54 protein-coding genes, 1 tRNA gene and 1 pseudogene (2 of these 56 running past the window's edge) are annotated in these 57,082 nt (G+C 62.9%); 31 read left to right on the forward strand and 25 right to left on the reverse strand.

Going from position 1 to position 57,082, the window contains the following annotated elements; genetic code table 11:
* On the reverse strand, positions 1–62 hold the beginning of the coding sequence (locus WG908_RS10495; RefSeq protein WP_340186529.1) for a DEAD/DEAH box helicase. 1,306 nt of this gene lie to the left of the window's left edge; 62 of the gene's 1,368 nt are visible here — the first part of the coding sequence; it begins with the start codon at positions 60–62; the stop codon falls past the left edge of the window.
* Positions 63–193: 131 nt separating this feature from the next.
* Positions 194–619: a hypothetical protein gene (locus tag WG908_RS10500; protein WP_340186530.1), complete on the reverse strand. Its 426-nt coding sequence runs from the start codon at positions 617–619 to the stop codon at positions 194–196.
* A gap of 94 nt (positions 620–713) precedes the next feature.
* On the opposite strand from WG908_RS10500, the gene WG908_RS10505 reads away from it, so the two are divergent.
* From WG908_RS10505 to WG908_RS10550, 10 genes and pseudogenes are all read left to right on the forward strand, one after another.
* A complete protein-coding gene (locus WG908_RS10505) occupies positions 714–2,156 on the forward strand; it encodes an FAD-binding oxidoreductase (protein ID WP_340186531.1) in 1,443 nt (480 codons plus the stop codon).
* Positions 2,157–2,272: 116 nt separating this feature from the next.
* Positions 2,273–3,064 carry a SapC family protein gene (locus tag WG908_RS10510; RefSeq protein WP_340186532.1) on the forward strand — a complete coding sequence of 264 codons (792 nt, stop codon included), beginning with the start codon at positions 2,273–2,275 and terminating at the stop codon, positions 3,062–3,064.
* 290 nt (positions 3,065–3,354) lie between these two features.
* Positions 3,355–3,429 (forward strand) — tRNA-Glu (locus WG908_RS10515).
* Positions 3,430–3,708: 279 nt separating this feature from the next.
* The gene (locus WG908_RS10520; RefSeq protein ID WP_340186533.1) at positions 3,709–4,098 is read left to right on the forward strand and encodes a tyrosine-type recombinase/integrase; all 390 of its coding nucleotides are present in this window, start codon (positions 3,709–3,711) and stop codon (positions 4,096–4,098) included.
* Positions 4,099–4,778: 680 nt separating this feature from the next.
* The gene (locus WG908_RS10525; protein WP_340186534.1) at positions 4,779–5,582 is read left to right on the forward strand and encodes an acetoacetate decarboxylase family protein; all 804 of its coding nucleotides are present in this window, start codon (positions 4,779–4,781) and stop codon (positions 5,580–5,582) included.
* 38 nt (positions 5,583–5,620) lie between these two features.
* Positions 5,621–7,312 (forward strand): methylmalonyl-CoA mutase family protein, encoded by a 1,692-nt coding sequence (locus WG908_RS10530; RefSeq protein WP_340186535.1) that lies wholly within the window; start codon positions 5,621–5,623, stop codon positions 7,310–7,312.
* A 2-nt stretch (positions 7,313–7,314) separates the two neighbouring features.
* Positions 7,315–7,776 carry a cobalamin B12-binding domain-containing protein gene (locus WG908_RS10535; protein ID WP_340186536.1) on the forward strand — a complete coding sequence of 154 codons (462 nt, stop codon included), beginning with the start codon at positions 7,315–7,317 and terminating at the stop codon, positions 7,774–7,776.
* Entirely contained in the window at positions 7,773–9,386 is a 1,614-nt protein-coding gene (locus WG908_RS10540) for an AMP-binding protein (protein ID WP_340186537.1), read from the forward strand. The genes WG908_RS10535 and WG908_RS10540 overlap by 4 nt, the downstream gene beginning before the upstream one ends.
* Positions 9,387–9,551: 165 nt before the next feature.
* Positions 9,552–11,882, forward strand: a complete 2,331-nt coding sequence (locus tag WG908_RS10545) for a TonB-dependent receptor (RefSeq protein ID WP_340186538.1) — start codon at positions 9,552–9,554, stop codon at positions 11,880–11,882.
* Between the two features lie 63 nt (positions 11,883–11,945).
* Positions 11,946–12,503, forward strand: a pseudogene (locus tag WG908_RS10550) (nuclear transport factor 2 family protein).
* Here the strand turns inward: WG908_RS10550 and WG908_RS10555 are convergent.
* From WG908_RS10555 to WG908_RS10615, 13 genes are all read right to left on the reverse strand, one after another.
* Positions 12,498–13,442, reverse strand: a complete 945-nt coding sequence (locus tag WG908_RS10555) for an alpha/beta hydrolase (protein WP_340186539.1) — start codon at positions 13,440–13,442, stop codon at positions 12,498–12,500. The pseudogene WG908_RS10550 and the gene WG908_RS10555 sit on opposite strands and share 6 nt — an antisense overlap.
* 32 nt (positions 13,443–13,474) lie before the next feature.
* Positions 13,475–13,843: a Rieske (2Fe-2S) protein gene (locus tag WG908_RS10560; RefSeq protein ID WP_340186540.1), complete on the reverse strand. Its 369-nt coding sequence runs from the start codon at positions 13,841–13,843 to the stop codon at positions 13,475–13,477.
* Entirely contained in the window at positions 13,840–15,237 is a 1,398-nt protein-coding gene (locus tag WG908_RS10565) for an aromatic ring-hydroxylating oxygenase subunit alpha (RefSeq protein ID WP_340186541.1), read from the reverse strand. The genes WG908_RS10560 and WG908_RS10565 overlap by 4 nt, the downstream gene beginning before the upstream one ends.
* Before the next feature lie 118 nt (positions 15,238–15,355).
* Complete coding sequence (locus WG908_RS10570) at positions 15,356–16,510, reverse strand: acyl-CoA dehydrogenase family protein (RefSeq protein ID WP_340186542.1); 1,155 nt, start codon at positions 16,508–16,510, stop codon at positions 15,356–15,358.
* A 12-nt stretch (positions 16,511–16,522) separates the two neighbouring features.
* Complete coding sequence (locus tag WG908_RS10575; RefSeq protein WP_340186543.1) at positions 16,523–17,680, reverse strand: acyl-CoA dehydrogenase family protein; 1,158 nt, start codon at positions 17,678–17,680, stop codon at positions 16,523–16,525.
* Between the two features lie 139 nt (positions 17,681–17,819).
* Complete coding sequence (locus tag WG908_RS10580) at positions 17,820–18,878, reverse strand: phosphotransferase (protein ID WP_340186544.1); 1,059 nt, start codon at positions 18,876–18,878, stop codon at positions 17,820–17,822.
* Positions 18,875–20,047 carry an acyl-CoA dehydrogenase family protein gene (locus tag WG908_RS10585; RefSeq protein ID WP_340186545.1) on the reverse strand — a complete coding sequence of 391 codons (1,173 nt, stop codon included), beginning with the start codon at positions 20,045–20,047 and terminating at the stop codon, positions 18,875–18,877. Before WG908_RS10585 ends, WG908_RS10580 begins: the two co-directional genes overlap by 4 nt.
* Entirely contained in the window at positions 20,044–20,688 is a 645-nt protein-coding gene (locus WG908_RS10590) for a 3-oxoacid CoA-transferase subunit B (RefSeq protein WP_340186546.1), read from the reverse strand. The genes WG908_RS10585 and WG908_RS10590 overlap by 4 nt, the downstream gene beginning before the upstream one ends.
* A 1-nt stretch (position 20,689) precedes the next feature.
* Positions 20,690–21,388 (reverse strand): CoA transferase subunit A, encoded by a 699-nt coding sequence (locus tag WG908_RS10595; protein ID WP_340186547.1) that lies wholly within the window; start codon positions 21,386–21,388, stop codon positions 20,690–20,692.
* 12 nt (positions 21,389–21,400) lie between these two features.
* On the reverse strand, positions 21,401–22,141 hold the full coding sequence (locus tag WG908_RS10600) for an SDR family NAD(P)-dependent oxidoreductase (protein ID WP_340186597.1): 741 nt from the start codon (positions 22,139–22,141) through the stop codon (positions 21,401–21,403).
* A 5-nt stretch (positions 22,142–22,146) separates the two neighbouring features.
* Positions 22,147–23,001, reverse strand: a complete 855-nt coding sequence (locus tag WG908_RS10605) for an enoyl-CoA hydratase/isomerase family protein (RefSeq protein ID WP_340186548.1) — start codon at positions 22,999–23,001, stop codon at positions 22,147–22,149.
* A 109-nt stretch (positions 23,002–23,110) separates the two neighbouring features.
* On the reverse strand, positions 23,111–23,827 hold the full coding sequence (locus tag WG908_RS10610; RefSeq protein ID WP_340186549.1) for a TetR/AcrR family transcriptional regulator: 717 nt from the start codon (positions 23,825–23,827) through the stop codon (positions 23,111–23,113).
* A 93-nt stretch (positions 23,828–23,920) separates the two neighbouring features.
* Entirely contained in the window at positions 23,921–24,778 is an 858-nt protein-coding gene (locus WG908_RS10615; RefSeq protein WP_340186550.1) for a TauD/TfdA dioxygenase family protein, read from the reverse strand.
* A 262-nt stretch (positions 24,779–25,040) separates the two neighbouring features.
* On the opposite strand from WG908_RS10615, the gene WG908_RS10620 reads away from it, so the two are divergent.
* From WG908_RS10620 to WG908_RS10630, 3 genes are all read left to right on the forward strand, one after another.
* On the forward strand, positions 25,041–25,889 hold the full coding sequence (locus tag WG908_RS10620) for an isocitrate lyase/PEP mutase family protein (RefSeq protein ID WP_340186551.1): 849 nt from the start codon (positions 25,041–25,043) through the stop codon (positions 25,887–25,889).
* A 63-nt stretch (positions 25,890–25,952) separates the two neighbouring features.
* Positions 25,953–26,882, forward strand: a complete 930-nt coding sequence (locus tag WG908_RS10625) for a TauD/TfdA dioxygenase family protein (protein WP_340186552.1) — start codon at positions 25,953–25,955, stop codon at positions 26,880–26,882.
* Between the two features lie 71 nt (positions 26,883–26,953).
* Entirely contained in the window at positions 26,954–27,286 is a 333-nt protein-coding gene (locus WG908_RS10630; RefSeq protein WP_340186553.1) for a hypothetical protein, read from the forward strand.
* A 116-nt stretch (positions 27,287–27,402) separates the two neighbouring features.
* On the opposite strand, the gene WG908_RS10635 is transcribed toward WG908_RS10630, so the two are convergent.
* Positions 27,403–28,269, reverse strand: coding sequence for an SDR family NAD(P)-dependent oxidoreductase (locus WG908_RS10635; RefSeq protein ID WP_340186554.1), 867 nt, complete (start codon positions 28,267–28,269; stop codon positions 27,403–27,405).
* 371 nt (positions 28,270–28,640) lie between these two features.
* Here WG908_RS10635 and WG908_RS10640 point away from each other — a divergent pair, with 371 nt between their 5' ends.
* From WG908_RS10640 to maiA, 7 genes are all read left to right on the forward strand, one after another.
* Positions 28,641–29,648 (forward strand): LLM class flavin-dependent oxidoreductase, encoded by a 1,008-nt coding sequence (locus WG908_RS10640; RefSeq protein ID WP_340186555.1) that lies wholly within the window; start codon positions 28,641–28,643, stop codon positions 29,646–29,648.
* 86 nt (positions 29,649–29,734) lie between these two features.
* Positions 29,735–30,487 carry a glucose 1-dehydrogenase gene (locus WG908_RS10645; RefSeq protein WP_340186556.1) on the forward strand — a complete coding sequence of 251 codons (753 nt, stop codon included), beginning with the start codon at positions 29,735–29,737 and terminating at the stop codon, positions 30,485–30,487.
* Positions 30,488–30,563: 76 nt separating this feature from the next.
* A complete protein-coding gene (locus WG908_RS10650) occupies positions 30,564–30,866 on the forward strand; it encodes a putative quinol monooxygenase (RefSeq protein ID WP_340186557.1) in 303 nt (100 codons plus the stop codon).
* A 90-nt stretch (positions 30,867–30,956) separates the two neighbouring features.
* Positions 30,957–31,838: an NmrA/HSCARG family protein gene (locus WG908_RS10655; RefSeq protein WP_340186558.1), complete on the forward strand. Its 882-nt coding sequence runs from the start codon at positions 30,957–30,959 to the stop codon at positions 31,836–31,838.
* A gap of 476 nt (positions 31,839–32,314) precedes the next feature.
* Positions 32,315–33,601 (forward strand): homogentisate 1,2-dioxygenase, encoded by a 1,287-nt coding sequence (gene hmgA, locus WG908_RS10660; RefSeq protein WP_340186559.1) that lies wholly within the window; start codon positions 32,315–32,317, stop codon positions 33,599–33,601.
* Positions 33,598–34,917: a fumarylacetoacetase gene (fahA, locus tag WG908_RS10665; RefSeq protein ID WP_340186560.1), complete on the forward strand. Its 1,320-nt coding sequence runs from the start codon at positions 33,598–33,600 to the stop codon at positions 34,915–34,917. The genes hmgA and fahA overlap by 4 nt, the downstream gene beginning before the upstream one ends.
* Complete coding sequence (maiA, locus tag WG908_RS10670) at positions 34,914–35,555, forward strand: maleylacetoacetate isomerase (RefSeq protein WP_340186561.1); 642 nt, start codon at positions 34,914–34,916, stop codon at positions 35,553–35,555. The genes fahA and maiA overlap by 4 nt, the downstream gene beginning before the upstream one ends.
* An 87-nt stretch (positions 35,556–35,642) precedes the next feature.
* On the opposite strand, the gene WG908_RS10675 is transcribed toward maiA, so the two are convergent.
* The 4 genes from WG908_RS10675 to WG908_RS10690 all read right to left on the reverse strand — a co-directional run bounded on the left by WG908_RS10675 (position 35,643) and on the right by WG908_RS10690 (position 39,446).
* Entirely contained in the window at positions 35,643–36,047 is a 405-nt protein-coding gene (locus WG908_RS10675; RefSeq protein WP_340186562.1) for a c-type cytochrome, read from the reverse strand.
* 168 nt (positions 36,048–36,215) lie between these two features.
* Positions 36,216–37,187: an Lrp/AsnC family transcriptional regulator gene (locus tag WG908_RS10680; RefSeq protein ID WP_340186563.1), complete on the reverse strand. Its 972-nt coding sequence runs from the start codon at positions 37,185–37,187 to the stop codon at positions 36,216–36,218.
* Between the two features lie 283 nt (positions 37,188–37,470).
* Positions 37,471–38,883: a PQQ-dependent sugar dehydrogenase gene (locus tag WG908_RS10685; RefSeq protein WP_340186564.1), complete on the reverse strand. Its 1,413-nt coding sequence runs from the start codon at positions 38,881–38,883 to the stop codon at positions 37,471–37,473.
* Positions 38,884–38,999: 116 nt separating this feature from the next.
* Positions 39,000–39,446 (reverse strand): nuclear transport factor 2 family protein, encoded by a 447-nt coding sequence (locus WG908_RS10690; protein WP_340186565.1) that lies wholly within the window; start codon positions 39,444–39,446, stop codon positions 39,000–39,002.
* Positions 39,447–39,552: 106 nt separating this feature from the next.
* Here WG908_RS10690 and WG908_RS10695 point away from each other — a divergent pair, with 106 nt between their 5' ends.
* Together WG908_RS10695 and WG908_RS10700 are read left to right on the forward strand one after the other, a co-directional pair.
* Positions 39,553–39,945: a hypothetical protein gene (locus tag WG908_RS10695; protein ID WP_340186566.1), complete on the forward strand. Its 393-nt coding sequence runs from the start codon at positions 39,553–39,555 to the stop codon at positions 39,943–39,945.
* A 320-nt stretch (positions 39,946–40,265) separates the two neighbouring features.
* A complete protein-coding gene (locus WG908_RS10700) occupies positions 40,266–40,994 on the forward strand; it encodes an SDR family NAD(P)-dependent oxidoreductase (RefSeq protein ID WP_340186567.1) in 729 nt (242 codons plus the stop codon).
* 18 nt (positions 40,995–41,012) lie between these two features.
* Here the strand turns inward: WG908_RS10700 and WG908_RS10705 are convergent, their stop codons facing one another.
* The gene (locus tag WG908_RS10705; protein ID WP_340186598.1) at positions 41,013–42,098 is read right to left on the reverse strand and encodes an anhydro-N-acetylmuramic acid kinase; all 1,086 of its coding nucleotides are present in this window, start codon (positions 42,096–42,098) and stop codon (positions 41,013–41,015) included.
* A gap of 268 nt (positions 42,099–42,366) precedes the next feature.
* Here WG908_RS10705 and tyrS point away from each other — a divergent pair, with 268 nt between their 5' ends.
* Both tyrS and WG908_RS10715 read left to right on the forward strand, forming a co-directional pair.
* The gene (gene tyrS, locus WG908_RS10710; protein WP_340186568.1) at positions 42,367–43,584 is read left to right on the forward strand and encodes a tyrosine--tRNA ligase; all 1,218 of its coding nucleotides are present in this window, start codon (positions 42,367–42,369) and stop codon (positions 43,582–43,584) included.
* Positions 43,585–43,659: 75 nt separating this feature from the next.
* Entirely contained in the window at positions 43,660–44,013 is a 354-nt protein-coding gene (locus WG908_RS10715; RefSeq protein ID WP_340186569.1) for a PilZ domain-containing protein, read from the forward strand.
* A 10-nt stretch (positions 44,014–44,023) separates the two neighbouring features.
* Here WG908_RS10715 and recG read toward each other — a convergent pair whose 3' ends face one another.
* On the reverse strand, positions 44,024–46,087 hold the full coding sequence (recG, locus tag WG908_RS10720) for an ATP-dependent DNA helicase RecG (protein WP_340186570.1): 2,064 nt from the start codon (positions 46,085–46,087) through the stop codon (positions 44,024–44,026).
* A gap of 86 nt (positions 46,088–46,173) precedes the next feature.
* On the opposite strand from recG, the gene WG908_RS10725 reads away from it, so the two are divergent.
* Both WG908_RS10725 and mfd read left to right on the forward strand, forming a co-directional pair.
* On the forward strand, positions 46,174–46,440 hold the full coding sequence (locus WG908_RS10725; protein ID WP_340186571.1) for an FAD assembly factor SdhE: 267 nt from the start codon (positions 46,174–46,176) through the stop codon (positions 46,438–46,440).
* A 200-nt stretch (positions 46,441–46,640) separates the two neighbouring features.
* Positions 46,641–50,120 carry a transcription-repair coupling factor gene (gene mfd, locus WG908_RS10730; RefSeq protein ID WP_340186572.1) on the forward strand — a complete coding sequence of 1,160 codons (3,480 nt, stop codon included), beginning with the start codon at positions 46,641–46,643 and terminating at the stop codon, positions 50,118–50,120.
* Between the two features lie 173 nt (positions 50,121–50,293).
* On the opposite strand, the gene WG908_RS10735 is transcribed toward mfd, so the two are convergent.
* From WG908_RS10735 to WG908_RS10745, 3 genes are all read right to left on the reverse strand, one after another.
* Positions 50,294–50,935 carry a trimeric intracellular cation channel family protein gene (locus tag WG908_RS10735; RefSeq protein WP_340186573.1) on the reverse strand — a complete coding sequence of 214 codons (642 nt, stop codon included), beginning with the start codon at positions 50,933–50,935 and terminating at the stop codon, positions 50,294–50,296.
* 12 nt (positions 50,936–50,947) lie between these two features.
* Positions 50,948–51,190, reverse strand: a complete 243-nt coding sequence (locus WG908_RS10740; RefSeq protein WP_340186574.1) for a hypothetical protein — start codon at positions 51,188–51,190, stop codon at positions 50,948–50,950.
* A gap of 110 nt (positions 51,191–51,300) precedes the next feature.
* Complete coding sequence (locus WG908_RS10745; protein WP_340186575.1) at positions 51,301–51,522, reverse strand: hypothetical protein; 222 nt, start codon at positions 51,520–51,522, stop codon at positions 51,301–51,303.
* Between the two features lie 155 nt (positions 51,523–51,677).
* Between WG908_RS10745 and WG908_RS10750 the strand changes: the two genes are divergently transcribed.
* The 5 genes from WG908_RS10750 to purU form a co-directional block, all read left to right on the forward strand.
* The gene (locus tag WG908_RS10750; RefSeq protein ID WP_340186576.1) at positions 51,678–52,790 is read left to right on the forward strand and encodes a sensor histidine kinase; all 1,113 of its coding nucleotides are present in this window, start codon (positions 51,678–51,680) and stop codon (positions 52,788–52,790) included.
* Positions 52,790–53,536 carry a LytR/AlgR family response regulator transcription factor gene (locus WG908_RS10755; protein WP_340186577.1) on the forward strand — a complete coding sequence of 249 codons (747 nt, stop codon included), beginning with the start codon at positions 52,790–52,792 and terminating at the stop codon, positions 53,534–53,536. The genes WG908_RS10750 and WG908_RS10755 overlap by 1 nt, the downstream gene beginning before the upstream one ends.
* 3 nt (positions 53,537–53,539) lie before the next feature.
* Complete coding sequence (locus tag WG908_RS10760; protein WP_340186578.1) at positions 53,540–55,162, forward strand: phytoene desaturase family protein; 1,623 nt, start codon at positions 53,540–53,542, stop codon at positions 55,160–55,162.
* Positions 55,163–55,176: 14 nt separating this feature from the next.
* On the forward strand, positions 55,177–56,214 hold the full coding sequence (locus WG908_RS10765; RefSeq protein ID WP_445326702.1) for a 2-oxoadipate dioxygenase/decarboxylase family protein: 1,038 nt from the start codon (positions 55,177–55,179) through the stop codon (positions 56,212–56,214).
* Between the two features lie 65 nt (positions 56,215–56,279).
* On the forward strand, positions 56,280–57,082 hold the 5' portion of the coding sequence (purU, locus tag WG908_RS10770) for a formyltetrahydrofolate deformylase (RefSeq protein ID WP_340186579.1). Its footprint extends 67 nt past the window's final position; only the first 803 of its 870 coding nucleotides appear in the window; it begins with the start codon at positions 56,280–56,282; its stop codon lies off the right edge, out of view.

Genomic DNA, 57,082 nt, shown 5'->3' on the forward strand with positions numbered 1-57,082 from the left:
TATCCCGCCTCTGTTACGGCGCGTAGCAATTCGTCGGATAGGCCGAGATCGGCAAAAGTCATGCACATGTCCGGAACAAGGGAAAAATCCGCTGCGCTGATTGGCGACAATGGAACTGCGCGCCCTTGCGGAAATAGCGCTGGCTTGTCAAGAAAATCACGAGAAAAAGCGGGCTTTCGGCCTTTGTCGAAGCCTAATCCCCTTCGACCAGCCGCTTGAAACTGTCGATGGCGCAGGCAAAGCCGCTGCGCGCCTGCAAATCGTCGCGTCCCGCGCACAACGACCCGTCGCGTTCCGGTTCCACATAAAAGCCCGAATAGAAGCCGGCCGATCGGCAGCCCCGTTCCAGTCGTGCGCGATAGCGGTGATTGTCCGCCAGCACCAGGTCGACGCCATTGGGCACGGTGATGGCGGCCGCCCGGATCGACCGGATGGCGAGGCATTTGGGTCCCTTCTTTTCTTCCCATTCGACCGGATCTTCCCGCTCCCTGGTGGAAGCGCGCCCCTTGCGCCGATCCATCGGCACGCGGATGATGATCCGCTGCTGAATCGAAAGCTGCGCCCATTCGACAGTCTGCCCGTCGGGCGCAAGCAGCAGCAGCAAAACGGAATGAAGCAAATCCGACCCCTTTTGACGACAAATGATAAAGGACCGAGGTTGAACAAGCGATGAATTCCGGGGCATAGCATCGTCCCATGTTTGGACAGGTCCCATGATCGACGCCGCCCTCGTCGCCCGCTTCGCCGACCTGCTCGGTCCCAGGGGCGTCACCACCGATCCGGACGAGATCGCGCCATGGACCACCGACTGGCGCGGCCGGTTTCACGGTGCCGCCGCAGCCATCCTGTCGCCGTCGTCCACCGCCGAAGTCTCGGCCGTCATGGCGCTGGCAAGCCAGCTTGGCGTGCCGCTGGTGCCCCAGGGTGGCAACACGTCGATGGTCGGCGGCGCGACACCGCCGGCGGACGGTCGCGCGCTCATCCTGTCGCTCCGCCGCCTCAATCGCATTCGCAGCCTTTCGGCCCAGGACAATCTGGCGGTCTGCGAAGCCGGCGTGATCCTGTCGACACTGCACGATGCCGCCGGCGCTGCGGACCGCCGTTTCCCGCTCAGCCTGGGCGCGAAGGGATCGGCGACCATAGGCGGCCTTGTGTCGACAAACGCCGGCGGCACGCAGGTACTGCGCCATGGCACGATGCGCGCGCTGGTGGCGGGGATCGAAGCGGTGTTTCCCGACGGCAGCATCTTTGACGGGCTGGCCCCGTTGAAAAAGGACAATCGCGGCTATGATATCAGACAGCTTCTGATCGGTGCCGAAGGAACGCTCGGCGTCGTAACCGCGGCCACGCTGCGGCTCGTGCCCGCCGTCGCGGCGCGCGCGGTCGGCTGGGTCGGGGTGGACAGCCCGCACGCGGCGCTCGCCCTGCTCCGCATGATCGAAACCACGCTGGGCGACAGCGTCGAGGGCTTTGAGGTTCTTGCCGAGGACGGGCTGAACCATGTCCTGTCCTATCTTCCCGCTGCCCGGCCACCGATCGCGACGCGCGCGCCCTGGCATGTATTGATCGAAGTGGTGGATCATGTCGGCGATAGCGATCCTGGTCCTGCGGAACGGCTGGAAGCAGCACTCGCACAGGCACTCGATGCGTCGATCGTGATCGACGCATCGATCGCCGCCACCGAAGCGCAGGCGGAAGCCTTCTGGCTGATCCGCGAATCCCTTTCGCCCGCCGAAAAGGCGCAGGGGCCTGCGCTCCAGTTCGACATCAGCGTGCCCGTGGCGCGGATGCCCGACTTCATGACCAAGGGCGCCGCCGCCGCCGAGGCCGCGTTTCCCGGCACCACCGCATCCTCCTTCGGCCATCTGGGCGATGGCAATGTCCATTTCCACGTCCGCGCGCCGGGTGGGACCGGCGATGGCCCGGCGTGGATCGCGGATCAGGGAAAGGCCATCAGCAGCTTTGTTCACGACGCGGTCGTTGCCGCCGGCGGGTCGATTTCGGCCGAACATGGCATCGGCCAGATGAAGCGCGCCGAACTGGGGCGCCTCGGCAGCCCGGCGCAGTTGATGGCGATGCGGGCCATCAAGGCGGCGTTCGATCCGCAGGGCCTGATGAATCCGGAAAAGCTGATACCGATGCCGGGCGAAGGGTGATGCCCGTCAACAGGAAAGCGATTGCCTCTCCCGGCCAAGGCCTTTAGGGCGGCATGCCATGATCAGACCGGCGGCGCGCAGCATCGCGCCCCTTTTCGACGGAGTGGAACAGACCCATGGCCAGCGCGCCCGCCAACAGTCTCCCGATCTTTTACAATGATCTCATTCCGCTCAGCAGCAATGACCATAGCGAATATAGCCTGCGTCCCGTCGAGTCCGCGCCGCATTTGGCGGTGCAACATGCGATCCCGCTGACGGTCGAGGAGTTTTCCGCCGCGCAACGCTTCGTGCCGATCATTTTTTCGGCCGGCGCCGACCCGGTGCCGCTGGCGCTCATGGGCCTCAACGAAGGCGTCAACGTGTTCCTGGACGAGGAAGGCAAGCTGCTCGGCCCCGTCTATGTTCCCGCTTATGTCCGCCGCTATCCGTGGATGCTGGCGAAGCTGCGGCCCGACAGCGACGACCTCTCGCTCTGTTTCGATCCCACGTCGAGCGCGGTCGGCATCTTCGATGAAGGCGACAGGCTCTTCGAAGATGGCAAGCCCAGCGAAATCACGCAGAATCTGTTGAAGTTCTGCGAAGAATTCGAACAGGCGGCCGCGCGTACGGGGCAGTTCATGCAGGAACTGCGGGGCCTCGACCTGCTGATGGAAGGCGAAGTCGCCATCCAGGTCCCCGGTGCGGAACAGCCGTTCATTTATCGCGGTTTCCAGATGGTCAACGAAGAGAAGCTGCGTGACATGCGGGGCGATCAACTGCGCAAGATCAGCCAGAACGGCATGTTGCCGCTGCTCTATGCCCATCTTTTCTCGCTTCAGCTGCTGCGGGACATTTTCGATCGGCAGGTTCAGCAGGGCAAGGGTCCGATCATTCCCGTCCAGGCAGAACCGGCAATCGCTGAAAGCTGAACATTTTTAGGGGCGCCGGACGGAATGGTCGATTTGGACCGGATTTATTCAGTTCCCTCTTGAAACGGAATCAAACCCGGCTTATCTTCACACATATGGCCCACCCGCCCCCCTTTCGGGTGCGCCATATGGGCGCTTCCCCCTTTGGAAGCGTCTCCTCCCTGAACCTGGCCACCCCATGCGAATCGCATGGGGTGGTTTTTTATGGCTGGCGATCGGCGCTGCAATCGCTTGACGGCCTGACCACAGCCGCCTAAATGCGCCCTCCTGCGGTCGATCACCCGACCTGCGGCCCCTTCGTCTAGCGGTCAGGACGCGGCCCTCTCACGGCTGAAACACGGGTTCGATTCCCGTAGGGGTCACCAAAATCCTCTCCCAGAGAGTATCAGAAGGTGCCGGGAACGGCGGTTTTCTGCGGTTTTTCGTGGTAGGCATCCTATACGGAGCGGTCTCGGACCACCGGATACCAGCAACTTGATGGTATGCCTGATGGTAGCGCGGCCCTCCTCGAAAAGGAGATACCATCATGGCGCTTACAGCTGCGCCAAGGGCCGGGAAAAGCCCTATAAACTCACCGATGGTGATGGCCTGTTCCTCTATGTGACGCCCAATGGGGGCGCTACTGGCGGATGAACTATCGCCATATGGGCAAGCAGAAGACGCTGGCTTTCGGCGTCTATCCCGACATCGGCCTTGCCGACGCCCGCGAGCAGCGCGACGCCGCCCGCAAAGTGCTGGCGAAGGGTAATGACCCCGCCGAGAAAGCAAAGCTGGATCGGCTTGCCGCCACCGTCGCCGCCGCCAACAGCTTCAAGGCGGTTGCCGACGAGTGGCTGGTGAAGGTCGAGCGTGAAGGCCGCTCCGCCGTTACGATGAAGAAGCTGCGTTGGCTGCTGGACTTCATCAATGCATCGCTTGGCAAACGCCCTGTCACCGCCATCACTGCGCAGGAGGTGTTGACCATGCTGCGCAAGATGGAGGGCAAGGGCAAGTATGAGACAGCCAAGCGGCTACGCAGCACTGCAGCCAGGTAGCCCGACAATATGCCCTCCCGCGCTAACTGGATGATGCTATCCGGGTTGTCGGGAAACAGAAAGGCGGCGTCGGCGAGATTTCCGGTGAGCTGCCTGAGACGAGCCGGCGGCTCGCTCGCCTTCGGTCGCGCCGCGCGGAGAATTTCCCGCCAGCGGAAGGCGCTGTCGGTCACGATGGAGGCCCCGGTCGCCTGCGCCAGATACATGGCGATTTCAAAATTCGGTCCCATCTGCATCAGGCGCATCTGACCGCCGTCCTTGCCGCCGAAGATGTACGGCACCGGCGACCTGTCTCACATCATCACCGGTCATGCATACAAACAGGCCAAGGCGATCCTCGACAACATGGGATCGGACCTCAGCTGCTTCGTTCCGACTGACGCCTATCGCAACGCCGTTACAGCGCTGCAGGATCATCGCTTCGTCATCCTTCCTGGGCGATCCTGCTTCCGGGAAATCGACCATAGCGGCCAGCCTACCGCGCCGTGTAGAGGGCGCCGCCTTCCTTCGCTGGCTCAAGGGTGCCACTTCCTCATGATTCGAAAGTCTGGAAGCAAGGACCGGAGCGACGGCGCCCTAGTGAATTCGCGCGCCTCTTGCGCTTGCCTCCGACTTTTTCTAAGATATATTATGTTTTAGCAATGACAGGATGCGGTTCCACAGCTAGAAGGTAATCACGCATGGTTTTCGTTCCGCTTACAGGTCAACGCTATGACATGCCTGCGATGTTCGGCCCCTCGCCGGTGCCAGATCGCACCGTGATCGGCGATGCGCATGCGATTGTTCTGAGCTTTCCGACCTCGCGCGCCGCTGCCGGCAAGATGTTGCCGGGTCACTTCCGGCTCCCCGAGGCCGTGACCGCTTCGATCAGCTACGTCAGCTACCAGAATGTCGATTACCTGGGCGGGCGGGCCTATAATGAGATCGTCGTTTCGATAAACGCAGAGCACGGCGATGGAGACGACGCGATCGTCGCCGGATTTGCGCCGATTCTATGGGTCAACAAGGTGGGCGCCCTTATTGCGGGGCGAGAATATATGGGCCTCGGCAAGCTGTTCGGGACCATTCCCGACGCAGCGGTTGGCGAGTCAGAAGCAAGCTTCACCTGTTACGAAGAAGACGCCCTGCTTCTCAGAGCCGGCGCATCCTCGCTCCGCCGGCTTGCTCCAGAGGCGGTCCAGCGCGTCAACGACAAGGCCGGCGAGGTTCGCACCTTCGGCTGGAAATACATCGCCGCGCCGGGCGGGGGCAGCGACCTCGACTATCCGCTAATCAATGTCATGCGCTGGGACTATCGCGACGCATGGTCGGGCGAGGGATCGATCGAATGGCTGACGCCGGACCGACTCGCCGCGCCCTTTTCGTCCGCCGCGCTAGCTGTTCTGTCCGCTTTGCCGATCGAGGGTTCGGTTCGGGCGTTTCGCGGCACAGGACGCGCGATCATCGACCGGACCGCTACTCGCCGGCTTGCGGCGCGAACGTGATGACTGATCCATCCCCTCTTGAAGAACTGGAATTATCCATGACCGCCAAAGACATCGAGGGTGAGGCGTCAGCATCGGCATCCGGGAATGGCGGCGATGACATGCTGCATGAAAAGCTGACGACGATCGCCCTGTCCCGCACCAAGACCTGGGGCAATATCGAGACGAAAAACCATTATACGCCCGAGGATGTGTCCGATAGCGACGACATAAAAGGTGGCCCCGGCGAATATCCCTTCACGCGCGGGGCGTTCCCACAGATGTATCGATCGCGCATGTGGAGCATGCGCGAGATCGTCGGCTATGGCGCGCCCGAAGACACCCGAAGAGGGCTGGGCGTCGCGATCGAGAACGGCGCTTCCGGCCTGAACGTGGTGGACGATGTGCCGACCAAATGGGCGGTCGATCCCGACCATCCGATGTTCCGCAACGATGTGGGAATCGAGGGCGTATCGATCCCCACTCTGCGCGATTGCGAGCGGCTGATGGAGGGGATCGATCTTTCCAAAATCGATCTTGCCTGGCATTCGATTTCTCTCGTTTATCCGCTGACGGTCGCGGTGCACAAGAAGCGGGGCCAGCTGCTGGACTCGCTGCTCGGCTCGCACATGCCCGACTATTTCCATCAGGTCATATCGGGCTGGGGGTCCAAGCTGGTGCCGTCCAACATGGCGCTGCGGATGAGCGCCGGGTGCCTGGAATATTCGGCGGCCAACACGCCCTTATGGGCGCTTGGCCTGCCCCAGGCCTATGACGTGCGCGAACGCGGCGTGTCGCCGGCGGGCGAGATCGCGGTCGGCATGGCGATCGTCAACACCTGCCTCGACGATATCGCCAGGCGCGGCACGTCGGTCGACCAGATCGCGCCGCGCATGGCCTGGGTATCGACCTCCGACGTCGATTTCTTCGAGGAAGTCGCCAAATTCCGCGCCTTGCGCCGTATCTGGGCGCGGACGATGAAGGAAAGGTTCGGCGCGACCAACGAGCGCAGCATGCGGCTGCGCATCGCGTGCCACACTGCGGGCAAGTCGCTGGTCTATCAGCAGCCGCTCAACAATATCACCCGCGCCGCGCTCCAGACCTTCGCCGCGATCTGCGGCGGGGTCCAGTCGGTCGAAACCTGCACCTATGACGAGCCGATCTGCATCCCGACCAAGGAAGCCAAGGAACTGGCGCTGCGGACGCAGCAGATATTGGCGCATGAAATCGGCGCGGCGCGCGTCGCCGATCCGCTTGGCGGCAGCTATTATGTCGAGGCGCTGACCGACGCGGTCGAGAAGGAGGCGCTGGCGCTGTTGGCGGAAATCGAAAAGCGCGGGCTGGTCGAAGCGATCGAAAGTGGCTGGCTGGAGGGCGAAATGGACAAGTTCAACGTCCAGTATGACCGCGAACTGCACGACAAGGAACGACTGGTCGTCGGCCTCAACGCCTTCACCAACCCCGATGAAAAGCCCTTTGCCCGCTTCGAGCCGATGAAGGCCTCGATCCAGAACCATGTCGAGCGGTTCGTCCAGTTCCGGGGCCAGCGCGACATGGCGACGGTCACGAGCGCCATGCAACATCTGCATCGCGTGACCCGCGAGGGCGGCAACCCCTACCCCGCCATGATCGACGCCTTCATCGCCGACGCGACCATTTCGGAGGTATGGGGCACGCTGCGCCAGGGCTTTGGCCATGCCTATGACGCCTTCGATGTCTATACCTCGCCCTTTGGCCTGTCGGAGAACTGAGCATGTCGGTGTTGCTCAATCGCAAGCTCGGCCGGGTGGGCCTGGGCATGCTCGGTCTCGACGTGCATACCAAGGGCATTCGCACGCTTTCGACCCGTCTTGGCGATTATGGCTGCGAGGTCGCCTTTCTGGGCGAACATCTGACGGTGCGCGAGCTTGTGCGGCAAGCACGCGAACGGGACGTCGACCTGATCGGGATCAGCTTTTCTTCGGGGGCTTATGTCGACCATTGTCGCGATGTGGTCGCGGAAATGCGGGCCCAGAGGATGGACGTGCCGCTGATGATCGGGGGGCTGGTTCATCAGGACGATCATGATGCGCTCAAGGCGCTGGGGGTCGAGGGGATATTCGGGTCGGGGTCGACCATCGACGATATCATCGCATTTATCGAAAAAGTGACGCTCGATCGGGTGCTGCGGCGGGCGGAAACGACAAAAGAGGACGGCGGGAGGGCAGCCGGATGAGGGCGGAGGCGACGGCGCGAACATCCTATTTCCGGGCCAACCCCCAGGCGCAGATTTCGGAAATGACGCTCGGCGATCTGCTGCGGAGCTGCGCGCAATCCGTGCCCGATCGCATCGCGCTCAAGGAAAGCCCGGACATGGAGGGCCGCCAGCGGTCCTGGACCTATGCGCAGGCATGGGCGGCGGCGGAGCGGTCGGCGCGCGGCTTGCTCACGCTGTTCCGGCCAGGCGAGCATGTCGCGATCTGGGCGCATAATGTGCCGGAATGGTGGCTGGTGGAATTCGGCGCAGCGCTGGCCGGCATCGTCCTCGTCACGATCAATCCGGCCAGCCGCGAAAGCGAGGTCGCCTACATCCTCGAAAATTCCGATGCGGTCGGCCTTATCACGGTGCGCCACTGTCGGGGCAGCGATCACCTCGCCATGCTGGCACAGATACGCGATGGCTTGCCGCTGTTGCGCGAGGTGCTGATCCTCGACGACTGGGCCGATTTCATGGCGGCCGCGCCCACCGATGGCGCGCTTCCGCAGGTTGCCCCCACCGATCCGGTCATGATCCAATATACGTCGGGCACGACCGGCAAGCCCAAGGGCGCGCGCATGCGCCATCGCGGGATCGTCAACAGCTCGAAATTCGCCACCGCATGTTTCGACGCCGGCGATGGATCGGTGTGGCTTAACTGCGTGCCGATGTTTCATACCGGCGGATCGGTCCATTCCACCTGCGGAGCGCTGTGGAGCAGGGGCACACTGATCCTGCCGCCGCAGTTCGAGCCTGGCCTCATGCTGCGCATGATCGAGCAGGAGCGGGTCACGATCACCACGACCGTGCCCACCATGGCGATCGCACTGCTCGAACATCCCGGCTTTGACGAGCTGGACCTCAGCAGCCTCAAGGTCCTGACCTGCGGCGGTGCGCCGGTCGCGCCCGAACTGGTCGAGCGGATCGAGCGTGAATTTGGCTGCGAATTCATGATGATCTTCGGCCAGACCGAAATGAGCGGCATGATCTGTTCGACCGTGCGCGGCGACAGCGTCGAGCATATCACGCAGACGGTGGGAACGCCGCTTGGTCCCACCGAGGTGCGCATCGTCGATTCCGCCACCGGCGAGGTGCTGCCGGTCGATACGATCGGCGAGATTTGCCTGCGCAGCGCCTGTGTGCTTCAGGATTATTATAAGAACTTGACGGCCACGGCAGAGGCGATTGAGCCTGACGGCTGGTTTCATACCGGCGATCTGGGGACGGTACGCGCCGACGGATATCTGACGATCACCGGACGGTCGAAGGATATGCTGATCCGTGGTGGCGAGAATATCTACCCACGGGAGATTGAGGATCAACTGCTCGTGCATCCCGCTATTTCCGATACGGCGGTGTTCGGTGTACCCGACGAGCGGTGGGGCGAGCAGATCGCGGTGGCCATCCGGTTGAAGCCGGGAGCCGTGGCGGACGAGGCGATATTAAGGGGCTTTCTCGAAAGTCGCGTCGCCAAATTCAAGATTCCCAAATATTGGTGGTTCGTCGACGAATTTCCGACCACGACGTCCGGCAAGATCCAGAAATTCGAGCTGAAGGCCCGCTATGCTCAACAGTTGGCCCCGCATTAGGGCGAAGCCCGAAGCCCACAAAAAAGGGGGGGTGATTTTTGCGTGACAGAGCCTGTTGCGGGATTAAGATGACTGGATTCTACGTCTCGTTAGATATATGAATGAAATTCGGCGGCCGGGGATATCGGTTCCTGAGACAACGCCGCAAAAAAGGGGAGTATGATCGTGAAAAAGGCTTCGGCGGGATTTTATGCAGCATCGATGATGGCTTTGCCCACCGGCTGGACATCGGCCGCACTGGCGCAAGACGCTGCACCAGTTCCAGTCGCCGGGACAGAGCGCGCCGTGGCGGGATCGGAAGAAATCGTGGTTACGGCGCGTCGGCGCGAAGAAAGTCTGTCGAAGGTTCCAATTTCCATCGCCACGATCGGCGGCGCTTCGCTCGAACGCCAGTCGATCAGGTCCGAATCCGATTTGCAGACTGCGGTCCCCGGCCTGATTGTAAGACAGACGGGAAGCAGCAACGCCATCAATTACGCGATCCGCGGCCAGAGTATCGACGCTTACAGCAACTCCGCCCCCGGCGTTCTGCCCTATATCAATGAGGTTCAGATCAACACGCTGGGCGCAGCCACATTCTACGACATCGAAAATATTCAGGTCCTCAAGGGACCGCAGGGCACGCTCTTTGGCCGCAATGCGACCGGCGGCGCGGTGCTGTATCAGTTCCGGCAACCCAAGGACGAGTTCGAAGGCTTCGTGACCGGGCGCCTAGGCAGCTTCGACAGCCGCCAGCTTACCGCCGCCGTCACTCTGCCTCTCGCACCTGGTATCGGCCTGCGGCTGGCGGGCAATCTCCAGTCCGGCGGCGGCTTCGTCAAAAATATTTTCAATGGCGAAAGGCTGGGGAACCTGACCCAGCGCTCGATCCGCGGCACGCTCAGGATCGAACCGGCCGATGGCATCACCAGTGTCACCACAGTTCAATATACGCGCGACCGTGGGCGCTCGACCCCGACGGAAATCTATTCCTACAACGCCTGCGGTGCAACCAATGGTGGCGCCACGCTCAACAGCAGCGCCGACTGCCTGTACAATCCGTCCAATCCCTTGTTCCAGGCCTATCTGGCGGCGAATCCGAACGCGCCGATCGGCGGCATACCCGGCGCGCTGGCCGCGCAGCGTCAGCTTGGGCCGTGGAAGACGAATATCGATGGCCAGTCGCTTTACAGAAATCGCAATGTCTTCGTCATCAACAGCACCGAAATCGAATTGTCACCGACGCTGAAGATCAAGAATATTCTGGGCTTCAACCGAGGCCGCAGAGTGACCGGCACCGACTTCGATGGCACGCCCTATGCGGTATATCATACACCGAACGTCGCTATTCCGCTGCTCAACGATACCCATCAATTTTCCGAAGAGTTGCAGGTTCAGGGCACGTTGTTCAACGACCGCCTCAACTATGTCGTCGGCGTCTATTATCTTAATCAGCGCGATATATTCGACGGCAATAATGCGGCGTTCAGCCTGCTGCCCCTGTTCCCCGCGACCGAGTTCAAATACGCCTCGAAGAACCGAGATCGTTCCTTGGCCGGGTTCGTGCAGGCGACATATCGCCTCACGGACGAGATCAATATTACGGGCGGCTTTCGCTATACGCGGGACAAGCTGTCGGCCAATAATCTGCCGACTTCCATATTTGGGGCGTCGTCGCAAAGCAGGACGGAGACCAACCCAAGCTGGACGGCAAGCATCGACTATCAGATAGCGCCGAGCCTCATGATCTACGCGGCGACGCGGGGCAGCTGGCGGACGGGCGGCTACAATAATACCAGCTTACCACTCAACATTCCTTCGGCACAGGGTGGCAACGAGTTCCGCCCGGAGACGACGGAAGACGTGGAAATCGGCGTGAAGTTCAATGGATTGATCGGTGATACGCCTGTCACCTTCAGCACGGATATCTTCGCTCAGTGGATTCACGATATCCAGCGCGCGGCGTTCGTGCCGGTCAATGGCAACCCCGCACTGGTGACCAACAATGTGCCCGAAGCCCGTGTCACTGGAGCCGAAGCCCAGTTCACGGCGCGACCCGCCTCCTGGCTCAATGCCGGGGGCAGCGTCACCTATGTCAAAGCGCGGTTTACCGAACCCCAGGCATTCGCGCTCGGCACGCCGCTGACCTACGGACCATTTGCGGACGTCCCCAAATGGTCCGGCGTCCTATATGCCGAAGGATCATGGCCATTGTCCGGTGACACCGGGACGATCACGCTTCGCGGCGATTTCTATGCCCAGACATCCTCCTATTTCTCCAACCTCGCCGCCACGCTCACCCCCAATACGCGTATTCCGGGATATGCCATCGCCAATGCCCGGCTCGGCTGGTCGTCGATCGCGGGAACGAAGCTTTCCGCCGCCTTGTATGTTCGAAACATCACCAAGGAAAAATATTATGTCGGAGGCCTTCCGACCGGGTCGGGATTCGGAATCAATTCGGTAAGCCCCGGCCGCCCGAGGACATTCGAAGGCGAACTGCGCTTCGAATTTTGAAGCCATCAGGGCGGATGGCGGTTGACCGTCGTCCGCCCCCATCCAGCAGGGAGGCTTCCAGACATGAGCGCGGCGCTACAGGCTGAAAGCGAGATCCGCCATCTTCTGGCGAGATATACCGACGCGATCTATCGCAAGGATTGGGACGCACTGAGAAAGACCTGGGCGACCAACGGCGTGTGGCACGCCTTTGGCGCGCGGCAGTAAGGGCGCGAGAACATCGTCAACTGGGTGTCGACGCTCATGGAGATGTTCCGTTTCACATGGATGGAAGCGCATGGCGCCATCATTGACGTGGATGGCGACACGGCCGAAGCCCGGCTCTACATCAACGAATATACGTGCGACATGCAGGGGGTGCGTCGCCTCGCTCTGGGCGTCTATCATGACCGCTATGTGATAGAGGATGGCCGCTGGCGTTTTGCCGTGCGGCACTGGAGTTTTCTCTATCTGGGCCGCCGGACATGTCCGCCAAATTCTGGGACATGCCGGCCTTTGGTTCTCCGCCCCATGATGCCGATATCGACCGGCCGAACACACCCAGCCTGGCAGATTTGCGGCGCGAATTGGGGCTATAAGCTCATTGCGGCAAATAGTGGCGCGGCTTGGTCTAGCCTATGAAGCGAAGCGCGATCGCGGCACCGCGCCGCCGACGGTGGAGCCGACCGGCAGCACCTCCTTCAAAAAGCCAAGAGCAGCGCCCATGGCCGCGTCCTGCCCCTCATCCGCGTAAAAGCCCAACTGGTCATAGGGGAGCAGGACGAGCCTCTTAGGCTCTGCGGCGTTGGCATAGGCCTTCATGACGGCGTCCATCGGGTGAATGACTTCATATCCCGTGTTCATGATGATGCACAATGGACGGGGCGAGATCTGGGCGATCGTCGCGATCGGGTTGAACTGAAGCACTTTTTCCAGCGATTCCATGCTCATGTCGCCGCGCCACGTTTCGGGCATCGTGGTCTGGAACTGCAACGCATCATCGCTGGTCGGCATGGCGCATATGTCCCGTGACCCAAAAGGCAGAGAAACCGGAATCCTCCGGCTTTGCTCCCCCCTGAAGCGCCGCGCCCGATCCTCGTCGATCGCGTCGAGCAAATCTTCCCATTGTTCCGCGTCGCGCAGGCCACGCATCCAGCTTCGGCCATCGACAATCGGCACCTGCGCGATCACAGCGCGCGCGCGGCGATCGCGGGCACCCGCCCCCAATGCCACCGCGCCGCCGAAGCTCGTGCCCCACAGCGCGATGCGGTCATGTTCGACATCGTCGCGCGTCTGGAGATAGCTGATCCCGGCGCTAAGGTCTTCCATATGTCGTTCGGGGAATTGTTCGCCCCGAACCGCGCCGCCGCTGGTGCCGAAGCTGCGATAATCGATCGCGAGCGTGACATAGCCTGCGTTGGAGAAATATGTCCCCTGCGGCACCAGCATGTCCCGCACGCCACTGAAACCATGTCCCACGACGATGCCGGGACGCCTTTCGCCGGCTTTCATATCCTGCGGCAGATACAGGTCGGCATGCACATGCGTGCCATCGACAAGAAATTCCACTCTCTCCGGCATGGCGCCCGGTCTCCTCTTTCGTCGGCAGCCGTTCAGTCCGGCCCATTCCGTTCAACGCCGACAAATATACGCCCATTTTCGATGCGCACGTCGAAGCGCTGCAATGGCCCGGTTTTGGGAAAGCCGATCGACCGGCCGGTCTCAAGGTCGAACTGGGCCGCGTGGACCGGGCAGGTGAAGCTCATGCCCGTAACCCGGCCCCCGTCGAGCGGCTTGGCCATGTGGGGGCAGCGATTGGCGAGAGCAAAGACGCGGCCCCCGGCGCCAACGAGCAGGATATCGCGCCCAGCGACGGCAAAACGCCGCTGCTGCCCGTTGCGAATGTCGCCTTCGAGGCAGACCGCGACATAGCCGCCCGGTGACGGGTCGCCTTCATGAGATCGTGCATCCTGCCCCGTCATCCTGCCAAGTATCGATCGACCTCGGCGAGATAATGGCGGATGCGGATTTCCTGTTCGCTGAGGCGATAGCCCTTGAAGGCGCGCGATTCGATACCGCGCTGCACACCCGGCACCAGCAGAGCGTCCTGCTCGAGGACGAAGCCGGTATCGGCAGGATCGGTCACCCGGCGCGTGGGCGGCCGCACCGACAGGTCCTTGTCGGCGGCGTCGATGGTGTTCCCCTGCCCCAGGCTGGCCAGTTCCAGTGGCCGGAAACCTTCATGTTTCGCCGGTGGCACCAATGTGATCGACCGCCAGATGCATTTCATCGGGTCGGTCGGATGGGGACGGAATATCTGGAGGTAATTGACGTCGGAATAGGTATTGGTCGTGACGTTGGGGAAGATCAGATAATTGAGGTCATCGACCATCTGGTCGTCATCGAGATCGTCGCAATGGGTCCAGCCCGCCTTTTTCGCGAGGCGGCGTTTCACCTGCACCATCGCCTGCTTATAGTCGGCGCCGCGCAGATGCTTCCATTCTTCGGGATCGCCTTCCCACTGGCGGATCATCGTTTCCTGCACCTCGTTGGGTGCATCCCGATCAGCCACCTTGTCGGGCGTATTGCCCAGCGGCAGGATCATGCGGCTGACGCCGCGCGGATACAGATCATATTGGCAGAAATAGGTTTCCATCGCCTGACCCAGTTCGGGATGGATCTGGTCGGCATGATAAAATTCGACGAACGCGTCGAGGCTGGTTTTCCAGTTCGCGTCGTAAATATATTCGACATCGTCGACGACCCGGTAATTTTCCAGCCTGTAGGCGGCAAGATGATCGGGAATGACGCTCAGGAAATCGAGCAAGGGGCCGGCGTCGTCGTCCATATTGATGAAGACGATGCCGCCCCACACGTCGCAGCGTACCTCTGTCAGGCCAGGCACGCCTTCGAGCACCTCACGACGGAACGTCTCCGGCTCCTTGACGGCAAGCAGGCTACCATCCTTGCCGAACTGCCAGCCATGAAACGCGCAGCTGAAACATTCATTGGCCGTGCCGAAATCGGTGCGGACGATCTGGTTGCCCCGGTGGGGACAGACATTATAGAAAGCGCGGATCTGATCGTCATCGCCACGGACGATCAGGAAGCTTTCCTTGCCGAGATCATATTTGAACCAGTCGCCCCGATTGGGGATATCCGACGCGATGCCCGCAAGGTTCCAGACTTTCGTCCACAGCTTGTCCCATTCGCGCACGGCCTCCGCCGGATCGCGGTAACGGCGCGGGTCGATGATATCCGTGCCATTGTCGACATAGGGCGCTTTCGCCCGGACGGACCCGGCCGGCACATCGTCGTAGGACCGGATGCCGTCAAGATAATCGACCTGCGGCCTCTGTGGAATGAAGCTGTCCAACAACCATCTCCTGAAAATTCAGCGGCGCTCGATCGCCTTTTTCCCACGAAGCATAAAAGCCGCCCCGCTCGCTTGCAACCATTAATCTAATTACCATTCTATTTTAAGGCCGCCTGCATCAGGCTCTTGCAAGACATTCGACAAGGCTTGCTCGCGGCTCGTCCATCCGCCAGTCTACGCCGCCCGCCTCCAGCCGGGCAAGATGATAGTCCGCATCACCCATCAGCAGGCTGTCGACCATCGCCCTCCTGTAAAGATGACCGACCGGATATTCCGTCGTGATGCCGATGCCGCCGTGGAGGTGAAGCGCGTCGCCGATGACGCTCCTGGCCGCCGTGGAAATCTTGACCTTGCACCGTGATGCCGCTGCGGCTCTGGTGACGGCGTCACCGCGCGATGCGGCGACCGCCGCATAGAGGATCGACCGGGCATCGTTGGTCGCGATAAACATGTCGGCCACGCGATGTTGGAGAGCCTGGAAATCGGCCAGCGGCCTGCCGAACTGCTGCCGTGTCTTGAGATGCTCGATAGAAAGATTAATGGCGCGATCCATCCCGCCAAGCGTAGCGGCGCATTGCGCTATCAATGCGTGGTCGAGCGCCTTGTGCAGGATGGCGCTGGCATGCTCGCCCTCGGCGATTGGTCGATCGGTCAACGCCGGCGTGTCGTGAAAGACAATGTCGGCGACCGGCGTGGTGTCGGAAAGCCGGTAACCGTGCATGTCCACGCGCGCCGCCGCCGGATCGACCAAGAACAACCCAAGCCCTCGTGCGGGTAGTTGCGCCGTAACGATCAGGCAATCGGCCGTCGCAGCGCCGATGACCGCCATCTTGCGCCCGGTGAGCGTGAAACCGCCACCGGTCCTCGTCGCCTGCATTTGCGGCATATCCTGCCCATATGGGTCGCCACCCTCGAACCATGCGACGGTCGGCTGCGATTGGCCAGCAGCGAACTTTTCGCGCAGTCGCGCGATCGCCGGCTCCGTGCCGGAAGAAAGCAGCACTGCGGCCAGCACCATCGTCTCGATGCGTGGCGTGGCGCCGGGCGCGCGGCCCAGTTCTGCCGCGATCAGCGCGACATCCTCTGCCTCGCCGGAAAAGCCGCCCACCACGGGCGCCAGGCAGAGGCCGGCCACCCCAGCCTCGGCGAACCTGCTCCATGCGGCGGCATATCGCGCGGCGTCGAAGCCGCCGGGTTCCAGCGGCGCAACATCCACCAGCCGTCGCACGCTGGTGCGGAACTCTTCCTGCTCATAGGATGGCATCAGGTTCATCGCACGTCCCCGTCAGCGCGCCAGCGTGTTCCAGATGATGCTGCGCTGGATTTCATTGGCGCCGCCAAAGATGGTGGCGGCACGCCAATATAGAAGCTGGTTCATCTTGCCGTCCGCAGCGCGATTCACCCAGTCCGACAGCGCGCGCGTCCGCCCGTCCGTCTCGACCAAAGCAGACGGACCGAGCGCCTCGACCTCCATCATGCCCGCGCGGATGAGCAGCTCCGAAGCCGTGACCTTGAGCGCCGATGCGCTCGCACCACCCAGCCGCTCGTCCTCGCCAAGGCGAACGCGCAGCACGGACCAATCGTGCGCCTCCACGTCGATCTCAAGCTGCACGAGTCGTCGGCGAATGGCCGGACCCAACCCTGCCGTGGCGATGCGCAGGCGATCCAGATAACGGTGCAGCATGCCCAGATAAGCATTGTGCGTCCGTTCCGCGGTGAGCAGGAACTTCGCGTAGGTCCAGCCCATGTCCGCCTCGCCGATCACCGCCGATGCTGGCACGCGCACCTCGTCCAGAAATATCTCGTTGATGCTCTCGATTCCATCGATCGAACGGATCGGTCGCACCGTGACGCCTGGCGCATCCATCGGCAGCAGGATCATCGACAGCCCCGCCTGCGGCTTGACCTCCATGTTGGTGCGGGCAAGGCAGATCATCATGTCGGCGTCGGCGGCATGGCTGGTCCAGATCTTCTGCCCCGTCACCACATAATCCTCGCCGTCGCGCAGGGCGCGGGTCTTGAGCGACGCAAGGTCCGATCCGGCACCCGGTTCGGAAAAGCCCTGGCAGAAATGCAGATCGCCCTTGATGATCGCCTGGAGGAAATAGGCTTTCTGAGCGTCCGACCCGAACTCTGCGATCACCGGGCCGACCATGCCGACACCGATGATATTATATTCAGGTGCATTGGCGCGCCCATATTCAACGTCCCAGATGTGCCGCTGAACCGCCGTCCAGCCGGGGCCGCCATTGGCCTTGGGCCAGTTGGGCACGGCCCAGCCGCGCGCGGCCAGCAGCTTTTGCCAGGGGTCGGTATCGCGCCGCTTGAGATGACTATGCTGCGCCTCCAGCGCGGCCAGCTCCGGCGGCAGTTGCTCGCGCAGGAAAGTGCGCACCTCCTCCCGGAAGGCGACATCCTCAGTCGAGTAACCCAGTTTTTGCATCCCGTCCCTGTCTTACGTTCCGCGCCTGCATCGCGATGGCCACCCCTGCCTACCGGATGACGGAAATAATGCAACGTTGATTATAAACATGGGGCCATTTGTCTGGCATGTGTTGAGCGGCGATCGCATCCGCCTCGACTCAGCCGGCGAGCAAGGCCTGTTTCCACCCCAGCTCGGCAAGGATCGGCAGGTCGGCGACCAGACGGCTCGCCTGGGGAGACGCAGCAGTCCCACGCACCAACCGCCCCTTGATCCCGTGACATATCGCCGCAAAGCGAAATAAATTGAATGCAAGATAGAAATCGAGATTGTCGATGCCTTCGCGGCCGGTCCGCCGGCAATAGGCGGCGACATAGTCAGCCTCCTGCGGCAGTCCCGCCGCCGCGAGGTCGGTGCCGACCAACCCCGGAATCGTCAGCGGCGGCATCCGGTACATCATCAGATGATAGGCGAAATCGGCGAGCGGATGGCCCAGCGTCGACAATTCCCAGTCGAGCACCGCCAGGATGCGCGGCTCGGTCGGGTGAAAGATCATGTTGTCGATGCGGAAGTCGCCATGGACGATGCCGGTCTCATCGCCATCGGGAATATGACCGGGCAACCATTCGATCAGCCGGTCCATGTTCGGATCGCGGCCTGCCTCCGCATCGTCCAGATATTGCTTGGTCCAGCGCCCGATCTGCCGTTCGAAATAGCTGCCGGGCCGGCCGAAGTCGCCAAGACCGATCGATGCATGATCCACACCGTGAAGCCGGGCGATCGCCGCGTTCATCGCATCGAAATAGGCGCCGCGCTGATCCCGGTCGATTTCCGGCAGCTTCGCATCCCAGAAAATCCGGCCCTCGACCATGTCCATGACATAGAAGGACGTGCCGATAACGGTCTCGTCGGCGCACAGACCATGGACGTGCGCCACCGGAAACCCGACCGTTTCCAGCGCGCTCAGCACCCTGGCCTCGCGTTCGATCGCATGCGCGCCCTTGAGCAGAACGCCCGGTGGTTTGCGGCGCATGACATAGCTGCGCTGCGGCGTGACCAGCTTGTAGGTGGGATTGGATTGCCCGCCATTGAACTGCTCTACGGTCAGCGGCCCTGCAAATCCCTCGACATGGGCGGAAAGCCATTGTGCGAGGCGCTCTTCGTCAAACCGGTGCGCCGCCCTGACCGCGCCTGCGCCTGCGAAACCCGCATCGGTCATGGCTGCGTTCCCTGACGGCGCTTGATCGATTTGGCGATGCTCCATTTATGCACTTCGGTCGGGCCGTCATAGATGCGGAAGGCGCGTATTTCGCGGAACACTTGCTCGACGATCGTATCGCCCGAAACCCCTGTGCCGCCCATCACCTGCACGCAGCGATCGGCGATCCGCATCAGCGCCTCCGACACCGCGACCTTCGCCATCGAGCTTTCCAGCGTGCCAAGGCTTCCGCCGTCGAGAATGCCGGCACACCAGTCGATCATCAGTTCGGCCTGTTTGAGGTCGATCAGGTTTTCGGCCAGCATGAAGCCGACCCCCTCATGGTCGATCAGCGGCTTGCCGAAAGCGTGGCGGCGGCAGGCATAGTCGGTCGCGATCTCATTGGCGCGGATGCACGCACCCAGCCAGCGCATGCAATGCGACAGGCGCGCGGGCGACAAACGCACCTGCGCGTAACGAAACCCCTCATGGGGCGCGCCCAGAATGGCGTCCGCCGGCACGCTCAGATCGTCGATCGCCACGATCGCGTGGCCGCCGGGCATGGAGCTGTCGATGGTTTCCAGCACCCGCTCGATTCGGATGGCGGGGTGGGGCAGATCGACGAGGAACATGGTCGCCGCCATCTTGCCATCCCCAGGGTCGGTGCGGGCCATGACGATCCCCACCCCCGCCCCTTGCGCGCCGGTGATGAACGCCTTGCGGCCGTTGATCACCCAGCGATCGCCCTCAGGCCGCGCCGTCGTCTTCATCATCGACGGATCGGATCCGGCTCCGCCTTCGCCGGCCGGTTCGGTCATGAAGAAGGCCGAACGCGTGTCGCCGGCGACCATGGGCGCGAGGAAATGCGCTTTCTGGACCGCGCTGCCGACCTTGCCGATCAGGTACATATTGCCCTCGTCGGGCGCGGCCGTGTTGCAGGCCAGCGGCCCCAGCGGCGACAGACCGGAGCGGATCAATATGTGCGCCGTCTCGCGCTGCGTCAGGTGATCGCCGTCCTCCAGAATGTGCGGCGTCAGCACGCCTGCCTGCCGCGCCCTGGCCCGAAGTTCCTGCACCAGGTCATCGGACGGCCCGTGCGATCCGCAGCGCGGGTCCTTCTCATATGGCGCGACGATGGTGCGCACAAATGCCTCGACCTTGCTGCCAATGGCCTGCGCCCGTTCCGTCATGTCAGTTCCTCGATATAATGGGCTTGGGTTCGCGCAGCGACCTGTTCGGTCGTGACGCCGGGAGCGAGTTCGATCAGCCTGAACGGCGACCGCCGGTCGCGGCGATCGAACACCGCAAGGTCGGTGACGATCATGTCGACGACATTGCGGCCGGTATAGGGCAGGCTGTTTTCCCGCCGGAACTTGGGATTGCCCGCCTTGTCGACATGATCCATCAGCACGATGATGCGCCGGACCCCGGCGACCAGGTCCATGGCGCCGCCGGGACCCTTCACCATCTTGCCGGGCACCATCCAGTTGGACAGGTCGCCGCCTTCGGATACCTCCATCGCGCCGAGGATCGACGCTGCGATGTGGCCGCCGCGCACCAGGCCGAAACTGTCGGCGGACGAGACATAGGCCGTGCCCGGCAGTTCGGTGATCGTCTGCTTGCCTGCATTGATGATGTCCGCGTCGATCGTCGCGGCGGTCGGGAACGGCCCCAGTCCGATGATGCCGTTTTCCGAATGCAGCGTCACGTCGATGTCGGGCGGAATATGGTTGGCGACCAGCGTGGGGATGCCGATGCCGAGGTTGGCGTAGTCGCCATCACGCAGTTCCAGCGCCGCGCGCGCCGCCATCTGATCGCGGGTCCAGGCCATGTCAGGCCACCATGCTCAAAGTGCGCTGTTCGATCCGCTTTTCGTTGCGCGTCGCCAGGATTATGCGCCGGACGAATACGCCCGGCGTGTGGACATGATCGGGGTCGATCGCATCGACGATCTCCTCGACTTCCGCCACGGTCACGCGGCCTGCCGTCGCGGCCATCGGATTGAAGTTGCGGGCCGACTTACGGAAAACGAGGTTGCCAAAACGATCCGCCTTCCACGCCTTGACGATCGCCAGATCGCCCACGAGTCCGGTTTCGAGGACATGGGTTTCGCCGTTGAAATCTTTCAGTTCCTTGCCCTCGGCGATGAGCGTGCCGACGCCGGTCCGGGTGTAGAAGCCGGCGATCCCGGCGCCACCCGCCCGGATGCGTTCGGCAAGCGTGCCCTGCGGGCAAAATTCAAGCTCCAGTTCTTTCGCCAGATATTGCCGCTCGAATTCCTTGTTCTCGCCCACATAGGAGGAGATCATGCGCCTGACCTGCCGGTTGCGCAGCAGCAGGCCGAGGCCGAAATCGTCGACACCGGCATTGTTGGAAATGACGGTCAGGTCGCGCGTGCCGGCCGCCAGCATCCCGTCGATCAGCGTCTCAGGGATGCCGCACAGGCCGAAGCCGCCCGCAACGATCGTCATGCCATCGAATAATAAGCCCTCCAGAGCCGCGATCGCGTCAGGATAGATTTTCTCGACCAATGAACCCTCCCTTCAAAGCGTGCTGACGAGATGGCCGCCATCGACCGCGATCAGCGATCCCGTCATGTAGCGCGAGGCATCGGAAGCCAGCAGGAGCAGCGGCCCATCGAGATCGGCAAAATCGCCCAGGCGGCGCTGGGGTATGCGCTTGATCATCGCGCGGCCGGCGTCGGTCTCCCAGAAGTCGGCGTTGAGGTCGGTGCGGAAATAGCCGGGCGCCAGCGCGTTGACGCGGATATGGTGACGCGCCCATTCGAGCGCCATCGCCTTGGTCATCTGAATAACCCCCGCCTTGGACACGCAATAGGGCGCGACCATAGCGCCGACCCGCAACCCGGCGATCGAAGCGACGTTGACGATCGAGCCGCCGCCCGCGTCGCGCATGATGCGCGCAGCGGCCTGCGCCACCTGAAACACGCCTTTCAGATTGGTGTCGATGACCGCATCCCAATCCTCTTCGGTCTGGTCCAGCGCCATCTTCTCGCGCACGACCCCGGCATTATTGACCAGAATGTCGAGGGTCGGCACCGTTTCGGCCAGATGCGCGACACGGGCGGCATCGGTGACGTCGAGCGCCATCGTCCGCACATTCCCGCCGATGCTGCTGGCGACCCGGTCGAGCGCCTCCACACGGCGCGCCGCCAGCACCACCTGCGCCCCGGCGCCTGCCAGAACATGCGCGAAATGCTCGCCCAGGCCGCTGGAAGCTCCCGTCACAAGGGCGACCTTGCCCTTCAGAACATCACTGCCCATCATCATCAACATCCCTCGAACCATGCAGGGCGCTTTTCCTTGAACGCCAGTATCGCTTCCCGGTGGTCCCGCGACAGCAAGGTCAACTGCTCGATGCCCACATGCGCCTCGGCCAATGCCTGCGCCTGTGCACGCAACGCCATGTTGATCGTGCGCTTCGTCGCTTTGATGGCGTAGGTCGCGCCTGCGGCCAGACGTCCGGCATAGGCCGCCACCGCCGCGTCGAGTTCATCGGAAGGCACGGCCTTGTGGATAAGGCCTATCGCCGCGGCCTCCGCGCCGGTCAGCGGATCGCCCGTCAGCAGATGATGCCGCGCGCGCGCATAGCCAACCAGAATCGGCCACAGGAACGCGCCGCCATCGCCCGGTGTCAGCCCCATAGCGACATGCGGATCGCCGATCTTGGCGCGCTCATCCATGATGGCGACATCGCACAACAGGGCGAGTGTTGCGCCAAGCCCAAGCGCATGGCCGTTGACCTTTGCAATCACCGGCACGTCGAGCGCCAGCATCGAATGCACGATATGCGGCGCCCTTATCATCATCGCCGCCATGCTTTGGGGGTTGCCGGTGCGATCAAGCATCTCGTCCAGGTCCCCGCCAGCCGAGAACGCCCTGCCCGCACCCGTCAGGATGATCACGTCGCAATCATCGCGCGCCACATCGTAAAAGATACGGCTGAGTTCGTCATGCAGGTCGAAACCCGCTGCGTTCATCGGCGGCTGGTCCATGGTGAGCGTCAGGATGCTGCCTTCGCGGCTCGCGCGAATACGGCGGTAGGCACGATAGAGGTCACCCTCCATCCGAAGCGGGGGATCCGAATTGGGGCCTGCATCCAACGGATCGCGGTGTTCCGTCATATCCTCTCCCTGCCTCTTGGCGAAATGTGGAGGACGATGACTTAAGCCGATCGTCAGAAATTGCAATGCCAGTTACAAAACTGGCACGCAACAGCCGACGTTACATGTGTCAGGCAGCGCGCGCGCGGGACTTTCGGGGCGCTCTGGCGGATTTTTCCCGTCCGTTGGCGGACAGGCTTTCGGTCGTGGAAGGTTTCACGGACGCGGGTTTGTCGAACGTCAGTTCGGCATCCGCCGGTGAAATCCCGCGAAAGAACATGCGCGCCAATTGATCGCTGAGTTGACGGGGCTTGAGCTTTCGCGTCGGATCATACCAGTCTAGCGCATAGATAGTCGCGCCGAGCAGAAAGAGTTGGACAAGGTTCGGCTCCAGATCATGGCGCACGATGCCCTCGCTTTGCCCTTCGCGGATCAGGCCGCGCCAGAAGTCTCCATATCTGCGGGGATGTTCGCGGTGCCGCCCCCCCATGGCTTCGGGCACCTGATCGACGATCTTCCAATAGGCGGTGATGAAGTCATTCTTGCTGAGCATGCGTTCGACATGCTCGTCGAGCGCGGTCTTGATCTTGCGCCATGCGCTCGCGTCATCAGGCAATGCCGTGACCGCCTCCATGACCGGCGTCGAAACACTCGTCGTGCCGATATTGAGAACTTCTTCGACCAGCGCGTCCTTGGACGGGAAATAATAATAAAGACTGCCCGCAAAGGTCCCCGCGACTTCGCCAATCTCCGCCAGCGTCGCTTCGGCATAGCCTCTCTGCGCCACAACCTTCGCGGCTGCCTGAAGGATTCTGTCGCGCTTTTGAATAGCTTTACGAGTTTTCATTTCGTCCCATTATCTTATGGGCGGGCCATTTGTCCATGGCGCAACGGATCGAAGCCCGCCGCAGGTGCCGGACCATAGCGCAGAAAACCCGGCTCACCCCGGCTCTGCGCCAAGCCTTCCAAACACGATTTCCTGCGCCTCTGGAGAGAGGGACGGATATTGCTGCTTGAAGGTCAGCGGTCCCAGCGTCGCACGCTGCATCGTCCGGGGCACATCGGGATTGAGCGCACCACGGGCATGCTGGCAAGCCAGATTGTCCCACAGCACGACATCGCCCACATGCCAGATATGCTCATATACCGCTTCGGGACGGGCGATATGCTCGTACAAGGCTTCCAACAGCGGCCTGCCTTCCTCTTCAGGCATATCTTCGATGACACGCGTGGATTCCGGCATAACGTACAAGCACAACTCGCCCGTCCGGGGATGCGGGCGGGCGATGCGGTGCGACCAGTTCGGCAGTCTTTCGTCGAAGCCGTAGACCCCCTCGGTCGGGCCATAAGCGAAGCACTGCACAGCCCGCCGGTTCTCGACCACCTTCTTGAGATCGTCCGGAAGCTCGGCCCAGGCTTTGGCGGAACTGACGAACTTGGTCGATGTATTCCCTTCATCCAGTTCGACCCCTAGGAGCATCACGCTCTCGATCGGATATTCGCAATGCGCCAGATCGGAGTGGAACTTGAGTTCGAGATTGCCGAGATACCCGTCCTTCCGCGTGTTCGATATGAAATTGACGCCCTCGGCCGGTGGGTAGAGTTTGCCGAACCAACCCGCCGCGCTGCGCTGCTGCTCCAGGGTGAGCTTCTGCCCGCGAAAGACCAGGAGATGATGCTGGTCGTAGAGCTGGCGAAGCTGATTGAGAATCGCTTGCGGCGGTGCTTGGGATAGGTCGACGCCGACCACTTCGGCACCAAAGGGTTCAATCTGCCGCCATTCCAGTTGATCCGCCATATCCTGTCCCACTATGCTTGCTGACAACCTTCGGGGAAGCTCAACCTCCCATGTGGTCGCCAATATAAGGTGATCGTTAGAAAAGATCAACGCGTTCATGCGGGTCAGAATCTGTATTTATGGGGCAGCGGATGGCCTGTGAGGGAAAACGGGCATTGCGGCGCGCTCTGGACAAACCGATATTGGCCGATTATTAAAATCAATGTTAGAACTGCGCGCTCCGGTGCGGATGAACGGCGTTTATGGAGCGGCGGAGGATAACATGAATAGCGCAAGGGCCATGCGACAGTTGCTCGAAAGTCCCGAAATGTTGATCGTGCCGGGTGTCCACGACGCGCTCAGCGCGCAGATGGCGCGGCTTGCAGGATTTGAAAGCATTTTCCTGGGCAGTTACGCCATCACAGCTTCCGCCTTTGGCATGCCGGATGCCGGCATTGTCCCGGTGGCGCAACTGGTGGAGGCTTACCGCCTGCTGGTCGAATGTTCCGGCCTCCCCTCGATGTGCGATATCGATGATGGCGGGGGCACCACGCTCCAGATCGCGCGCAACGTCCAGCTTGTGGAGCAGGCGGGGATCGGCGGCATCCAGATGGAGGATCTGGACCTGTCGGTCGGCAAATATCTGCCGGGCCGCAAAAAGCGGCTGTTGCCTGTCGAGCGCATGGTCGATCATATTAAAGCTGCGGTCGATGCGCGCCGGGACGGTGATCTTGTCGTGATGGCTCGTTGTGACGCTCGCGATGCATCGACGCTTGACGAGGCATGTGACCGGGTCGCCGCCTATGGCGAGGCCGGCGCCGACCTGATCCTTGCCCCCTTTCTCGAAATCGAGGAGATTCCGCGGATCACCGCCGTCACCGCTACGCCGCTCGCGCATATGTTCATCCCGACCGATGCCAAGGAAGCGGCGAATGTCGATCGCGCGCGCGAACTGGGAGTCAAATATCTGATGTATCCCGTGCTCTCCGTGTGGGCCGCCGGTCGCGCGATCCACGATGCGATGACCGAACTACGTGATTGCAGGTCGGATTCGACGCGGACACATGGTGGCGCAACCTGGCAACTGGTCAATGAAGCGATGCGTTCGGATTACTGGAGCAGCCTCGCCTGACGTGACGTCTGTGACCCGCGAAAGGCCGGTCCACAGGAAATGACGCCCTTGGAGAGTGTCGGCATGAATGATGCGCAACACTATGGCCAACTGCGGATCATGGAGCTTGACGCCGTCGGCGTGCAAGTGATGAATCTTGACCTCGGCCGCCTGCACGCACCCGAAGTGCGGGAAGAATTATATACTCTCTGGCTGCATCATGGCGTCATCCTGTTCCGCGACACCGGCGCGACGCGCGAACAGCATGTGGAGCTGAGCAAGATATTCGGCCCGCTCGAGATCCACGCGATCCCCAAAGTCCGGGTCCCCGGCTATGAAGAACTCGTCGAAATAAGGGAGCAGGGCGGCTATTATGTCGTGGACGGGCAACTGCTCGGCGGCTTTATCCCGTGGCATCAGGACAGCTGCTATACGCCCGACATCTCCAAAGGAGCCATCCTGTTCATGGACACCCCTGCCAGCGAAGGCGGTCATACCGGGTGGATCGACACCGCCAAAGCCTATGCCGGCCTGCCTGACGATATCAAAAACCGCATCGACGGGCTGGAAGTGGTGATGCGTGTCCATAACGCACAGCCGGATGGCATGCGCTTCGTTCAAAGGGAGCGGCCGTTCCGGCGACCCACAGCCGAGGAATCGCCGGGAGAGCATCTGTCCATGCCGGATTTCCCCCCGGTCGTGCATCCACTGGTCGTGGTCCATCCCGAATCCGGCCTGAAGTCACTTTCGATCAGCCCGTCCAACGTCGACGCCGTCCTGGGTCTGGAGCGTGCCGAAAGCGAGGAACTGCTGACCACGCTCATCGACCATGTGTTCAGGGCAGAATATCGCTATGTCCATCGATGGCAACAGGGCGATATGATGCTCTGGGACAACCGGCGCACATTGCACCAGGCGTTCGGCTGGCCGCCGGGCATGAAGCGGGTGGCCTTCCGCACGACCCTCCAAGGCGCGATGCGGACCGGACGCTATCTCGATGAGTCGTCCCGCTAGCCGCGCTTTGCGCCCCGGATTTTCGGACCAATCAGCCTGTTACAGCCGATCAATCGCTAGGAGACGCCGCAATGACACTGTATAAATTCGTCGTTCTTTCCAACCCGGTGCCGGGCAAGGAAGAAGACTATAATCGATGGTATAGCGATCAACATCTTCCTGACGTCGTACGATGCCCCGACTTCGTGAACGGGCAGCGCTTCAGCCTGGTCGACTCCCTCGCCAATGATCCGCCATACAAATATCTGTCGATCTTCGACGTCGAAACGGACGATCCAGGCCGCACGCTGCGCGACCTTGTTTCGCGCGCGGGCGGCCCTGAGATGCCATCCTCCGACGCGATCGACCGAGCCGGGGCGATCACGGGCATGTTCGTGCCGATAACGGATGTGGTTTCGAAGTGACCAGCGCCGCATCCTGATAGCAAGATCGCGCGAGCCGCTCGTGCCAGCTTGAGCACAGGCTCGCGGCTGGCACCAAAGAGCGGCCTCGCTCCGACAAGGTGCCGATCGATACGTGACTAATCGCCGCTTCGACGGGCCAGTTCGGCTTCGGCCTTTTCCTTGGCCGCGTTCAGGTGACCGAACAGAAAGTCGGCCGCGTTGGTCGGGCGGTTCAGCGTCAGTCCCCCGTCGACCGGCAATGCCACGCCAGTCACGAACGCCGATTCGTCCGAAGCCAGATATGTGGCGGCATAAGCGATGTCGATCGGCTTGCCCGGCCGCGGAAGGGGCTGCCATTGCGCCATCATCTCGTCCAGATAATCGGGCATTATATCCGCGACTTCGCGAGACGCGCCGACCAGATCACCATATATGGGGGTGGCAAAGCCGCCCGGAACGATGACATTTACCCGTATGCGATCGGCGGCGAACTCCAGCGCGCCGAGGCGACCGAGCAGAATGACCGACCCCTTCGCGACCGAATAGGCCGGTGTTCCCGGACGCAGGTTCGTCGCGCCCACGGATGACGTCAGGATGATGGACCCCTGCCCCCGCCGCTTCATCGACGGCACGGCATGCTTGATGCACAATGCGGTGGATCTCGACAGCAAAGCCTGGGTGTCGTCCCAGCCCGCGACCGTCATCGTCTCCAGCGACTCCTTGGCGCCGGCCGCCCCCGCATTGTGATACATTATGTCGAGTTCGCCAAAACTCGACACCGCAAGCGCGACGGCCGCCTCGATATCCTGTTCGTTGCGGATATCGCATCGCGAAAAGCGGACGGCCCCGGCGAAACGCTGTTCGAGTGCTCGGCCCTTGTCTTCGCGGACATCGGCGACGACCACCGTTGCGCCTTCACCGACGAACATTTCGAGGCTCGCCAGGCCCATTCCCGACACCCCGCCGGTGATCACCGCGACCTTGCCTTCCAGACGACCTGCCATGCGTTCCTTCTCCAACATAGAATTACAATTTTCGTTAGATCATTCGATCTGCCGACGCCATCGCCGTAACGATGCAGCCGCGCCGGTGGAGGCAGGTGCGGAAGCGGGAACCAGAGCGACCACCATGATGCAACCGCGATTATTAACCAGGCCAATGGGGCATGGTCAACGGCCCAAAAGTCCAAATTTCCTCGAAAACTGGCCGGTCTATCTGGTTTCGGCAACCCGTTTTGGGCCCTATGAACATTGACTCGCACCGACAGACCATCTAGCAATTAAAATATATATTATATTCTGGCCCGGTCATTTGCCATGCTTTTGGTCGACCCGGATGTTCAAAAAACGTTCGATAATATTCAGGAAGGCGAGAGATGCTCGAGATTTGGCTGCGCTATGACCTCCGGAACCCGTCCTGGGTCGGCATCAAGTCGACGACATTGGCCGCCGCCGCCCTCGAACAGGTCGAATGGGCCGACAAGCACGGCTTTCATACGATCCAGCTTCCCGAACATCATTGCAGCGCCGACAATTACAACCCGTCGCCATTGATGCTGGGCGCGGCGATGGCCGCCCGCACCTCGAAGATCCGGCTTCAGCCGTCGGCGATCCTGTTGCCGTTGCACGATCCGGTCCGCATTGCCGAGGATCTGGCGATTCTTGACGTGATCAGCAACGGACGGCTCGATGTGACCATCGGCCTTGGCTATGTTCCAGACGAATTCGCCATGTTCGGCATAGATCTGAAGGACCGTGCGCAACTCGTCGATGCCAAGCTCAGAGTGCTCAAGCGTGCGTTCGCTGGAGAGACGTTCGACTATGAAGGACGCACCGTTCACGTCACCCCGCCGCCGGTACAACCCGGCGGACCCAGACTTTGGATCGGGGGCAGCCTTAAGGCGACCGCGCGCCGTGCCGCAGAGCTGGGCGATGGCTATTATCCGATGGTAAACAAGCCGGAATTGATTCAGGCCTATAAGGACGCCTGTTCCGAACTCGGCAAGGAACCAGGCCGGATCGTCGACGTCACCGGCCCCCGTCATATCCATATCTCCGAAGATCCAGATGCCGCCTGGGCCAGAATCGCGCCACACGCGCTGCACGAAACAAACGCTTACGCAGCATATGCAGCGAAATTGGGTCAGACGACCAACTTCAAACATGCCGAAAATGCCGATGCGCTGCGGGCTGCGGGAAGTTATCAGGTGCTCACGCCGGAGGATGGCCTGACATTGCTCAGGCAACAGCGGGATCTGGGGCGTTCCGTGATCCTGGCCCCGCTCCTTGCCGGACTTGACCCCGATCTTGCATGGGAAAGCCTTGAACTCATCGGCACCAGGATCATCCCGCAACTGGTGCAGGATGATGCGGTTCTCGCATGACATCGCCGATAGAGACTGGTTTTCCCGCCAGTTGCGCTCGGCAGGCTATGATGGTTTAAATAGAATAGATAAGTAAGAGATGATTTATGTTCGACCTGAGTGGCAAGGTTGCGATCATCACGGGCGGGGCCAGCGGCATTGGCGCTGCTGCGGTGCGCATGTTTCACCAACTTGGCGCAAATGTGACGATCGGCGACATCCAGGTCGAACAGGGCGAAGCGCTGGCCGGCGAATTGGGGGACCGGGTGCGCGTGTCGCGCCTTGACGTCACAGACGCCGCTGGCTGGGCGCGCACCGTCGATGAAACCGAAAAAGCCTTTGGGCCGGTGAACATCCTTGTGAACAATGCCGGTCATTCGGGCCATCGGAAGTCCATTGCAGACCTCAGCCTGGAAGAATTTCGGCGCGTGTGTGCGATCAACCAGGACGGCGTGTTCCTTGGCATGAAGACGGTTCTGCCGTCGATGCTCCGCGCGGGCGGGGGATCGATAATCAACAATTCTTCCAGCTGGGGACTCGTCGGCGCAGCCGACAACATGGACTATTGCGCATCGAAATTTGCGATCACGGGCATGACGAAAGCCGCGGCGATCGAACTCGCTTCGCTCAACATCCGGGTCAATTCGGTCCACCCTGGAATGACGTTGACGCCGATGGTCGTATCGACGCTGGAGATGATCGGTGCGTCGGCCGACGAGTTTATTTCCCGTATGCTGCCGATCAATCGGGGCGCGGCCCCTTCGGAAATCGCGAGCGTGTTTGCATTTCTCGCGTCCGACGCCGCCAGCTTCGTGACCGGGGCCGCCATAGCGGCCGATGGCGGGTTGACGGCTCAATAACGGGCGGCCTGCGTGGTGGCCGTCTTTCAGACCGACGAAATTTTCGCTTTTACCGCACCTTGAATGAGGACCTGAAATGATAATTTTCATCGGCAAGATCACCCATCCGACTCCGGAAGCGGCAACGCGCGCCCTGGAAAAAGCGGGGGACGGTGACGCACTGTCCGCCGCCGAGCCGGGATGCGTTCATTACACGCATGCCCAGGATTTCCACGACAAACGCGTGATCTGGCTCGTGCACGTGTACAAGACGATTCCAGATGTACAATCGCATCTCGACGCTGACTTTTATCCCGCCTTGAAGGCCGCGGTGACCGATGGATCGATTGCCATGGAGGTCAGTCAATATGTCGGGATGGAAGCCTTCAATTTCCTCTGACCATGGCCGTTTACGCTTTACTGGCCGGTTCGAGCAGTAGCTGTTCAAGGCGGCAGACCCTTCAGAATGGTCGTCCTACGGAGTGGATAAATGAATAAGGCAGTTGCTGTTTTCGGCGCCACCGGGACTTCGGGCGGCGCAGCGATGCGCCACCTGATCGCCGCTGGCTTCCATGTTCGCGCCGTCACCCGAAACCCGGACAGCGACGCTGCGCGCCACGCCGCCAGCCTGGGGGCCGTGCCCGTAGCTGGGGACCTGAACGACCGCGCGTCGATCCGCAACGCCATACAGGGCACCGACGCGGTCTATTTTGTTGGCGCTTCAGCAGAGAATCGCTGGGATATTGGCCAGGCCGTTCAAGGCATCAATGCGGTCGACGCCGCGATCGAAGCCGGCATCTCGCACTTCGTTTTCCAATCCGCCCTGACGGCCGACGCCCGGGGCGTGCTCCTGATGGGATCGAAACGTGCGATCGAGGAGCGGCTTGCCGAACTGCCTCTGCGCACGACCATTTTGCGGCCCGGCTTTTTCATGGAGAACCTGCTGCGCTTCTTCGTACCGTTCGAAAAGGACGGGAAATTGGTCTTCGCCATCCCGATCCCACCCGAGAAAGAAAATGGTTTGATCGCCGCTGAGGATATCGGCAGGGCGGCTGCCAAGGTGATCGGCGATCCGGATCGATATGCCGGCACCGAGATCGATCTGGTGTCCGATGTCGCCTCTCCCAGTCAGATGACGCGGATATTGGGTGAGGAGTTGGGCTGCCAAGCGAACACAGTCCACATTCCGCTGGACGATATCAAGCGGGACTGGCCGCAAGGCTATGACGACACCCTCTGGCTCAGTACGCGCACCACCAAGGACAATAGCGACGATCTTGCGGCGTTGATCGGCAAGACGACAAGCTTCCGGGAATGGACAAAGACGACTTTTGTCCCGTTCTTCAAAACCTCAAAACGCCAGACATTATAATGATGGAGGGAAACGCCGTGGCCGATCAATCGCTGGCAGTGGAGTTTAGCGAAGCCGTGGAACAGCAGTTGTGAACATGCCGCCCGCAGAAGCCGAGGAACGCTACTACGCCATGCTGCACGACACTCCCATGGCCGCATAATTTAAGCCGAATGGCCTCCGGCAATGCCGGGCGGAGGCTGTTCCGGGCATTGCGACACCATGGCTGATGGTGCCTTTCCAAATAGTTCACCGATGGCCCTGCAAGACTTGAAGGCAGCGCGCCAGCCCTCGATATGAACGGAATCCCGCCAGAGCACGTCAAGATCGTCGGCTCCCGGCCCCGGGCTTGTATCGCGCTGTCCAAGGCACCGACTTATACGTATATAACGAATTCTATTCCCATTATCAAATTTCTGTTGCAACTGAAGCAGGCTCGGCGCTGATATATCGGGCACAAACGCCTATATTGGATCGAGGATTCTCTGGAGCATCACATGCGCGAATATCTTGCCGGATTCGGCAATCATTTTTCGACCGAGGCGATCGCGGGCGCCCTCCCGCTCGGCAGGAACTCGCCGCAAAAAGTCCCGTTCGGCCTGTATGCGGAACAGCTTTCGGGCACGGCCTTCACGGCGCCACGCAGCGAAAACCGGCGCAGCTGGCTCTATCGGATGCGACCTGCCGCCAGCCATGGCGCGTTTTCGCCCTATGGGAAGAACGCGCGCTTCCACGCCGGGCCCTATGCCGCTCCCGCGACCCCGAACCGGCTCCGTTGGGACCCGCTCAAGCCCGCCGACGGCCAGGTCGACTTCCTCGACAGCCTGGTGACGATCGCCGGCAACGGCGATGTGGGATCGGGATCGGGCATCGCCATCCACCTGTTTGCCGCCAGCCGCGACATGGTCCGCCGCGCATTTTTCTCCAGCGATGGCGAAATGCTGATCGTCCCCGCCTCCGGCAGGCTGGAAATCAGGACCGAACTTGGCGTTATCGACATCGAGCCGCAGCAGATCGCGGTCATTCCGCGCGGCGTGAGGTTCAGCGTGTCTTTGCCGGACGGGTCCGCCACCGGCTATGTCTGCGAAAATCATGGTGCATTGTTGCGCCTGCCCGATCTGGGGCCGATCGGCGCCAATGGCCTCGCCAATCCCCGCGATTTCGAAACACCTGTCGCCGCGTTCGAGGATTTGGACGAACCGTTCGAGATCGTGCAGAAATTCTGCGGACAGTTGTGGACGACGACCCTCGGCCATTCGCCGTTCGATGTCGTCGCCTGGCACGGCAATCTCGCGCCCTGTCGTTACGATCTGCGCCTGTACAACAGCATCAACACGGTGAGCTACGACCATCCCGATCCCTCGATCTTCACGGTGCTGACCAGCCCGAGCGATACGCCGGGAACGGCTAATGTCGACTTCGTCATTTTCCCGCCGCGCTGGATGGTGGGCGAGGATACCTTCCGGCCGCCCTGGTTCCACCGCAACGTCATGAGCGAGTTCATGGGGCTGATTCATGGCGCCTATGATGCCAAGGCGGGCGGCTTCCTGCCCGGCGGCGCCTCGCTGCACAATTGCATGAACGGCCATGGCCCCGACAAGGCCAGCTACGATAAGGCCATCGCGGCGGACCTCAAGCCGCAGAAGATCGAAAATACGATGGCGTTCATGTTCGAAAGCCGCTTTATCATCCGCCCGACGGCGCACGCGCTGGACCTTCCCGAATGCCAGTCGGACTATGATGAAGCCTGGTCGGGATTTACCAAGGCGGAGTTGCCCCGATGACCAGCCCGGCGATTGACGAAACGCATGATGCGGCGCGGACCAGCTGGATCGAAAGCGCGAACGGCCATGGCTGTTTCCCTATCCAGAACCTGCCTTTGGGCGTCTTCTCGGTGGCAGGAGATGCGCCGCGGGGCGGCATTGCCATCGGCGACTCCATTATCGACCTGAAGGCGCTGGCCGCGTCGCAACTGCTGCAAGGACAGGCGCAAATCGCAGCCGAGGCAGCGTCAGCGCCGCAACTGAACGCGCTGCTGGAAATGGGCGCGCAGGGGCGCGTCGCGTTGCGCAAGGCGGTATCGGAACTGCTGTCGAACGCGGACCATGAAGCGCGCGTCGAACCGATGATCATCCCCCGGTCCGCTGCGGCGATGCACCTGCCCGCGCGGATCGGCGACTATACCGACTTCTATGTCGGTATCCATCACGCGACCAATATCGGGTCGCTGTTCCGCCCCGACAATCCACTGCTTCCCAATTACAAGCATATCCCGATCGGCTATCATGGGCGCGCATCGTCCATTCGCCCATCCGGCCATCTGGTCCACCACCCCAACGGCCAGCGCAAGGCCCCGGAGGCAAACGCGCCGCTATTCGGACCGACGCAAAAACTCGACTATGAGCTTGAACTGGGCGTATGGATCGGTCCAGGCAACGAACTTGGCCAGCCCATCCCGATTGACGAAGCGAGCCACCATATCGCCGGCCTGTGCCTGCTGAACGACTGGTCGGCGCGCGACTTTCAGGCGTGGGAGTACCAGCCTTTGGGACCGTTCCTGGCGAAGAACTTCCTCACCACCATCTCGTCATGGATCGTAACGATTGAGGCGCTCGCGCCTTTCCGCATCCCGCAGCCAGCGCGTCCCACGGGCGATCCCAGGCCCCTTCCCTATCTGTGGGACGAGGCCGACCAGGCGCAGGGCGCGCTCGCGCTGACGCTGGAGGTCGGCTTGCGCAGCCAGGCGATGGCGGCCGCCGGAATGCATGCGCATCGCATCGGGCGCGGCCCCGCCTCCAACATGTACTGGACGATCGCGCAGATGGTCGCGCACCACAGCTGCAACGGTTGCAATCTTCAGCCCGGCGACCTGCTCGGCACCGGCACCATATCGGCTGCGACCAGCGATGGCCTCGGCAGCCTGATGGAGATCACGCGCAATGGCTCCGCGCCGATAGAACTTCCCACGGGGGAAAGTCGGGCCTTCCTCGAAGGCGGGGATGAACTGACCCTCACCGCGATCTGCCAAGCGGACGGCTTCGTTTCGATCGGGTTCGGGGAATGCACCGGCATTATCCATGATGGCGCGGTCGCGCCATGATCCTGCACGGCTATTGGCGGTCGTCCGCTTCCTATCGCGTCAGGATCGCGCTCGGGCTGAAGCAATTGTCGTTCGATCAGGTCACGCATGACCTGCGGGCCGCCGCGCACAAGGGCGCCGACTATGGCGACGTCAGCCCGCAGCATTTCGTGCCGGCGCTGGAAACGGACGATGGGGCGGTGCTGATCCAAAGCCCCGCCATCCTCGAATGGCTGGAAGAACGATACCCCTCGCCACCGCTGCTGCCACAGGCGAGCGACGACCGCGCCATCGTCCGCGCCATGGCGGCCATCATCGGCTGCGACATTCACCCGCTCAACAACCTGCGTATTCTTTCCAGTCTGAAAGCGGACCTGCACGCACAACCGCAACAGGTCGACGGGTGGATCGCCCGCTGGATCGGCGAAGGATTTTCAGCGCTTGAACAGGTGCTGGAGCGTCATTCCGGCACCTTTGCGTTTGGCGATGCCCCCACGCTCGCAGATTGCTATATCGTTCCGCAGGTCTATTCCGCTCGCCGCTTCAATGTCGACCTGAGCGCCTTCCCCCTCGTGCAGAAGGTGAGCGGCGCGGCTGAGCTTCTCCCCGCCTTCGTCGCCGCCCATCCTTCAGCCCAGCCCGATGCCGACGCCAGCTAGATCATGCTGGTTCCGGCACCGGGCCGTCGTTCATCATGGCATGGGCCGGATGGGCGTCGGCCAACGCAAGACGCAGCGCGCCCGCCGCTATTTCAATGCGAGGATATAGTCGGCGATGCGCGCGGCGGCGGCCGGATCTTTCATGCCGGCATAGGACATGGTCGTGCCGGGCACCACGCTTCTGGGCGCGATGATGAAGGCGGTGAGCTTCTGCTTGTCCCACACGCCTTTCGACTGCTTCATCGCGGGCGAGAAGTTGAAGCCCGGCACCACGCCTGCCTTTTTCCCGCCAATGCCGAACAGGTTGGGGCCAAGCCCGTTGGGCGCGCCATTTTCGGTCTTGTGGCACATGGCGCAGGCCGCGAACGTCGCCGGGCGGGCGGGCGCGGCGGATGCGCCGGGCGCGGCCGCGGACACGGTCGCCGCCCCCGCGGTGATGCTCAGGGCGATGCAGGCCGCGGCCATCTTGTTCATCATGTCTCTCCACTGCATATGCTATTCCTTGCCGCCGCGCACCGTCATCGTGCCGGCTGGGTTAGGTGCGGATCATGCGCCGGGCGATCTCCGCCAATGGCGCGGTTACCGGCTATCATCCGGCCGATGAACGGCGTCAGTCCGGAAATGGCAAAACCGATGACGACGCGCGGAAATGTCGCGCAACTAGACATATTTCTGGCCCCAACGCAGGTCCATCTTGCGATTGCCGACCAGCGTCGAGACTTCGACCCCGACGATCCCTTCAATCCTGGTCAGTTCATGATTTTTGATGTCCATGACCGCCCGGGCATTTTCGGCCTGAAGAATGCCTTTGATCGGCGCGCGGCCGGACGTAACGAAAATCTGAGGCAGCCAGCTTTTGGTCCGCAGGCTGGCGACAACGTCGAAAAGGCGGTTGGTTTCCGGCTCTATTTCAACCAGCGCGAAGGCGCCGATGCCGAGCGCGGACGGATTGAGCACGGTGATGAACCGCATGAGGCCCCGGCTTTCGAGCGACCGGATTCGATAGCGTACCGTGCTGGCGTTGATGTCACATTTGCGCGCGACCGCCTTGATCGACTGGCGCGCGTTCAGCAGCAATTCGGCCAGGATCTGGCGATCGACCTCATCGATCTGGTCCTGGGGATATTCCTCGGCAAGATCATGCAGGATGTTCGACATTTCGATTACAGGGTCGTGGCGGATATATTGCGACCGAAACAGCGCGATATCCAGAACGACCGATATGACTGACCGGTAGATGCCTTCGATCTGTCCTATCTGTTTGAACAGCAGGTCATGCAGCGCTCCGAGCGTTCTGAAGCGAACCATCACCAACAGGTCGTGGGTCCCGCCCAATAGCAAGCTGACCAGAATGACCTGAGGAATCTGGGCGATCTGCGCCGCTACGGTTTCGACGGACATGCGGCGCACGTCGATCAACACGAAGCAGATCTGTTGACCCGAAGCCGCGAGATCGAGAACAGCCAATACCCGAGACACTTTACGCCGGTCCATGGCGCGGATGCGCGGCGCGATCTGGGCCAAAGGCAGGTCGAGCGCATCGGCAACCATGCGGGTGCTGGCCTGTGGGTCAGTCGTCAGCACATCGAGGATCGCCCGATCGAGGTCGGTAAGCGGCGGCTGGGCGGTCATTTATCGTTATCCAAATGCCCTGGATGCAGCGCAGCCTGCATCGCGGCCGCGCGCCAGATGCGGATCGATGCTCCGATACTGACGCTCCTCATTCCCGCCATGGTCAACGATATCGAAACGTCCCTCAATCACCAGTTGCCCTGATCCCCGCTGTCTATGGCCAGATCCGCGCCATGACAAGATCGCCGGATCGCGTGCCCGGGGGAAGCCAGGTCCCGCAATATATGCGCCGATGCCCGCCACGACGGCTATCGCATGGCCCGGGCGGATACAGATGCCCTTGTCACCGCGCCGGTCGCAAGCGCATCAGTTCGCCGCCATCGGTGATCAGGTAGATCAACCCGTCCGGGCCGACCTGAATATCCCGCATGCGTCCGACGTTGAACAGGATCGTTTCAAGGAGGACGACGCGATCCTTCGTGAGCGTAGCGCGCATGAGCGTGCGATACCGGAGCGTGCCGATGAACGCGCTGCCCTTCCACTTCGGAAACGCCTTGCCATTGTAAAAGCGGATCGAAGACAAGGCGGGCGATGGCGACCAATTGTAAATCGGCTGTTCCACCCCGGCTTGCAGGGGTCGCGGGGTTACGGCCTTGTCGTCGTAGCGATGTCCCCAGCCGCTCACTGGCCAGCCATAATTTTTGCCGGGCAGGATCAGGTTGAGTTCGTCCCCCCCGCGCGGCCCGTTTTCCGTTTCCCAAAGCAGGCCGTCATGATCGAACGCCAGGCCCAGGGGGACACGGTGGCCATAGCTCCAAACGTAGGGAAAGGCGCCTTTCTGGCCGACGAACGGATTGTCCGACGGCACGGAGCCATCGTCGTTCATCCGAAGAATCTTGCCCTGCGGACCGGACAGGTCCTGAGCAGGGGCCGTCTCCTGATCCGATTCCGTGACATTCTCGTCCAGGATCGGGTAAAGGAGATGGCCCTTGCCGTCGAAGGCGATCTTTGCCGATCCGGACATCAGGCTGGGTGTGGTGAGCAGGTCCTGATTGTCGATCCAGCGCCCCTTGTCGATACGCCCCCGGCTGATTGTCACCCGAACGCCCGTATCACCCGTCACGCCAGGCTGCTGATGAGCCCAGGTCAGGTAAATCCAGCCATTTTTCGCATAATCTGGATGAAGCGCGACATCGAGCATCATGCGTCGCATCGCATCCTTCACCGGCAAGCCCCTGGGGGTGCCAAGGATCGGGGCGGACACCTTCCCGGCCTTGTCGACGATCCTCAGATCGCCGGTGGTCTGGGTTACCAGCATCCGGCCATCGGGCAACGGGGCCAGGGCATAGGGTTGCGGAACATCCGCCACCTTTTCCACACGAAAATCGTGCACGGCCGAACGCACGACCCCGGTGGGCCAGGGGTCCACCGGAACGATGTTGGGCAAGGGACCCAGCTCTCCCGGCTGGACCGTATCGGCCTGGCTTCGAATGAAGGCGATCAGCTCCTTCACCTGCGTGTCGGAGAGCATGTCCTTGAAACCGGGCATTCCGGCGGCCGAAAAGCCCTCATGGATGCTGCGCGCCAATTCCTCGTCGCTTGAACCGTGCCGGAAGATCGGCCCGGTGATCGACGGTCCCTGCGCGCCGCGCCCGCGCTGGCCATGGCATGCCGCACAATTTTGGGTGTAGGTCGCGAACCCCCGTTGAGCCTCTGGCGAAAGAGGTGCGTCGGCTGCCGGAACATTTTGCGCCATCGCCAGCCCGAACGCACATAGGCTGCCAGCTATCAGGACTGCGGCCGGCCCTCCCCTATGCCGGCTTTGCGGCGCCGGCGCGGCGGGCCGATTGCAAGGGGAGCGCCGCCGATCACTCATGCAGCGGGGCCGGAGTCGCTGCCTGCCGCCGCCGGGACGTTCTGTTCATCCATCGTCTCGAAAACGAGCGAGTCGGCAAGCTTGCTGTCATAATATCCGTCCATGTGGCGGATTTTGCCGTCGCGCATGTAAAAGATATAGACATATTGGTTGTTGTACTCGCGGCCATCCACAAGCTTCGAAAAGCCTTTGACCTGGCAGACGACCCGGTCCTCTTCCGCGGTGACGCTTTCATATTCAAAGCGAAGCCGTTCCTGGAACAGGCCGGGAACCGCGGCGGCAAAGGCGAGCACCTCGTCACGCGAACGCCAGCCGCCGATCTTGGCGGTATTGCGGTCTATATTAGCAAAATCATCCGTCAGGACGCTATCCATCAGCGCCGTGTCACCATCCACAAGTGCTTTCAGATAGGTTATCGCGGCTTCTTTATTCTTCTCGATCATAATATGTCCTCCTTATGACAGGTAGAGAGCGAATGTCCTGTAGTCGGTCTTGCCGATGTTCTTGACATAGGCTCGCAGGGTGAATTGCTCGCTTGCAGGCGTAAGGGTGACGAAGGCATTCTGCGTGTTGCAGGCCCTCTGGGTCGCTGCCCCCCCCGGCGAACTCGTCGAAATGGATCTTGCCGCTGAAACAGCTTTCATCGCGCACGAAGATATTTCCACCGCCCGACAGGTCGAAGCGGTTCTCCAGGCCGATATTGAGCGTGGAGGGCGGCGCGCGATCGAGCCAGTTGCCGGACACGTCGGCAAGCCGGCTGGCGTCGTCGGGCCGGGGATCGAACCGAAGCGTGCTGGTGATAAGCGCATTCAGCGAAGCCTCCCCTCATGGTTGGTCGTCTCGTTTTTTTCGAGGCGCACTCATTTCCCGGTCTTCCGATATATGCAGCGATCCGATATCGCAAGCATATTTGAAACGTCATATGGTAAATATTCATTATAATGGCTAAATGATGCACATATGCATTGATATTTTTATCATTTATGCGTTTCATCGCGCACAGGGCGTGGATCGGCGCGCCGGGGCGGCGATCGCGAAGGATGACGACGGGGCCAACGCCATGGCGGGCTGGATATGGGGAATGGTGCCGATGATCCGTTGAATACGGCCCTTTGATCGGCCGGTCGGGCGGGCGAATGGGAACGGCGCCCTGACAAGTAAAATCGGTTTCCAGTGGAGCTTTTGATCATATCGCCTGCTTGGGGCGAAGGGTGTCCAGTGCCTGGTCGATCGCTCCGTCGGCCGCAAGATGAGGTGCAGCATTGACAGACAAATTATCAGGCAAGATCGTGATCGTCACAGGCGGAACGCGCGGATTGGGCGAAGCGATCGTCCGGGCCGTGATTTCGCAAGGCGGCCGGGTCGTCTTCGGCGGCCGTGACGAAGCCGCCGGTCAAGCGATTGCATCGGAGTTGGGCGACCGCGCCATGTACATGCGCCAGGATGTCGGAAACGAGAGCGATTGGGAAGCCGTGACCGGCGCCGCGGTGACGGCGTTCGGCCGGATCGATGGGCTGGTCAACAATGCCGGAATGTCCATCGGCGGACCGATAGAAGAATTGACGGTCGAAGGGATAGAACAGCTTGTCCGCGTCAATCAGATCGGCGTTCTCCTCGGCATGAAGCATGTCATACCGGCAATGCGGGCTGCCGGCGGCGGTTCGATCGTCAACATCGGCTCTGTCGCCGTGCCGCGCGCGTTTGCGAGCCTTTCGGTCTATACGGGCACGAAGGCGGCGGTCGCCGGCATGACGCGCTCGGCCGCGCTCGAACTGGGCGCCGACAGGATTCGGGTGAACGTCATCCATCCTGGCCCGATCGCGACGAAGATGCTCAGCGCGCAAAGCAGGGCGCGTGCCAGCGAAATCACGCCACTAAAGCGGATCGGCGAGCCGGACGAGATCGCCGGTTCGGTGACCTTCCTGCTGAGTGACGAAAGCGCGTTCATCACGGGCGCGGAACTCAATGTGGATGGCGGCCGCGGCCTGTGAAGACGCCAGCCCTGATGGTCAGGCGCGAAAGATGACCCCGCCCGTCATCGGCGCGGGTGCGCCGGTGGTGCCCGGAAAGCTGATCGGCAGGTCGCGCAACCGCCGCACCGCCATATAGGCGAAACCCTGCGCCTCCAGCGCGTCGCCGTCCCAGCCGAGCGCATCGACGCTACGCACGGCGATGCCGCTGCGTTCGCCGATCATCGCCATCAGCGTCGCATTGTGCCGCCCGCCGCCCGCGACATGGATGCAGACGGGCGGTTCGGCCAGATGCGCTATTCCCCGCGCAACGGCGGCGGCGGAAAAGGCGGTGAGCGTCGCCGCGCCATCCTCCACCGACAGCCCGGCGACCGCCATGGTCGTAAAGGCTTCGCGGTCGATGCTCTTGGGCGGCGGCTGCGCGAACCATGGATCGGCCAGCATCTGCGCCAGCGCGCTCTCGTCCACCGTGCCGCGCGCCGCCATCGCCCCGCTCTCGTCGAACGTCGCCACCCCGTGCGCCTGCATCCAGTTGTCGATCAGGCCGCTCGCCATGCCGGTGTCGAACGCCACCAGCGCGCCGTCCGCGCCGATCGCCGTGATGTTGGCGACGCCGCCCAGGTTGAGGATCGCCGCCGGCTTCTTCAAACCGTCGGCCAGCGCCCGATGATAGACCGGCAGCAACGGCGCGCCCTGCCCGCCCGCCGCCACGTCGGCGCTGCGCAGGTCGCCGACCACGGGAATGCCGAACGCCCCCGCCAGCGCCGCGCTATCGCCGATCTGCCAGGTCCAGCCGTGCGCCGGACGGTGGGCGACCGTATGGCCGTGAAAACCGATGACGGCGATATCCTCGGCCAGGTGACCGCTGCGCCCCAGCAGGTCGGCGACCGCCTCGACATGCAGGCCGGTCAGTTCCTCCTCGACCGACGCGATCAGCGGCTCTTCCCCCGGCCGTTCCATCGCCATCGCCCGCGTGCACGCTTCGGCCAGCCGTACCCGAAAACCGTCCTTGTACGGCTGGGAGTGGAACGCGACCGGCGCGACCTGGCCTTCGCCATCGGTTTCGATCAGCGCGGCGTCGATCCCGTCGCGCGACGTGCCTGACATCAGGCCGATGGCCAGCATCGCGCTCACAAACCGCCCTCCGTTCGCCCCGAACCGGTCGAAACCTGTTCTAAACGCCTGCTACAGGCGGATCGCACCTGTCCCATGTTCAGCCGTCCTTCGTTTCTGGTCATCGGTGGACCCACATGAAAATATCCGCCCGTGCAATGAAGCATGGAGGCCCGGAACGCCTTCGCCCTAGCTAATGGGAAAAGCAGGGCGCCGACAAGCGCAACCCGAACGGTGAAGGACTTTTCGTCGCCGCACCGCAATGCTAAAGGCGCGCGCCATGACCCATTACCAGTCCCACCTTCTCCGCCTGCTCGACACGCGCGGCTACATCCACCAGTTGACCGATGCCCAGGGGCTGGACGCGCTGGCGCTCAAACAGGTCGTGCCCGGCTATATCGGCTTTGATCCGACCGCGCCGTCGCTGCATGTCGGCAGCCTGGTCCAGATCATGATGCTGCGGCGGATGCAACAGGCGGGGCACAAGCCGATCGTGCTGATGGGCGGCGGCACCGGCAAGATCGGCGACCCCAGCTTCAAGGACGAAGCGCGCCGGCTGATGACGGCCGAAACGATCGCGTCCAACGTCGCCAGCATCAAGGGCGTGTTCGAAAAATTCCTGACCTTCGGCGACGGCCCGTCCGACGCGGTCATGCTCGACAATGCCGACTGGCTCGATGCTCTGGAATATATCCCCTTCCTGCGCGACATCGGCCAGCATTTCTCGGTCAACCGGATGCTCAGCTTCGACAGCGTCAAGACCCGGCTGGATCGCGAACAGTCGCTCAGCTTCCTCGAATTCAACTATATGATCCTCCAGGCCTATGATTTCCTGGAACTTTCTCGCCGCGCCGGTTGCCGCCTGCAAATGGGCGGGTCGGACCAGTGGGGCAATATCGTCAACGGCATCGAATTGTCGCGGCGCGTGGACGGCACTCAGGTCTATGGCCTGACCACCCCCCTCATCACCACCGCGGACGGCGGCAAGATGGGCAAGACCATGAACGGCGCGGTGTGGCTCAATGCCGACGCGCTGACGCCCTATGAATATTGGCAGTTCTGGCGCAACACGCAGGACGCCGATGTCGGCCGGTTCATGCGGCTGTTCACCGACCTGCCGCTGGACGAAATCGCCCGGCTGGAGGCGCTGGCGGGGTCCGATATCAACGAGGCGAAGAAGCTGCTGGCCGATGCCGCGACGGCGATGGCGCACGGACAGGATGCCGCCGCCGCCGCCGCCGAAACCGCGCGGCGCACGTTCGAGGAAGGCGCGTCGGACGCGAACCTGCCGACGGTCAGCATCGGGTCGCAGGGCCTGACCGTGGTACAGGCCAATGTCGCGCTCGGCTTCGCCACGTCCAACAAGGAAGCCCGGCGCAAACTGGGCGAAGGCGCGATCCGCGTCAACGGCGCCGTGGTCACCGATCCGGCGGCGCTGCTCGCCCCCGGCGACAAGGTCAGTTTCGGCGCGAAAAAGCATGGGATGATCGTCGCCTGACAACAACAAGGCTAAGCCGATATTAACTGGCTTTGGTAAGATAGCCTGCATTTTCAATCGCCTAGCTTCAATGCCATGGGGTCTCCTTTCGCCAATCTGAACCATGTCATGCGCTCGCGCGATCCAGCGGTGGAGGCGCGGCGGGCAAAGCGCGATCTGGTCGACCTGGTCAGCCACGCCACCGCGCGCGGGTGCACCCATGGCATCCGGGTCATCAACCTGTCGCCGCTCGGGCTGATGTGCCGGACCGGCGCCGACCTGCGGCTGGGCGAACGGCTGACGGTCTGGTTGCCGCTGGCGCACGATGTCGCCGCCGACATACGCTGGATAGAGCATGGCCGCATCGGCATGGAATTCGTGACGCCGATTTCGCTCGCCACCTATGACCGGATGCTCACGCTCATGCCGGCGCGGCGGGTCGCCTGGTAGGCGCACTGCCCTATCCGCCGCGCAACAGCCCCACCGCGGCGTCCCGTTCGAACAGATAGAGGCAGGTGCGCGCCGCCTGCCCGCGCGGCTGGTCCAGCCCGCCGTCGCGGTCGATCAGCAGCCGCGCATCGTCGCGGGCCGCATCCAGCAGCGCGCCCAGATGTTCGGGGCTAGCCAGCCTCAACTGCGCCTCGCCCGACTGGCGCGTGCCCAGCACCTCGCCCGCGCCGCGCAGCTTCAGATCCTCCTCGGCGATGCGAAACCCGTCATTGCTCTCGCGCATCAGCGCCAGCCGCGCCCGCGACGTCTCGCCCAGCGCAGCGCCGCGCAGCAGCAGGCACACCGACGGCTTGTCGCCGCGCCCGACCCGCCCGCGCAACTGGTGCAGCTGCGCCAGGCCAAAGCGATCCGCGCCCTCGATGATGATCAGGCTGGCATTGGGCACGTCCACCCCGACCTCGATCACCGTCGTCGCCACCAGCACGCGCGTGCGATTGGCCGCGAACGCCGCCATCGCCGCATCCTTGTCCGGCCCCTTCATCCGGCCATGGACCAGGCCGACCAGATCGCCGAACCGCGTTCGCAGCGATTCCGCGCGCGCTTCCGCCGCCGCCTGGTCGCTATTCTCGCTTTCCTCGACCAGCGGGCATACCCAATAGGCCTGCCCCCCGCCCTCGACATGCCGCGCCAGCGCGTCCACCACTTCGTCGATCCGCCCCGCCGACATCACCAGCGTCTGGATCGGCTGGCGTCCGGGCGGCATCTCGTCCAGCCGCGACACGTCCATCTCACCATAATAGGTCAGCGTCAGCGTGCGCGGGATCGGCGTCGCGGTCATCACCAGCAGGTGCGGCGAACGCTCCGCCTTGGACGCCAGCATCATGCGCTGGGCAACGCCGAAGCGATGCTGCTCGTCGATGACGGCAAGGCCCAGATGCCGGTAGAGCACCGTTTCCTGAAAGATCGCATGGGTTCCGACCAATATGTCGATGCTGCCGTCGGCCAGCCCCATCAGCGTCGCCTCCCGCACCCTGCCCTTGTCGCGCCCCGTCAGGATCGCGATCTCCACCGGCACGCCAGACGCCATCTTGCGCAGCGTTTCATAATGTTGCCGCGCCAATATTTCGGTGGGCGCCAGCAGCGCCCCCTGCATCCCCGCCTCGACCGCGTTGAGCAGCGCCATCAGCGCCACCAGCGTCTTGCCCGATCCGACATCGCCCTGCAGCAGCCGCAGCATCGGCGTCGCCTGCGCCATGTCGCCCTCGACCTCGCCCATCGCCCGCCGCTGCGCGCCCGTCGGCGCGAACGGCAGTTTGAGCATCGCCCGCAGCCGCCCGTCGCCCGCAATCGGCACGCCCCGCCGCCGCCGTCCCGCCTGCCGCACCAGCATCAGCGCCAGTTGGCCCGCGAATATCTCGTCATAGGCCAGCCGCTCGCGCGCTTGCGCATCGGCGGGATCGGCATGGACCCGCACCAGCGCCTCGCGCCAGCCGGGCCACCCCTTGCGATCCAGCAGGCTCGGTTCGATCCATTCGGGCAGGTCCGGCGCGCGCGCCACCGCCTGCCCGGCAAAATCGCGCATCCGCCCGTTGCTCAGCCCTTCGGACAGGCCATAGACCGGCTCGCGCGCGGGGATCGTCGCGGCGTCCTCGGGCGGCAACACATGGTCGGGGTGGACCATCTGCAATTCCTGGCCATAGGATTCGAGCTTGCCCGAAACGAAGCGCGGCTCGCCCAGCGGCAGCAGCTTGCGTGGCCAGCCGCTGTTCCTGCCGAAATAGATGAGGCTGACAGGATTGCCGTGGCGGTCGGTCGCATGCACGCGGAACGGCGCACGCGATCCGCCCCCGGCCTTGTAGTCCACCGGCGTCAGGACGATGCCGATCACCCGGCCCGCATCCGCCATCTCCAGCGTGTCGGTCAGCTTGCGGTCGATCCAGCTGACGGGCAAGTGAAAGGCCGCGTCGACCGCGCGCGCCAGCCCCAGCCGCTCCAGCGGCCGGGCCAGCGCCGGCCCCACGCCCTTGAGCGCGGAAATTTCGGCAAACAGCGGATTGAGAATATCGGGTCGCATGGCTATCTGCTGCCATCTATCCCAGCGCGAGCGGTCGCACAAATGCCCGATCGCTTAAAATGCCATGCGCGACGAAGGAACAAAATATGAACGATGAACATCGCCTGCGCCGTCTCAAATTCCGCGCCTGGCATCGCGGCACGCGGGAAGCGGATTATACCGTGGGCGGCTTCTTCGATGCCTATCATGCGCAATGGTCCGAAGAGGAAACCGCCTGGTTCGAACGGTTCATGGAGGAACAGGACGCCGACATCATCGCCTGGGCACTGGGTACGCTGCCAGTCCCGGACGAATGGAAAGGCCCGATGATGGACAGGTTCCTCACCCTCGATTTCGTCAAAATCGCCAATTGATCGCCCTGGCGCGGTTACGCCGAAACGCTGCCGGTCACGTCATGCCGAACCTGTTTCAGCATCCATCGTGCCTCCGGTCCGCCGGATCAGGAAGCGAAACGGACCCTGAAACAGGTTCCGGGTGACGAAATGGGTTGGCAGGCCCCAGTGCGATCGCCTTCCCCAGATCCCGACCCCGCCCTCGGAATGACGATGGAACAATGACCGATCTCCAGACAATCCTGAAGGCCAGTGCGCCCCTCACCCTGTCCGGGGTTCCCGCCGGGTTCCAGCCCTGGCTGCTGGCCGATATCGCCCGCGCGGTGTCGGGGTCGGGCATGGCGCGCGCCGTCTTCATCGCGGCGGACGAGCAGATGATGCGGGCGGTCGCCGACACCGCGCACTATTTCGCCCCGGAAATCGAGATCATCGAAATCCCGGCCTGGGACTGCCTGCCCTATGATCGCGCCAGCCCGTCGCTGCGCGCCGCATCGGCGCGGCTCGCGGGCCTTCATGCGCTGCAAGCCAGGCCCGGCGGCCCGCAACTGGTGCTCACCACCGTCAACGCCCTGTCGCAACGCACGCTGACGCCGTTCCGCGTGCGCCAACTGGTGGCCAGGCTCGCGCCCAAGGAGCGGATCGCGATCACGCGGCTGGCCGACATGCTCCAGGCCAACGGCTATGTCCGCACCGAGACCGTTCATGACCGGGGCGAGTTCGCGATTCGCGGCGGCATCGTCGATCTGTTTCCGGGCGGCGAGGACCAGCCGCTGCGGCTCGACTTCTTCGGTGACGAAATCGAAACGGTGCGCCGCTTCGACCCCGCTGACCAGCGGACGACCGGCAGCGTCGATGGCTTCGTGCTGCTGCCCGCGTCCGAAGCATTGCTGGATGAGGAAACGATCAAGCGTTTCCGTGGCCGCTACCGCGAAACCTTCGGCGCGACCGCCACCGGCGACCCGCTCTACCAGGCGGTCAGCGAAGTGCGGCGGCTGGCGGGCATGGAACATTGGCTGCCGCTGTTTGAAGAAAAGCTGGTGCCGCTGGCCGATCATCTGGGCGATGGCGCCGTCGTCATCCGCGACCATGGCGTCGCCGGCGCGGCCCAGGCCCGGTTCGAGGCGATCCGCGACTATCATGCCAACCGGGTGGAGGCGAAATCGGCGAGCGCGGGTGCCTATCGTCCGTTGCCGCCGCACGCGCTCTACCTCGACGCTGCGGAATGGGACGCGGCGGTCGTCGCCGCGCCGATGCACGAAACGACGCCCTTTCACGAACCGGGCAGCGCGACGGTGCTGGATTTCGCCGTCGATGGCCCGCGCGACTTCGCGCCCGAACGCGCGCAAGGCGCCAATGTCTATGAAGCCGTCGCCAGCCATGTCGGCGCGTTGCAGCGGTCGAAGAAAAAGGTCGTGATCGCCAGCTATTCGGTGGGTGCGCGCGAGCGGCTGTCGGGGCTGCTGGCCGAACATGGCGTCAAGCGGCTGGCGACGGCGGACAATTGGCAGGAAGCGCTGGGCATCGCGGCGGGCGGCGGCGTCACGCTGACCGTGCTGCCGCTCGACCATGGCTTTGCCGCGCCCGACGTCGCGGTGCTGACCGAACAGGACATGCTGGGCGACCGGCTGGTGCGCCGCGCCAAGCGCAAGAAAAGCGCCGATGCCTTCCTTGCCGAACTGGCGACGCTTTCGCCCGGCGACCTTGTCGTCCACATGGATCATGGCATCGGCCGCTATGAAGGGTTGACCCGGATTCCGGTCAGCAAGGCGGCGCATGATTGCGTCGCGCTCGAATATGCGGGCGGCGACAAGCTCTATGTCCCGGTCGAAAATCTGGAGGTCCTGTCACGCTACGGTTCCGACAGCGACGGGGTCGGCCTCGACCGGCTGGGCGGCGAGGCGTGGCAGCGCCGCAAGGCGAAGATGAAGGAGCGCATCCGCGAAATCGCGGGTGAACTGCTCAAGACAGCCGCGCTGCGCGCCCTGCGCCATGCGACCGTCGCCGAACCCGACCAGGCCGGCTATCCCGCCTTTGTCGATCGCTTCCCCTATCAGGAAACCGACGATCAGGATCGCGCGATCAGCGACGTGATCGACGATCTGGGGTCGGGCACGCCGATGGACCGGCTGGTGTGCGGCGACGTTGGTTTCGGCAAGACCGAAGTGGCGTTGCGCGCCGCCTTCGTCGCGGCGATGGCGGGGATGCAGGTGGTGCTGATCGGCCCCACCACCCTGCTGGCGCGCCAGCATCATATGAATTTCGTCGAACGGTTTCGCGGCTTTCCGGTCGAAATCGGCCGGCTGTCGCGGCTGGTGCCCGACAAGGAGGCGAAGGCGGTCAAGGCGGGCCTTGCCGACGGCACCATCGACATCGTCATCGGCACCCATGCGCTGTTGACCAAGGGGATCGAATTCAAGCGCCTCGGCCTCGTCATCGTCGATGAGGAACAGCGGTTCGGCGTCACCCACAAGGAACGGCTCAAATCGCTCAAGACCGACGTGCATGTGCTGACGCTGACGGCTACGCCCATCCCGCGCACGCTGCAAATGGCGATGTCGGGCCTGCGCGAACTGTCGGTGATCCAGACGCCGCCGGTCGATCGGCTCGCGGTGCGGACCTATATCATGCCGTGGGACGGCGTGGTTATCCGCGAAGCGCTGTTGCGCGAACATTATCGCGGCGGCCAGAGCTTCTTCGTCGTGCCGCGCATCGCCGACCTCGCCGAAATCGAGGAATTTCTGCTCAACGAAGTGCCCGAAGTCCGCTCGGTCGTCGCCCATGGCCAGATGAGCGCTACGCAAGTGGAAGAGCGCATGTCCGCCTTCTACGACAAGCGCTACGATGTGCTGCTGTCGACCACCATCGTCGAAAGCGGCCTCGACATTCCGGCGGCCAATACGCTGATCATCCATCGCGCCGACCGCTTCGGCCTTGCCCAGCTCTATCAGCTGCGCGGGCGGGTGGGCCGCGCCAAGACGCGCGCCTATGCCTATTTCACCACGCCCGCCAACCGCATCGTCACCGAAACGGCGGAAAAGCGGCTCAAGGTGCTGTCCGATCTCGATACGCTGGGCGCCGGGTTCCAGCTCGCCAGCCACGATCTCGACATACGCGGCGCGGGCAATCTGGTCGGCGACGAACAGTCGGGCCATATCAAGGAAGTGGGCTTCGAACTCTACCAGTCGATGCTCGAAGAAGCGATCATGGACGCCAAGGCGGGCGGCGCGGGGCTGGAGCGGCCACGCGACAGCTATTCGCCGCAGATCACGGTCGATGCCGCGATCATGATCCCCGACGATTATGTGCCTGATCTTGACCTGCGCATGGGCCTGTACCGCCGGCTCAACGATGTCGAGGATCGCCAGGGCCTTGAATCCTTCGCCGCCGAGATGATCGACCGGTTCGGCAAGCTGCCGCCTCCGACCCAGAACCTGTTCAAGCTCATAGAGATCAAGCAGAATTGCGTCGCGGCCAATATCGCCAAGATCGATGTCGGACAAAAGGGCGCGCTGGTCAGCTTTCACGAGGACCGCTTTCCCAACCCCGCCGGCCTTATCGCCTATGTCCAGCGGCTGGAGGGCACCGCGAAGCTGCGGCCCGACAGCAAGATGGTGATCACCCGCACCTGGCCCGACCCGGTCGCGCGGCTCAACGGCGCGCTGCAACTGTCGAAGGGGCTGGCGAAGGTGGCGGCGCAATAGCGGACGGGGGCGGACTGTCCTACTTCGCCTGCCGATGATAAAAGCGGCCTGCCCGGCTCTTTCCATCGTCCACTGCATGCCCCCGATAGGAAATATCATGTCGCGAACGGGTTCGAAAACATCAGATCGAGCGCGAAAAGTGCGAAGTTAAGCGAACCGCAAGCGCCGAATCGCTAGGGCGCGTCCCGCCCGTACACCGGCAGGCCCATGCCTCGCCAGATCGCCACCGCTCGCACCGCAAAGCCCACCAGCGCCGCGACCACCGCTGCTACTGGCAGATCGACCCCCAGCCAGCGCAGCCCGACGAACAGCCCCGCGGCGATCGCCGCCGCCGTCACATACAGCTCGGGCCGCAACAGGATCGACGGCTCGCCCGCCAGCAGGTCGCGAATGATCCCGCCGACGCACGCCGTCACCACTCCCATCATCGCCGCAACGAACGGATGAATGCCAAAAGCCATCGCCTTGGCCGCGCCGAACACCGCGAACGCCGCCAGCCCGACCGCATCCAGCCAGTCGAGCGCGCTGTCCCGCCACCAGCGGCGCGGGGTGAACCAGATGATGAAAGCCGCGACGATGCAGGTGATCGCCGGCACCGGATCGACCACCCAGAACACCGGCGCGCCGATCAGCAGGTCGCGTACCGTGCCCCCGCCCGCTCCGGTCACCAGCGCGAAAAAAGCGAATGTCACGATGGTCTGCCGCAGCCGCGCCGCCGCCAGCGCGCCCGACGCTGCAAACAGGAACGTGCCGATCACGCTCAACGCTTCCAGCACCGTGCCGATATGGGGCGTCAGGACGGGCGGCGCCAGCACCGGCCGGCGCCCTTACCGGGCGAGCACCGCGCCGATCATCCGCCGCCACACATCGACATCGCCCGCCTGCGCCATCTGCGCATCGGGCTCGCGCAATGTATGCAGGATCGCATAGGCATCATCGACATGATCGCGCCACGCCTGATCCACCGCCGCCGCAGCATGGGGATCGCTTCCCTCGCCATTCTGGCTGAGCTGGCGCCCGGCAAGAACGCGGGCGATCCGCTCGATTGCGGGGGTGGCTGAAGTCGGCATGGTCGGCTCCTCTTCTGTGTTATCGAGAGGGGGTTTGAAGCCCTCGCCTGATCATAACATGCCCCGCGAGCCGGCGATATGGCCGCCGACCGGGCGGAGCATATCGTTGACTATTTTTTGTCCGCTTCCTCCTTGAACCCCGACGAGGGCACCGGATCGCCATTGTCGCCCGGCTGTGTCGCGGCTGGCGGATCCGACGCGTCCATCGAATCGCGCAAGCCTTCGTCCAGCGCTTCCTCCTGCGTCACCGCCCGATCCTGCGCGTCGGTGGGGCGGTCGTCCTCATGCGCCTCTTCGCGGCTATTGGGTCGGATGTCAGCTTTATCGGTCATGCAGTCTCTCCTCGCGGCCCGATTGGCCGGTCACGGGAATAACCGCCGACAACCGAACCCAGTTCCGCGCCGATGATCGACCAACGCGCGCCCCTGCTCGACAGGCGTGCCGCGAATGGGGCGACAGGCCCGCGCCTTGTCTCTATAGTGTCGGCATGACCATCATCCCCGAAGAGAGCGATCATGGCGTATCGCCCGCTCTGGCGCTTTATTCCATCCTCGGCTTCTGGTTCTTCTATGCGCTGCTGGTAACGCTGCGCGCGATCGTGATGGGGTTCGGATCGCAGGGCGAGCTGGCAACCCGCCGTGCGGTCGTGACGATCATCGGCATCGTCGTCACCTGGATATTCTATCTCGTGCTCCGGCGGTTCGATCGCAAGGCGCTGCTGGTGCGCGTGATCGCCGCCTTTTCTCTCGCCGCTCCCTTCGCCCTCGCGACGGCGACCGCCAACTTCTACATTTTCAACGTCTACGATCCCGTCAGCCTGTTCCCCGACAATGGCCTGAACGAATATTTCGAGGAAGAGGGCTTCGCGCTCAAACAGATCGCGGAGGATGCGATCAGCCGCTACTTCTTCCTCGCCGCCTGGGCGGGGCTCTATCTGGCGCTGTCCTATGCCAGCGAAGCGCGCCGCGTCGAACGCCGCGCCGCCCGCCTCGAACGCGCGGCACAGCAGGCGGAGCTTCGTTCGCTGCGCTATCAGGTCAATCCGCATTTCCTGTTCAACACGCTCAACTCGCTATCCTCGCTGGTGATGAAGGACCGCCGCGACGAAGCTGAACAGATGATCATGTCGCTCTCCAACTTCTATCGTACCAGCCTCACCGGCGATCCGCTCGACGACGTGCCGCTTCATGAAGAGGTGCACCTACAAAAGCTCTATCTCGATATCGAGGGTGTGCGCTTCCCCGACCGGCTGAAAACCACGGTCGACATTCCCGACCGGTTGATGAGCTGTTGCGTGCCGGGCCTGATCCTCCAGCCGCTGGTCGAAAATGCGATCAAATATGGCGTCTCGCGCACCTCGCGACCCGTGACCATCGCGATTGCCGCATGGGAGGAGGACGGGATGTTGCAGGTCAGCGTCACCGACGATGGCGACATGCCGCCCGGCGAGGCCGATCGCGGCAGCGGCATTGGCCTCGCCAATGTGCGCGACCGGCTGACCGCGCGCTTCGGGGATGAAGGACTGATCGCCTACGGCCCTCGCGAGCACGGCGGTTTCATCGTGCGCCTTACACTTCCCATCATCCGCCGGAGTTGCTGATGGCCATCCGCACCATGATCGTCGATGATGAACCGCTCGCGGTCGAACGGCTCCAGATGCTCTGTGCCCGCGAACCCCGTATCGCTTTGGTCGGTACCGCATCGGATGGCGAAGCTGCCTTGCGGCTGATCGAAGGGCTGCGGCCCGAACTGGTGATGCTCGACATTGCCATGCCGCTGCTCGACGGGCTGGGCGTTGCGCGGGCGGTGGGCCGCATGGGGTTGCGGCCCGCGATCATCTTCGTCACCGCGTTCGAAGGCTTCGCGGTAGAGGCGTTCGACCTCGCCGCGATCGACTATATGCTCAAGCCCGTCGCGCATGAGCGGCTGACCCGCGCCATCGACCGGGTCGAAATCGCCCTGCGGCATCGGGAGGCGGTGGCGCCGGGCGATGCCCCCTCCCCTTCGCAGCCCGACTGGGCGGAGGAATTCTGGGTTCCGCATCGATCCGAACTGATCCGCGTCGCAACCACGCAGATCGACCGCATAGAGGCCGAACGTGATTATATGCGCCTGCACGTGGGCGCTCACAGCTATCTGCTGCACCAGACGATCAGTTCGCTCGAAACCCGGCTCGATCCCACCGATTTCGTTCGGCTCCATCGCTCCCATATCGTCCGTCGCGATCATATCGCCCGATTGCGCCATGATGGCAGCGGCGTTTGGTTCGCCTGCCTCGCCGATGGCGGCGAAATCCGCATCGGCCGCACCTACCTGGCCAATGCCAAGGCGATGACAGGGCGATAGACCATGGCCGCGCGCAGGAGCGGGGCCTATGACGCCATCATCATCGGCGGCGGCCACAACGGACTGGTGTGCGCATTCTACCTGGTGCGGGCCGGTTACAAGGTGCGGGTGCTTGAGCGGCGCGCGATCGTCGGCGGGGCGGCGGTGACGGAAGAATTCGCGCCTGGCTTCCGCAATTCGACCGCAAGCTACACCGTAAGCCTGCTGCATCCCAGGATCATCGCCGACATGAAACTGGCCGATCGCGGCTATCGCGTCATCGAACGGCCGATCAGCAATTTCCTGCCCCAGCCCGATGGCGGTTACCTGAAGCTGGGCGGCGGAATTGAACGCACTGCGCAGGAATTCGCGAAGTTCAGCCTGCGGGATGCCAGGCGGCTGCCGGCCTATTACGCTGCGCTCGAAGCCGTGGCCGACGTGCTGCGCGATCTGGTGCTCAAGGCGCCGCCCAATGTCGGCGACGGCGCAAAGACACTGGTCGACGCGGTCAGGCAAAGCCGCCGGATCGCCGCGCTGTCGATCGAGCAGCAGCGCGACATTCTCGATCTGCTCATGAAATCGGCGCGAACCTTCCTAGATGGCTGGTTCGAAAGCGATGCGGTCAAGGCCGCCTTCGGCTTCGACGCAGTGGTCGGCAACTATGCCAGCCCCGATACGCCCGGCAGCGCCTATGTCCTGCTGCACCATGTCTTTGGCGAAGTGAACGGCAGGAAGGGCGAATGGGGCCATGTCGTCGGTGGCATGGGCACGATCACCCGGGCCATGGCCGCTGTGCTGGCCGATATGGGCGTGGAGATCAGCCTGGAAATGCCCGTAACGGCCGTGCTGGTCGATGGGACGCGCGCCGTAGGCGTCAGGCTGGAAAGCGGCGAAGAGCTATTGGGCGATGCGATAATCGCCAATGTCGGGCCGAAACTCCTTTACCGTCAATTGTGCGACCCCGTCGACCTGCCCGCCGATTTCCTGCGACGGATCGACAGTTTCAAAACAGGATCGGGCACCTTTCGCATGAACGTCGCCCTGTCGGCGCTGCCCGACTTTTCCTGCCTTCCGGGCGAAGGCGAACATCATCGGTCGGGCATCGTCATTGCGCCCACTCTAAACTATATGGATCGCGCCTTCCTAGATGCCAAACGGGATGGCTGGTCCAAACAGCCGATCGTCGAAATGTTGATTCCTTCGACCATAGACGACGGCCTGGCGCCGCCGGGTGCGCATGTCGCCAGCCTGTTCTGCCAGCAGTTCGCGCCGGTGCTGCCCGACGGCCGAAGCTGGGACGACGAACGCGAAGCCGCAGCCGACACCATCGTCGAAACGGTCGAACGCCATGCGCCGGGCTTTGCCCGATCCGTGATTGCCCGGCAGATTCATTCCCCGCTCGACCTGGAGCGCAAGTTCGGCCTGACGGGCGGCGACATCATGCATGGCAATATGACGCTGGACCAGTTGTGGTCGGCGCGGCCGGTGCTGGGGCACGGCGCTTATCGCGGGCCGATCAAGGGCCTATATATGTGCGGCGCGGGCACGCATCCGGGCGGCGGCGTTACCGGAGCGCCTGGCCATAACGCCGCGCGCGCGGTGCTGGCGGACGGATCGCTGATCGGGCGCTGGCTGGGGCGGCGGTGAGTGGGAGAGCGAAGATGGCACGGAATGACGGCATGATCGCGCGGCTGGTAACGCACATGCTTGGTACAAAGGCCGGCATCGGGGCGCTCGAAACGGTAACGGTCGACCCGGCGCTGCTGGCCGAACAGGGGGAAACCGTCTCTCGCGCCGCCTTTGCCATGGCGATGAACGTCGTTCTGTTCCATGGCCTGCTGGATCGCGTGCCGAGCGGCCGCGCCTATGTCGACGAGATACGGGCACGGGGCGGCCGTGTGACGTTCGATCATGGCGCATTGCGAACGATCCGTTTCGCGTACGGGCCGACGGGGTCGCTGCCGCCGGGCGAAGATGCTTTCACCCGCATCCTGCGGCCATTGGGCTATGACATGGCGGCCGTCTATCCGCTGGACCGGCTCAGAATGACCGGGCGTGCCTATCGCCACGCCGATGCCCCCGCCGTGATCCCGCAATTTTTCCTGAGCGAACTGCACGTCGACAGGTTCGACGCCGAATTTGAAGCCGCTGCCCATCGGGTGTTCGATGCTTCGGCCGATCCGCTGGACGATGCGGCGCTTGCACTGCTCGCGACGTTCGCCACAGATGGACAGGCGCCGTTCGATCGGGCCGCCGCCAGCCTGCGGGCGATCGTGTCGGCTTTCGATCGCCAGCATCCGCTGCCCGCATTCGAGGATTATCAGCTGCTTCTTTCCCGCTCGAACGAAGCGGCCTGGATCGCGACCGAAGGCAATGCCTTCAACCATGCGACTGATCGCGTCGCCAATGTCGCAGCTCTTGCCGACCGGCTGCGTGCCGATGGCCGGCCGGTCAAGGACAAGCTCGAAATCTCGATGAGCGGTCGCGTCCGTCAGACCGCGTTCCGCGCCGACAGCGTGGAGCGCGAATTTGCCGGGCGACGGCTGAAAACCGTCCCCGGTTCCTTTTTCGAATTCATCAGCCGGGACATCGACCCCGCCACCGGCGCGATCGATCTTGCCTTCGATACCGGAAATGCAACCGGGATCTTCGCCATGACGCAAGCGAGCAAGGCAATCGCGAATAGCAAGGTGGATTAACGGCTTGCGAAGGACGCCGCGATAAGGGAAGGCGCGTTCGCCTCATCGCGCAAGGAAAGCTCGTCATGCCCGCCACCGCCCTGCCCGCCTGGGTGTTGACCTTCACCTGCGTCGACCAGGTGGGGATCGTCGCCGCAGTCAGCCGCTTTCTCGCCGATCGCGGCGGATTCATCGTCGACAGCCAGCAATATGCCGATCGCGAAACGGGGCGCTTCTTCATGCGCGTCGCCTTCGAAGCGACCGATGCCAGAATGCCCGACGACACCGCCGCGCTTGCAGATGCCTTTGCGCCGGTGGCTGGCGCATTTGCGATGGATTGGCGCCTGACAGGCGCTCAGGACAAGCCCCGGATGCTGATTGCGGTTTCCAAAGGCTCACATTGCCTGGCCGACCTGCTCCATCGCTGGCAGACAGGGGCACTGCCGGTCGAGATCATGGGCGTGGTGTCGAACCATCCTGACCTGCGCCGCATCACCGAATGGCACGGAATCCCCTTTCACGAACTGCCGGCCAATGGCGACAAGGCGGCGCAGGAAGCCGCGCTGATCGACCATGTCGAGCGGACGCGGTCGGAATATCTGATCCTCGCACGCTATATGCAGGTGCTATCGACCCAACTGGTCGATCGGCTGGCCGGGCGCTGCATCAACATCCATCACAGCTTTCTGCCGGGGTTCAAGGGCGCGCGTCCCTATCACCGCGCGCATGATCGCGGGGTCAAGCTCATCGGCGCCACCGCGCATTTCGTGACGGCCGACCTCGACGAAGGGCCGATCATCGAACAGGCGGTAGAGCGTGTCGATCACCGCGCCAGCGCCGAGGATATGGTCCGTATCGGCCGCGACATCGAAGCGCGCGTACTCGCCCG

Origin of the sequence: Sphingobium anseongense, from assembly GCF_037725245.1 — a bacterium.
GTDB lineage: Bacteria > Pseudomonadota > Alphaproteobacteria > Sphingomonadales > Sphingomonadaceae > Sphingobium.

What these genes read in the sequence shown, in the direction of transcription:
- WG908_RS10620 (WP_340186551.1), top strand. Translation starts at nt 25,041, where the DNA reads ATGAATAGCGCAAGGGCCATGCGACAGTTGCTCGAAAGTCCCGAAATG.
- WG908_RS10765 (WP_445326702.1), top strand. Translation starts at nt 55,177, where the DNA reads ATGGCACGGAATGACGGCATGATCGCGCGGCTGGTAACGCACATGCTT.
- tyrS (WP_340186568.1), top strand. Translation starts at nt 42,367, where the DNA reads ATGACCCATTACCAGTCCCACCTTCTCCGCCTGCTCGACACGCGCGGC.
- WG908_RS10585 (WP_340186545.1), bottom strand. Translation starts at nt 20,047, where the DNA reads ATGACGGAACGGGCGCAGGCCATTGGCAGCAAGGTCGAGGCATTTGTG.
- recG (WP_340186570.1), bottom strand. Translation starts at nt 46,087, where the DNA reads ATGCGACCCGATATTCTCAATCCGCTGTTTGCCGAAATTTCCGCGCTC.
- WG908_RS10685 (WP_340186564.1), bottom strand. Translation starts at nt 38,883, where the DNA reads ATGGCGCAAAATGTTCCGGCAGCCGACGCACCTCTTTCGCCAGAGGCT.
- WG908_RS10655 (WP_340186558.1), top strand. Translation starts at nt 30,957, where the DNA reads ATGAATAAGGCAGTTGCTGTTTTCGGCGCCACCGGGACTTCGGGCGGC.
- WG908_RS10650 (WP_340186557.1), top strand. Translation starts at nt 30,564, where the DNA reads ATGATAATTTTCATCGGCAAGATCACCCATCCGACTCCGGAAGCGGCA.
- WG908_RS10680 (WP_340186563.1), bottom strand. Translation starts at nt 37,187, where the DNA reads ATGACCGCCCAGCCGCCGCTTACCGACCTCGATCGGGCGATCCTCGAT.
- WG908_RS10560 (WP_340186540.1), bottom strand. Translation starts at nt 13,843, where the DNA reads ATGACGGGGCAGGATGCACGATCTCATGAAGGCGACCCGTCACCGGGC.
- WG908_RS10535 (WP_340186536.1), top strand. Translation starts at nt 7,315, where the DNA reads ATGTCGGTGTTGCTCAATCGCAAGCTCGGCCGGGTGGGCCTGGGCATG.
- WG908_RS10625 (WP_340186552.1), top strand. Translation starts at nt 25,953, where the DNA reads ATGAATGATGCGCAACACTATGGCCAACTGCGGATCATGGAGCTTGAC.
- WG908_RS10575 (WP_340186543.1), bottom strand. Translation starts at nt 17,680, where the DNA reads ATGCAAAAACTGGGTTACTCGACTGAGGATGTCGCCTTCCGGGAGGAG.
- fahA (WP_340186560.1), top strand. Translation starts at nt 33,598, where the DNA reads ATGACCAGCCCGGCGATTGACGAAACGCATGATGCGGCGCGGACCAGC.
- WG908_RS10580 (WP_340186544.1), bottom strand. Translation starts at nt 18,878, where the DNA reads ATGACCGATGCGGGTTTCGCAGGCGCAGGCGCGGTCAGGGCGGCGCAC.
- WG908_RS10590 (WP_340186546.1), bottom strand. Translation starts at nt 20,688, where the DNA reads ATGGCCTGGACCCGCGATCAGATGGCGGCGCGCGCGGCGCTGGAACTG.
- WG908_RS10510 (WP_340186532.1), top strand. Translation starts at nt 2,273, where the DNA reads ATGGCCAGCGCGCCCGCCAACAGTCTCCCGATCTTTTACAATGATCTC.
- WG908_RS10610 (WP_340186549.1), bottom strand. Translation starts at nt 23,827, where the DNA reads ATGAAAACTCGTAAAGCTATTCAAAAGCGCGACAGAATCCTTCAGGCA.
- WG908_RS10630 (WP_340186553.1), top strand. Translation starts at nt 26,954, where the DNA reads ATGACACTGTATAAATTCGTCGTTCTTTCCAACCCGGTGCCGGGCAAG.
- WG908_RS10750 (WP_340186576.1), top strand. Translation starts at nt 51,678, where the DNA reads ATGACCATCATCCCCGAAGAGAGCGATCATGGCGTATCGCCCGCTCTG.
- WG908_RS10600 (WP_340186597.1), bottom strand. Translation starts at nt 22,141, where the DNA reads ATGGGCAGTGATGTTCTGAAGGGCAAGGTCGCCCTTGTGACGGGAGCT.
- WG908_RS10540 (WP_340186537.1), top strand. Translation starts at nt 7,773, where the DNA reads ATGAGGGCGGAGGCGACGGCGCGAACATCCTATTTCCGGGCCAACCCC.
- hmgA (WP_340186559.1), top strand. Translation starts at nt 32,315, where the DNA reads ATGCGCGAATATCTTGCCGGATTCGGCAATCATTTTTCGACCGAGGCG.
- WG908_RS10755 (WP_340186577.1), top strand. Translation starts at nt 52,790, where the DNA reads ATGGCCATCCGCACCATGATCGTCGATGATGAACCGCTCGCGGTCGAA.
- WG908_RS10520 (WP_340186533.1), top strand. Translation starts at nt 3,709, where the DNA reads ATGGGCAAGCAGAAGACGCTGGCTTTCGGCGTCTATCCCGACATCGGC.
- WG908_RS10645 (WP_340186556.1), top strand. Translation starts at nt 29,735, where the DNA reads ATGTTCGACCTGAGTGGCAAGGTTGCGATCATCACGGGCGGGGCCAGC.
- mfd (WP_340186572.1), top strand. Translation starts at nt 46,641, where the DNA reads ATGACCGATCTCCAGACAATCCTGAAGGCCAGTGCGCCCCTCACCCTG.
- WG908_RS10615 (WP_340186550.1), bottom strand. Translation starts at nt 24,778, where the DNA reads ATGGCGGATCAACTGGAATGGCGGCAGATTGAACCCTTTGGTGCCGAA.
- WG908_RS10605 (WP_340186548.1), bottom strand. Translation starts at nt 23,001, where the DNA reads ATGACGGAACACCGCGATCCGTTGGATGCAGGCCCCAATTCGGATCCC.
- WG908_RS10635 (WP_340186554.1), bottom strand. Translation starts at nt 28,269, where the DNA reads ATGGCAGGTCGTCTGGAAGGCAAGGTCGCGGTGATCACCGGCGGGGTG.
- WG908_RS10570 (WP_340186542.1), bottom strand. Translation starts at nt 16,510, where the DNA reads ATGAACCTGATGCCATCCTATGAGCAGGAAGAGTTCCGCACCAGCGTG.
- WG908_RS10740 (WP_340186574.1), bottom strand. Translation starts at nt 51,190, where the DNA reads ATGCCGACTTCAGCCACCCCCGCAATCGAGCGGATCGCCCGCGTTCTT.
- WG908_RS10640 (WP_340186555.1), top strand. Translation starts at nt 28,641, where the DNA reads ATGCTCGAGATTTGGCTGCGCTATGACCTCCGGAACCCGTCCTGGGTC.
- WG908_RS10525 (WP_340186534.1), top strand. Translation starts at nt 4,779, where the DNA reads ATGGTTTTCGTTCCGCTTACAGGTCAACGCTATGACATGCCTGCGATG.
- WG908_RS10705 (WP_340186598.1), bottom strand. Translation starts at nt 42,098, where the DNA reads ATGCTGGCCATCGGCCTGATGTCAGGCACGTCGCGCGACGGGATCGAC.
- WG908_RS10675 (WP_340186562.1), bottom strand. Translation starts at nt 36,047, where the DNA reads ATGCAGTGGAGAGACATGATGAACAAGATGGCCGCGGCCTGCATCGCC.
- WG908_RS10555 (WP_340186539.1), bottom strand. Translation starts at nt 13,442, where the DNA reads ATGCCGGAGAGAGTGGAATTTCTTGTCGATGGCACGCATGTGCATGCC.
- WG908_RS10760 (WP_340186578.1), top strand. Translation starts at nt 53,540, where the DNA reads ATGGCCGCGCGCAGGAGCGGGGCCTATGACGCCATCATCATCGGCGGC.
- WG908_RS10745 (WP_340186575.1), bottom strand. Translation starts at nt 51,522, where the DNA reads ATGACCGATAAAGCTGACATCCGACCCAATAGCCGCGAAGAGGCGCAT.
- WG908_RS10725 (WP_340186571.1), top strand. Translation starts at nt 46,174, where the DNA reads ATGAACGATGAACATCGCCTGCGCCGTCTCAAATTCCGCGCCTGGCAT.
- maiA (WP_340186561.1), top strand. Translation starts at nt 34,914, where the DNA reads ATGATCCTGCACGGCTATTGGCGGTCGTCCGCTTCCTATCGCGTCAGG.
- WG908_RS10690 (WP_340186565.1), bottom strand. Translation starts at nt 39,446, where the DNA reads ATGATCGAGAAGAATAAAGAAGCCGCGATAACCTATCTGAAAGCACTT.
- WG908_RS10715 (WP_340186569.1), top strand. Translation starts at nt 43,660, where the DNA reads ATGGGGTCTCCTTTCGCCAATCTGAACCATGTCATGCGCTCGCGCGAT.
- WG908_RS10530 (WP_340186535.1), top strand. Translation starts at nt 5,621, where the DNA reads ATGACCGCCAAAGACATCGAGGGTGAGGCGTCAGCATCGGCATCCGGG.
- WG908_RS10505 (WP_340186531.1), top strand. Translation starts at nt 714, where the DNA reads ATGATCGACGCCGCCCTCGTCGCCCGCTTCGCCGACCTGCTCGGTCCC.